We start from the raw sequence: 52,774 nt of genomic DNA on the forward strand, positions 1-52,774 counted from the left end.
GTCCTGCTACCGGGCAGGCGCTACTAAAAGCACAAGTAAATGATGAGATTTCGAATAGTTAACAGAACCTGGTTCTCGTGTATTATTTAATCCTAAATAAAACAACGGAGAACCTGCAATGGCACAACCTGCCGCGATTATTCGGATAAAGAACCTTCGTTTACGAACGTTTATTGGCATTAAGGACGAAGAGATTAACAACCGTCAGGATATTGTTATCAATGTGACGATCCACTACCCCGCCGATAAAGCGCGAACCAGTGAAGATATCAACGATGCGCTGAATTATCGCACCGTAACGAAAAACATTATTCAGCATGTAGAGAATAACCGTTTCTCTTTGCTGGAAAAATTAACTCAGGATGTGCTCGATATCGCACGTGAACATCACTGGGTGACGTATGCTGAAGTGGAGATCGATAAACTGCACGCGCTGCGCTACGCCGATTCGGTATCCATGACCTTACGCTGGCAGCGTTAACCGCCATATCGGGAGGCTGCATGAACATAGTGATCACTGGAGGAACGGGATTAATTGGTCGTCATTTAATCCCACGTTTGTTGGAACTGGGCCATCAGGTCACGGTTGTAACACGTAACCCGCAGAAAGCCAGCTCAGTTCTCGGCTCCCAGGTGACACTATGGCAAGAGCTTGCCGATCAAAGCAACCTCAACGGCGTTGATGCGGTGATCAATCTGGCCGGTGAACCAATAGCCGATAAACGCTGGACTCGCGAGCAAAAAGATCGCCTCTGCCAAAGCCGCTGGAATATAACGCAAAAACTGGTGGATTTGATTAACGCCAGCGACACGCCGCCGTCAGTGCTCATTTCCGGCTCGGCGGCGGGATATTATGGTGACTTAGGTGAAGTCGTGGTCACCGAAGAAGAACCGCCACATAACGAATTTACCCATAAACTCTGCGCCCGTTGGGAGGAAATTGCCTGTCGGGCGCAAAGCGACAAAACACGAGTGTGCCTGCTGCGTACCGGCGTAGTACTGGCTTCGGATGGCGGTATCCTCGGTAAAATGCTGCCTCCGTTTCGCCTTGGCCTGGGCGGTCCGATTGGCTCCGGTCGGCAGTATCTGGCCTGGATTCATATTGATGATATGGTCAACGGTATTCTCTGGCTGCTGGATAACGATCTGCGCGGGCCATTTAATATGGTCTCGCCATATCCGGTACACAATGAACAATTTGCCCATGCGCTTGGTCATGCGCTGCATCGCCCGGCGATTTTGCGCGTCCCTGCCACAGCTATTCGCTTGCTGATGGGGGAATCATCGGTTCTGGTCTTGGGCGGACAACGTGCGTTGCCAAAACGGCTGGAAGAAGCGGGTTTTGCGTTTCGCTGGTACGATTTAGAAGAGGCGCTGGCGGATGTCGTTCGCTGATGTGGTCTATTGCAAACATCCGCCAGTTAATTCCCGGTGTTACAGGATTAGTGGCTTTGCGCGATGAGATCGTCTGGCGAAAGTCGGGTCAGCGTCAGGATGACTTCGTGGTCAAATCCTTTTTCCAGCATCTCCTGAGCAATACGCAGAGCTTCTTCGTGTTTGCCCTGCATTGCACCTTCTTCACGTAATCTGTCAGCAATGGTCATCAGTTTCTCCTTTTCTTGTGGTGCACGTTCCGCTATCTCACCAATAAATGCTCGGAAACGCTGGGCATCCCCTGTTTGTAATACGTAATTAAACAGAGCTTTTAGCTGTCTGTCATTAGTGTTCCCTGTAACTAGCAGCGAAACAATTTGATCGACTAATCCCAACAGATCGCGCTGACGGATATGTTTCTGAATTAATTCCAACAACGCCATTTTGCGATGTTGCATAATCTCGTCATCCGGCACTACGGTAATATCCACCAGCGGAAAAGCCGATGAATAAATTTTGCGGGCTATAGCTGGCTCCGCAAATTCATCAAGCCAGCAGAGAGAATAAGGGTAAGGACTCCTGCAACCATGATAAAACAGCATCGGGATCACCAACGGAAGCTCTTTATAGCCCGCATCAAGATGGTTTTGCATTGCCGCGATGGAATAGCGCATCATGCGAAAAGCCATTAATTCTTCTGGCTTACTTTGGTGCTCTATCACTACATAAATATAGCCCGCGCCCTCCTGCGTTTTCACAGACCACAAGAGGTCGGAATAATATTGCCGCAGGTCTTCATCAATAAAACTGTTGGGTTCCAGTTTGAGCGTCGTTAAATCACACAGTTTGCGCAGCGGTGCGGGAAGATGAATATCAATAAAATCCCGCGCGGTGTCTGGATGGCGTAAAAAAGATTTAAATACCGCATCATGCGGCGTGGAAGTTGTCGATATTGTCATGGCGTTCCGTCACCCCTCAAATTTAAGATGACGTGACAATACCCATCCTTAATAGCTAATGCAGCAGGCAGTTTTTATCTTTGGACAGCGAATTCAGAAGTATTTTTAGCGGACTGCAACTTTTACATTTCAGCGGAAGCTGACTCGCAAATTCCCCCTGAAAATACTCCGGCAGCATTAGCCACCGGAGAGGTAATTATTTCAGCGAACCTTTAAGGAACTGTTGCAGACGCGGACTTTGCGGGTTGCCGAATAACTGTTCTGGCGCCCCCTCTTCTTCAATTTTCCCTTGATGAAGAAAAATTACATGCGTGGAGACGTGGCGGGCAAAGCCCATTTCGTGGGTCACTACAACCATCGTTTTTCCCTCTTCTGCGAGCTGCTGCATAATACGCAACACTTCGCCTACCAGTTCAGGATCGAGCGCCGAGGTAGGTTCATCAAACAGCAGAACCTCCGGTTCCATTGCCAGCGCCCTTGCGATGGAAACACGCTGTTGCTGACCGCCGGAAAGATGCACCGGGTATTTCCCCTGCGCACGTTCGTCTATGCCGACTTTCGCCAGATACTTCACCGCCCGCTCGCGTGCTTCGTGCTTACTCAGACCCAGCACCTGAATCGGCGCTTCCATGACGTTTTCCAGTACCGTCATGTGGCTCCAGAGATTGAAGTGCTGGAACACCATCGTCAGGCGTGTGCGCAGTAAGCGCAGCTGATTTTTATCGGCGACTTTGAGTTGGCCGTCTTTATCACGCACCAGATTGATGGTCTGGCCGTTAACCACGATCGATCCTTCGCTCGGTTTTTCGAGGAAGTTAATGCAACGCAGAAAGGTACTTTTCCCCGATCCCGACGATCCGATGATGCTTATCACATCTCCGGCGTTCGCTTGCAGAGAGACCCCTTTCAGCACTTCGTGTTCACCGTAGCGTTTGTGCAAATCGATAACGTTTAATTTATTCTCGGACATCGTATTCTCAGTGCGTTGAAGAAGGTTTCACATGCTGCAACCAGCGTTTTTCCGCTTTACGGAACAGGCTTATCAGGACATAAGAGATAATTAAATAGAGCACAGCGGCAATGCCGAAGGCGGTAAATGGTTGATACGTGGCGGCGTTGATATCGCGGGCAATTTTCAGCAGATCCGGCACTGTGGCGGTAAAAGCCAGCGCAGTAGAATGCAACATCAGGATCACTTCGTTGCTGTAGGCCGGTAACGCAATACGCAGCGCCGATGGCAAAATAATGCAGCGATACATTTTAAAGCTTGAGAAACCGTAGGCTCTGGCGGCTTCGATTTCCCCGTGCGGCACCGAACGGATCGCCCCGGCAAAAATCTCAGTGGTGTAAGCACAGGTGTTGAGCGTCAGCGCCAGCACGGTACAGTTCAGGCCACTGCGGAAAAAGGCATTAAGGAACTCGGTGCCCTTAACAATCTCCAGCGTGTACATGCCAGAATAGAACACCAGCAGCTGAACATACAGCGGCGTACCGCGAAAAATATACGTAAATAGCCAGATTGGAAACTGGATATATTTATTACTTGAGACGCGACCAATCGCCAGAAACAGCGCCAGAATTCCGCCTATCACTACCGACAAAATCAGCAGCCACAGGGTGATCGCCACGCCGGTAAAACGATAACCATCGGTCCACAGCAGTGGTTTCCAGTATTCATGTAAGATTTCGATCACAGGTCAGCCCTCTTCACACCCACGGAATAGCGGCGCTCAAGGAACAGCAGCACACCATTGGAAACGGTGGTGAAAACCAGATAAATCACGCCACAGACGATGGCGAAATAGAACGGTTCCCAGGTACTTTTTCCTGCCAACTGCGTGGCTTTGACCACATCTTCCAGGCCGAGTAACGAAACCAGGGCTGTAGATTTGAGGATTACCTGCCAGTTGTTGCCAATCCCCGGCAGGGCGTAACGCATCATCGCCGGAAACATGATCCGCCGAAACACTTGCCCACGAGTAAAACCGAACGCCGTTGCCGCCTCAATATGCCCTTTCGGCACTGCCATAAACGCGCCACGGAACGTTTCGGTAAAATAAGCACCGTAGATAAAACCGAGAGTGATAATGCCGGCGACCATCGGGTCGATATCAATCTGCCCGACGCCCATCGCCTCCGTCACCGTGTTTAGCGCAATCTGCAAACCATAGAAAATCAGCAGCATCAACACCAAGTCCGGCACGCCACGAATCAGCGTGGTGTATCCTTCGAAAATCAGCCCCGAAAGCCGATTTTGCGAGAGCTTACCGCCAGCGCCAATTAAACCGATGATTACAGCGAGCACTACAGAGCTGATAGCCAGCTCCAGCGTGACGAGCGCACCCTGTAAAATAACACCTGAAAACCCATACAACATGCAGCCTGTCCTGTCGTGTGTGGTGAATTACCGCCTCTTGTCTCCCTCCGGTTACCCGAAGGGAGCGGGCTTTCCTTCACCGATGGTGATTAACCACCATAAACATCAAAATCGAAGTACTTTTTCGCCAGTTTCTCGTAAGTACCGTCAGCGCGCATTTCGGCAAAGGCTTTGTTCAGTGCCTCGCGCAGTTCGTTATCTTCTTTACGCAGACCCATGCCGGTGCCTACGCCAAACAGTTTTTCATCTTTAACAGACGGGCCACCGAATTTGTAATCTTTACCGACGGGTTGTTTGAGGAAACCTTCGCTGGCAGCGACCTCATCCTGGAACGCGGCATCAATACGTCCGGCAGTCAGGTCAGAATAAATGTTGTCCTGCCCCTGATAAGAGACGATTTCAATGCCTTTGGGCGCCCAGTGTTCATTACCAAATGTCTCCTGGGTGGTGCCCTGCAATACGCCTACCCGCTTGCCTTTCAGCAACTCGACTGTCGGCTGAATGTCGGAATTTTTCGCCACCACCAGACGAGAATCGGCAGCGTACAGTTTGTCGGTGAAGGCAATTTCTTGCTGACGTTTTTCCGTAATGGAAAGCGATGACATGATAGCGTCAATCTTCTTCGCTTTTAAGGACGGGATTAACGCATCCAGCGGGTTTTCGACAAACGTACATTGCGTATTGATGCGCTTGCACAACTCCTTCGCCAGATCGATATCGAAGCCAACCAGTTCGCCTTGTGAATTTTTTGATTCAAATGGCGCATAGGTCGGGTCGGTACCGATGCGGATGTTTTGCGGAATCGCAGCAAATGCCGCAGTTGCGCTGGAGAAGGCCAGAACCAGAGAGAGCGATAGCACCAGTTTTTTCATAATGTCCTCAACTGACAGTCTTTTTATAGGGAATATTTACAGGTTTGTTACACTTATCGTGCCATAAAATTGACCATCAAGGCAAAATATCCCGCCCCGTTAGACGTATTATTTTTCATTAAAAATGCTTAAGTATGCATTTCAATGCACCACGATAGTGCAACAAACCTGGCGTGCACCATGATGATCATTCCATCAGGTACAGCTTCCCAGCGACGTATCAGTCACCGTAGACATTAAAGTCGAAATACTTTTTCGCCATCTTGTCGTAAGTGCCGTCCTGACGCAGTTCGCCAAGCGCCTTATCAAAAGCGGCTTTCAGTTCGGCATCATCTTTACGTAGCCCTACGCCTGTACCATCACCGAAGTATTTTTTGTCTTTCACTGATGAGCCAGCAAAGGCGAACTCTTTACCGGCAGGTTGCTTGAGGAATCCTTCGCTGGCCGCGACTTCATCCTGCAAAGCGGCATCCAGACGGCCTGCATCCAGATCGGAATAGACCAAATCCTGGTTAGCATAGGCCACCACATCGATGCCTTTACTACGCCAGTTATCATTGGCATACGCTTCCTGGGTAGAGCCTTGCAGCACGCCAACATGTTTACCTTTCAGTGAATCCAGCGTCGGCTGGATCGGCGAACCTTTGGCGGCAATCAAACGAGAATCTGCGGCGTACAACTTGTCAGAGAAGGCAATTTCCTGCTGACGTTTATCAGTAATGGAGAGCGACGAAATAATGGCGTCGATTTTTTTCGCTTTCAGTGAGGGGATCAGCGCATCAAAGTCACTGGCAACCCAGGTACATTTCACCTGCATCCGTTTGCACATCTCGTTACCAAGATCGATATCAAAGCCAACAAAGTCACCTTTGGCATCTTTCGATGAGAACGGTGCATAGGTGGTATCCGTTCCGATACGTACCGTCTCCGGTAGCGCCGCATAGCTGGAGGCCGCTGCGGAAATACCGACTAACAAAGACAGAGCGAGAATCGACTTCTTCATACATAACCCTCAAGTGAAATGGCTTTTTTATGTTGTGTATTGTGTTGTGTGTTTGCAGGCTCTTTCATGCAGGTCTTATGCCATCTTGACGGCAACATTAACATTCAACGTTAAATATGTTAATAAGACGTTGCATTATTGTCCTGAAGTTGAAGATAGCAGGTATGGCGGTTGAATCGCAGCGTTTCGATTGAATGGCAGGAACAAAATGTCGAGGATTTGATCGCGGTTGCAAAATTGCCCTGAAACAGGGCAACAGTGGAATTATGCGCCCTGCCAGCGGGCAAAGAGATCTTCAGGAAGGGTTATCGCAAACTGGTCAAGAACACGGTTAACCGTCTGATTTATCACATCATCAAGGGATTGCGGGCGATGATAAAATGCCGGAACGGGAGGCATAATCACCGCACCAATTTCTGCCGCCTGAGTCATTAAACGCAGGTGGCCTAAGTGCAACGGAGTTTCACGCACGCAGAGCACCAACGGACGACGCTCTTTCAGCACCACATCTGCCGCACGGGTCAGTAAGCCATCAGTATAGCTATGGACAATACCGGACAGTGTTTTGATTGAACAGGGTAAAATCACCATCCCCAGTGTCTGGAAAGAACCGGAAGAGATGCTGGCGGCAATATCGCGCGCATCGTGCGTGACATCGGCTAATGCCTGCACTTCGCGCAGGGAAAAATCCGTTTCGAGGGATAAGGTCTGGCGCGCTGCCTGGCTCATCACCAGATGCGTTTCGATATCTGTGACATCGCGCAGAACCTGTAATAAGCGCACGCCATAAATCGCGCCGCTGGCACCGCTGATGCCCACAATGAGTCGTTTCATAAAGAGTTGCCCTGTCAGACTTGCAGGCAGACTTTGCAGGATTTCGGCAGGAGTTGCAAGTCAGGGTGCCAGACCGGCACCCTGCGTGAAGGCATCATCCTTCGTTATGCATTTCGAGATTTTCCACTTCGTTCTGACGTTGCACTGCTTTGGCGTCGTCATTACGTAAAGTATCGAGGAAATCTAGATAGCCCTGATCAACATCTTTGGTGACGTAGACGCCGTTGAACACCGAGCATTCAAACTGCTGGATATCCGGGTTTTCAGCGCGAACGGCTTCGATCAGATCGTTCAGATCCTGGAAAATCAGACCGTCAGCACCGATGATCTGGCGAATTTCATCTACTTCACGACCGTGGGCGATAAGCTCCGTGGCGCTCGGCATATCAATACCGTAAACGTTCGGGAAGCGGATTTCCGGTGCCGCAGAAGCGAGGTACACTTTCTTCGCTCCGGCTTCACGCGCCATCTCGATAATTTGCTCAGAGGTGGTGCCACGGACGATAGAGTCATCGACCAGCAGGACGTTTTTATCGCGGAACTCGGCGCGGTTAGCGTTCAGTTTACGACGCACGGACTTACGACGCAGTTGCTGACCCGGCATGATAAAGGTGCGACCAACGTAACGATTTTTGACAAACCCCTGACGGTACGGTTTACCCAGAATACGGGCAATTTCCAGTGCAATATCGCAGGAAGTTTCCGGGATCGGAATAACCACGTCGATATCCAGATCTTCCCATTCACGGGCGATTTTTTCGCCAAGCTTTGTTCCCATATTGACGCGGGCGCTGTAAACGGAAATTTTGTCGATGAACGAGTCCGGGCGGGCAAAGTAAACATACTCAAACAGGCATGGATTGCTGACTGGATTATCGGCACACTGGCGGGTAAACAACTGACCATCTTCAGTGATGTAAATCGCTTCACCCGGTGCGACATCACGCAGGAACTCAAAGCCCAGGGTGTCGAGCGCAACGCTTTCAGAAGCGACCATATATTCTGTGCGATTCTCATCAATATCGCGTTTTCCTAACACCAGCGGACGAATGCCGTTAGGATCGCGGAAAGCAACCATACCGTGACCGATAATCATCGCCACACAGGCATACGCGCCACGGATCAGGCGGTTTGTGGCGGCAATGGCAGCAAAAATGTTGTCGGCTTCCAGCGGATAATGGCGAAAGTTGTCCAGTTCGCTGGCGAAGATATTGAGCAGAATTTCCGAGTCGGAAGTGGTGTTGATGTGGCGGCGTTTTTCTTCAAACAGCTTTTTACGCAACTCGTGAGCATTAGTCAGATTGCCATTATGGGCAAGCGTGATGCCATACGGGGAGTTAACGTAAAACGGCTGTGCTTCAGAGGCGCTGGAGCTGCCAGCCGTAGGGTAACGCACATGACCAATGCCCATATTGCCCTGTAAACGCTGCATATGGCGAGCTTCAAATACATCGCTCACCAGCCCGTTCGCTTTACGCAAACGGAAGCAGTTATTGGCATCAATGGTGATGATGCCGGCGGCATCCTGACCGCGATGCTGAAGCACCGTTAAGGCATCATAAATCGATTGGTTAACCGGCATAACACCGGCGATACCGACAATACCGCACATACGTCTTTTTCCTCGTTAAGCCACATCTCAGAGCACTTACGCTCTGGGCAAGAAACTTGACGAGCTTTGCAGATAATCAAAAAACCATCTGATGATAAAACTGAACTGTGGAATCAGCTGTGATTTGCTCCAGTCTTCGCTTTTCGACACTCCGGTAAAGGAGTCAAGAAAGAAAAGAATGGCAGCAACAATCAGCACACCACGCAACGCACCGAAACAGACGCCCAGCACCCGATCGGTGCCTGACAACCCTGTTTTCTCCACTAGCTGGCCTATCACGAAGTTCACGATAGCGCCAACGATAAGTGTGGCAATAAACAGTACCGCGATGGCAATCCCATTTCGAACCAGTTCGTCTTCAAAGCCCGTAAACCAGACTGACAGGTAAGTGTAGTAATGACTGGCGACAAAGAAAGCACAACCCCATGTCACCAGCGATAACGCTTCACGAACAAAGCCACGGATCAGGCTAACCAGAGAGGAAAAAGCAATCACCGAGATTATGGCGTAATCAATCCAGACCATATGTGTCCCACGATTTTACGCCCTGTCATCCTGTTCGGGGCGCATTCTAACAGAAAAAGAAAACGTTTGCGTAGGGATTTCCTTCCCGCGCATCAATAAAAATGGCGCTGAAAAAACATTCAACGCCATCGGTTTTTTTTGCCTTTGCGGCATCGGGCAATACATGTCGGATGCGGCGTGAACGCCTTATCCGACCTACGGTTCTACCCCTGCGTAGGCCTGATAAGACGCGCCAGCGTCGCATCAGGCAAAACCGTATTAATTCGGCGTATAGCCCATTACCACGCCGCTTAAGCCAGAAAGTTGCTTCAGCTCACCCAGCGAGCCTTTCAGCTTCTCTTTCGAGGCATCCGGCCCAACCAGAATACGGGTAATTTTACCCTGTACTGGCGTTGACGGCGACGTATAAACCCGGTATCCCGCACCGCGCAATTTACCAACAATCTCATTCACTTTGTCGGCATTTTTCAGCGCCCCCAGTTGCACAACATACGCTTTACCCGTCGGTGCAGCTTTTTCCTCCACGACCGGTTTCGGTTCTGGCTTCGGCGCAGGTGCTTCCACTTTCGGTTTAGGCGGTTCCACCGGTTTCGGCTTCGGCGGAGCGACCGGTGCAGGTTCCGGTTCAAACTCGGTATTATTGGCTGCAATGATTGCCGGATCGAGCGAAGGTGCCGCAGCATCGCCCGCACGCACCTCCTCTGCAGCCCCTTCCGGCGGCTGTGTCGGCAATGCCTGGGTAGCGGCTGGCATCATATCAGGCTCATCACGATCGCCCGCTTTAGGCACCAGCGGGATTGCCGCGAACTCATCCTGATAATGTTTTTTCTGCCCGTCCAGCAGCCCTGGCAGCACAATCACTCCCAGCGCCACCAGCACTATTGTGCCAACTAACCGATTCTGAAACTTACTCGCCACCGCTTCTCCTCGCGTCAATCACTTCCATGACATGTGCGACCGTGTGGAATGAACCACACACCAGCACGGTATCTTCCGGTTTAGCGTCTGCCATTGCGGCATCCCATGCCTGCGCAACGCTATCAAATGATTTGCCGTTACCCAAATGCTCAAGCAGTTGTTCTGCCGTGGCACCGCGCGGCCCTTCCAGTGGCGCACAATACCAGTCATCCACCACGCTTTTCAACCAGGCCAATGTACCAGCAATATCTTTATCATGTAGCATACCGATTACTGCCAGTACGCGCCCGTTTTTCGGTAACGCTTTCATACGCCCGGTAAGATATTCTGCCGCATGGGGATTATGGGCGACATCAAAAATGACGCGTGGCGACTCGCTCACAATCTGGAAACGTCCCGGCAAAATTGCGCTGGCAATGCCATCGCGAATTGCCTGTTCACTGACCTCCAGACCGCTGGCACGCAGCGCAGCCAGCGCCGTTGCGGCATTCGGTTGTGGGACAAGCGGTAACGGCAGGTTTTCCAGCGTACCGTTTGCGTCAGTAAACGACCAGCCATGGTCGCTGACGAAATAATTCCACTCTACGCCTCGACGTCGCAACAGTGCGCCCTTCTCATGCGCTACATCGGCGATGGTGTACGGCATTTCAGGTTCACCAACGATCGCCGGTCTTTCACTGCGGAAGATCCCCGCTTTCTCGCGACCAATGCTTTCGCGATCTGGCCCCAGCCAGTCGGTATGATCCAGCGCAATGCTGGTCACCACAGCCACATCAGCATCGACAATATTGGTGGCATCCAGACGCCCCCCCAGCCCCACTTCCAGAATTACCACATCAAGTTGCGCCTGTTTAAACAGCCACAGCGCCGACAACGTGCCGTATTCAAAATAGGTCAGGGAAATATCACCGCGTGCCGATTCAATCTCAGCAAAAGAGGCGGTGTGGGCCGATTCTGGTAGTTCCTGACCCTGTACACGAACGCGCTCGGTATAACGCACCAGATGCGGCGAACTGTAAACCCCCACTTTGTACCCTGCCGCCATGAGTATCGATTCCAGCGTGCGACAGGTTGTGCCTTTGCCATTCGTACCTGCAACGGTAAACACAAACGGTGCTGGTTTCAGAACGCCGAGACGCGCTGCCACCTGGCTTACGCGCTCAAGGCCGAGATCGATAGTCTTACTGTGCAGGTTTTCCAGATAAGAAAGCCACGAAGCCAAAGGCGACGCGGCTTGAGGTGTGCGTTTGATAATCATGGTATCCGCTGATTCATTACGGGGATAATAGCAAAAGGGCAGAGCCAGCGGCCCTGCCCTTATCAGTTATCAGGCCTCAGGTTCCTGATCCGGTGCTGGTGGCACCACTTCGCCTTCACGTGGCGCTTCAGGATTTGGCGCTGGCAGATTCATCAGCTTCGCCAGAATGCTCGCCAGTTTCAGGCGCATTTCCGGACGACGGACGATCATGTCGATCGCGCCTTTTTCGATCAGGAACTCACTGCGCTGGAATCCCGGCGGCAGTTTTTCGCGAACGGTCTGTTCAATCACACGCGGGCCGGCAAAGCCGATCAACGCTTTCGGTTCAGCAATATTGAGATCGCCAAGCATCGCGAAACTTGCAGAAACACCGCCCATGGTCGGATCGGTCAGCACGGAAATGTACGGCAGACCGCGCTCTTGCATTTTCGCCAGCGCCGCAGAGGTTTTGGCCATCTGCATCAGCGACATCAGCGCCTCTTGCATACGTGCGCCACCAGAGGCGGAAAAGCAGATCAGCGGGCAGTTGTCTTCCAGCGCCTGCTCAACGGCACGCACAAAACGAGCACCCACTACGGATCCCATTGAACCGCCCATAAAGGCAAATTCGAAGGCAGCAGCAACGACCGGCATTCCATACAGGGTGCCTTTCATTACGACCAGCGCGTCTTTTTCGCCGGTTTCTTTCTGTGCTGATGCCAGACGATCTTTATACTTTTTGGAGTCACGGAACTTCAGCACATCTTTCGGCTCAAGCTCGCTACCCAGCTCCACAAGGCTTCCTTCATCTAACAGGCTATGCAGGCGATTACGCGCCGTCATACGCATGTGATGGTCACACTTCGGACAGACCTCAAGATTACGTTCCAGCTCTGCACGGTATAAAACCTGACCGCAGCTATCACACTTAGTCCACACACCTTCAGGAATGCTTGCCTTGCGGGTGGGAGTAATGTTGCTTTTAATTCGTTCAATCCAGCTCATTAGGGACCTTTCTGTCTGAACCTGGTTCGATGCCAGTTTTATCTTTGGGGACGCATAATGCCATTTTTGCCCCCAACAGACCATCAATGTTGCACATTAAAACATAACAGCCCGAAACTTTGGATAAAAAAGTGGTCGAACCGCCGAGTTACTTTATTTTGCGGCGCGTGCCGCAGCGCGTTTGTGACGGATAATTTCGATGACGCCCGGCAATATGGAAACCACAATAATCCCGACGATCAGCAGCTTAAGGTTATCCTGAACCATTGGGATTGTACCGAAGAAATAGCCTGCGTAGGTAAAAAGCAGCACCCATAACAGCGCGCCGATCACATTGTAAGCGGCGAAATGACGGTACGACATGTGGCCCATCCCCGCAACGAACGGGGCGAACGTTCTGACGATTGGCACAAAACGGGCAAGAATAATGGTTTTGCCGCCGTGTTTCTCATAAAACTGATGCGTTTTGTCGAGATAGCTACGGCGGAAAATTTTCGAGTTCGGATTACTGAATAATTTCTCGCCGAACAATCGCCCGATGGTGTAGTTGACCGCATCACCAACAATCGCGGCAATTAACATCAGTACGACCATCATATGAACATTGAGATCGTTGGTTTCAAGCGAAGCCAGTGCCCCGGCAACAAACAGCAGCGAATCTCCCGGCAGAAACGGTGTCACCACCAGACCGGTTTCACAGAACAAAATCAAAAACAGGATGGCATAAACCCAGACGCCATACTCTGCGACCAGCTCCGCCAGATGCACATCAATGTGCAGGATAAAATCGATGAGGAAATAAATCAGGTCCATAATTGCCTATGCCTTTTGCTCTTACTCTTTCAGGCCGTAACTGCGCTGGCTACGGCCTGAAATGTTCAGAGCATTATTCTCGTTAGTCCGCCAGAAATAGCGGGCCCATTGGCGGCTTTGGAAGATCAAACCGGTCAGGGTAATCCACCGCAACCAGATATAGACCTTCCGCTTTCGCCGTTGCTGCCGCCAGCGTTCTGTCCTTTGCCGCCAACAGCTCTGCTATCCAGCTCTCTGGCTGGTTGTGGGCACCGACTTCCATCAGGCTGCCTACAATATTCCTCACCATATGGTGTACAAAGGCATTCGCTTTGATATCCACCACCACATAAGGACCGTGACGCGTGACGTTGATATGCATAACGTTGCGCCACGGCGTTCGGGACTGACATTGCACCGCGCGGAACGAGGTGAAATCATTCTCGCCCAGCAGGCATTGCGCAGCCCGATGCATCCGTTCGGCGTCCAGCGGTTCGTAAAAGTGGGTTACCCCTTTACTCAGCACTGCCGGGCGCAGGCGATGATTGTAGATGATGTAGCGATAACGGCGAGCCGTGGCGCTAAATCTGGCATGAAAATCATCGGGTACAGCTTTAACCCAACGCACGGCGATGTCACCAGGTAAATTCGCATTTACGCCCAACGTCCACGCAGCGTCTTTGCGCTGCGCGGTCGTTTCGAAATGCACAACCTGCCCGGTGCCGTGTACGCCTGCGTCGGTACGCCCGGCGCAGAAGACGGTGATCGGTTCGTTCGCCACCTGCGAGAGCGCCTTTTCCAGCTTCTCCTGCACGCTGCGAACTTCGTTCTGCCGTTGCCAGCCGTAATATCTGCTGCCGTCGTACTCAATGCCCAGCGCAATTTTATAAACTGGCGGTTGTTGCTGGTCGGACATTAGTACAGGTACTCCTGCACCAGTTTTTCAGCGATCTTCACTGCCATCAATGCGCCGCCAAAGCGAACGTTATCAGCCACCGACCAGAACTGAATTTGCTCCGGCATACCATAGTCATTACGCACGCAACCAACAGAAAGATGCGGCGACCCGGAAGCATCGCCCACCTGCGTTGGAAATTCATTCTCTTCAGAAAGCTCAATATCTTCGCTTTGAGCAAACGCATCACGCGCTTCTTCTGCCGCCAGCGGACGCAGTGCTTCAAAATTGACCATCTGGGCATGACCGTAAAATACCGGTGCCTGAACAACACTTGCCGAGATCATCAGTCCTTCGTCCTGCATGATTTTGCGCACTTCATCGACGATACGGCGTTCTTCGCGCACGCTACCTTCGCGATCCGGCAATAAGGGCAGCATGTTGAACGCCAGCTGACGCCCAAAGAAATCTTCTTCATCAATCGGAATACCGTTCAGCAGTTTCGCGCTCTGCCCCGCTAACGCATCGACCGCTTTTTTACCCTGGGCGGAGGCAGAAATCAGGCTGGTGACGCTGATACGAGACAAACCGCCTTGATCGATTAACGGTTTCAGTGCCGCCAGTAACTGGCTGGTCAGGCTGTCCGGTACGGCGATGACATTCCGGTTGCGGTAATCGGTCAGTACAAACGGGTTTACTTCCGGCACCACCAGCGGTACGTCGGGTTCGAGAGCAAACAATCCGCTGCTGTCGATCACCAGACAACCCGCGTTGGTCGCTTCTTCAACCCAGGCAGCGGTCGCTTCTTTGCCTGCGACAAAAAATGCCAGTTGCGCCTGCGTCCAGTCGAATTCAGCGGCATCCTGCACGGTGATTGTCTTACCACCAAAGCGCAGTTGTTCGCCTGCGCTTTCGTTACGTGCCAGTGCATAAATTTCCCCAACCGGGAACTGACGTTCAGCCAGCGTTTCAAGCAGGGCTTCGCCCACAGCGCCAGTTGCGCCCAGGACGGCAATGTTCCAGCCTTCAGACATGGTGGTTTACTCCAGAAATAGCAAAACTCCCTGCCGATATTACAGCAGAGAGCATGAAGAAGAGATTAACGTGCCGGATGATGAACGGCGTTAAAACCCAGTTTACACAGTAATGCCGCCGCGCTGGCGTCATCACAGATCACATACAGAGACGACCATTCACGGCGCTCAAGGTAGTTTTTGCGCAGTTTATCAAACTCACCCGGTATTCCGGCGACTTTACGCAGCGGTGCGTCATCGCGGCGCACATCATACACCAAATGCACCAGCCTTTTCAGCGTTGGCTGATCGAGCGAGCCATGCAGCGTAATGCGACCAAACTCTGGCGTTGGCAGCAATGTATCCAGCGCAACGTGTTGTTCATGACCAATAAACTTGCTATAGGCTTCAAACACTTGCGTAGTACCGCGCGCTTTTCCTTCCAGGGTATAACCGGCAATATGCGGCGTGCCGATATCCACTTTCTTCAACAGTTCCACGTTGAGTTCCGGTTCGCCTTCCCAGACATCCAGCACCACGCTTAATTTCTGACCTTCGTTCAGACAGGTCAGCAGGGCGGTATTATCGACGACTGCGCCACGGCAGGCGTTAATCAGGATCGCTCCAGGTTTAAGGCTACGGATCAGTTTTTCATCCGCCAGATGTAGCGTTTTGTACTGTCCGTCTTTGAAGAGTGGCGTATGGAAAGTCAGAACATCGGCGTGCTGAACCAGCTCATCAAGAGAACGGAAATCCCCCTCATCCCCACGATCGGCGCGTGGCGGATCGCAAAGCAAAGTTTTAATCCCCAACGCCTCCAGCCGCGCCTGTAATCGACGACCGACATTACCGACGCCCACGATCCCCACGGTACGGTCATGCAGTGAAAATCCATCGCGTTCGGCAAGCATCAGCAATGACGAGAAAACGTATTCCACTACCGCAATCGCATTACAGCCAGGTGCCGCAGAAAAACCAATCCCCACCTGCTTCAACCATGCCTCATCAACATGGTCTGTCCCTGCCGTGGCAGTGCCAACAAATTTTATCGGTTTCCCCGCCAGCAGCGACGCGTTCACTTTTGTGACTGAACGCACCATCAGCGCATCTGCATCATCCAGTTCAGCGACTGGAATTGGACGCCCCGGAACCGCTTTCACCTCACCCAGACGGCTAAATAATTCGCGGGCATAAGGCATATTTTCATCAACAAGGATTTTCACGTTTGTGCTACCTGTATGAGAACGAGAGTTAACCGGATAAGTGTGCCATAATCTCGCGGCCAGGCATACTTGCGATGATTTCAGGTATAAGGATACATAATGATACAACCTCTTTCAGGCCTTCCTCCTGCGCAACCACCAGGGCAGGGGGATAACCTGTCGTCTGGCGCAGGCAATCAACCTTTATCCAGCTTGCAACGTACCGCGTTGGAAAGTTTGATGACCAAAATAACTTCGCTGACGCAACAGCAGAGAGCGGAATTGTGGGCCAATATAAAGCACGACATCGGTCTGCCGGGTGATTCACCTTTGCTTTCACGCCACTTCCCGGCCGCAGAACAAAACCTTGCGCAACGTCTGCTATCTGCGCAAAAAAGTTATTCTGTCCGCCAACTTCTGGCTCAATTGGGGGAATATTTACGTCTGGGGAATAATCGTCAGGCCGTCACGGATTATATCCGGCATAATTTTGGCCAGACACCTCTGAATCAACTCTCACCGGAGCAATTAAAAACCGTCCTGACTCTGCTACAAGAAGGGAAGATGGTTATCCCACAGCCGCAACAGCGCCAGGCGACCGAGCGACCTTTATTACCAGCAGAGCACAATACGCTCAAGCAACTGGTCACAAAACTCGCGGCAGCCACGGGGGAACCCAGTAAACAGATCTGGCAATCGATGCTGGAACTTTCAGGGGTGAAAGATGGCGAGTTGATTCCGGCGAAACAGTTTAACCATCTCGTCACCTGGTTACAGGCGCGTCAGGCGTTAAGTCAGCAACACACACCGACGCTGGAGTCGCTCCAGATGGCGCTAAAACAGCCACTGGATGCCAGCGAGCTGACGGTATTATCGACCTATGTTGAGCAAAAGTATGGCCTTTCTACGCATTCAGCCCTGACTTCTGCACAGGCCGAGGATATCCTTAACCAGCTCTATCAGCGGCGGGTGAAAGGCATTGAACCGCGTAATATTCAACCGCTGTTCAATCCCTTTACCCCATTCATTGACACGATACAAAAAATGTCAATGCGCCCCAGCTTGTGGATATTATTCGTCGTCATCGTTGTGATGTTGGTTTGGCTGGTGAGTTAACACCGGCGAAACGACAGTATCGTCACGATAATCCCCAGCACCGCCGATATCGCCCCAGCAAGAAATACCGAAGAGTAGCCAAACGAGGTCGCCAGCACTCCCGCCAGCGGCCCGGAAACGCCGAGGGCGATATCCTGAAACGCGGCATAGCCGCCGAGCGCAGTACCGCGAACCTGGGAAGGAACACGTTTAACCACCTCCACGCCCAGCGCAGGGAAAATAAGCGAACATCCGGCTCCGGTTAACGCCGCGCCCGCTAATGCGACCCACGCGGCCGGCGCCTGCCAGAGCAACAACAAGCCTATCGTTTCCACCAGCAGAGAGACAATCGCCACTTTTACGCCGCCAAAACGATCTGGCATCCAGCCAAACATCACGCGCATAACGACAAAGGCGCCGCCAAAGGCTGTGAGCGTAAAGCCCGCCATCGCCCATCCTTTGCTGGCAAAGTAGAGCGAAACAAAAGTCCCGATAACCGCAAAGCCAACCCCCTGAAGCGCCAGACCTAGTCCTGGTTTCCAGATAAGCCCGATAACGCTCCACAGCGATGGGCGTTCTCCCGTCATTGCCGGTACTTTGCGTACTGTGCCATTGCAGACCCACGCCAGTAACGGCAATGCCATTGTAGTAAGCGCCAGTGCGGCAAAACCATAATGGCTATGAATCAGTAAGCCAAGCGGTGCACCGACTGCCAGTGCGCCGTAAATGGCCATTCCGTTCCAGGACATCACTTTACCGGAGTGTTTCGGTCCGACAATGCCTAATCCCCATGTCAAAGCCCCCGTCAGTAACTGACTTTCACCAAAACCAAGAATTAAACGCCCAACGACCAGCAGAGCAAATTTAATCGGTGCAGAGACGGGTAAAAGCGCCGCCAGCAGCAGCGCGCCGCCAGCCAGACCACAAGCTAACATCCCCTGAAGCGCCGAACGTTTTGCGCCATATTGATCGGCCAGCCGCCCGGCGTAGCCACGCGTCAGCACCGTAGCCAGAAACTGAATGCCGACGGCAATCCCGACCATGGTGTTGCCATAGCCCAGTTCATGATGAACAAACAGCGGGATAACCGGCAACGGTAACCCTACGGTCATGTAAGTTAGAAAAACCGCAAAGGCGATACGAAAGAGTGAAAAATTGGCAGAAGATCGTGTTTCTGTTTGGCTTACAGCAGTCATGCATTACTCCAGAATGCAGCGCAAGGCGAGGAATTTCCCCGTCTCATCTCTCTGGTTTCAGGGTTACGGTGCGTTGGCAGGATTTAACGCTTACGTCTTTTCAGAAGGGAATCGACAAAGCGGGAAGTTTGCCTGGAACAGGCGGCAATTGTCAATGATGTGAAAAAGGGAACCATCAGGCTCCCTTTTGCGTTAGTGTTGGATGCGACGCTGACGCGTTTTATCCGACCGACTCTATCTATTAATCTTTCAGCTTGCGCATTACCAGCGTGGCGTTGGTGCCGCCGAAGCCGAAGCTGTTAGACATAACGGTAGTCAGTTCGCGATCGGTTGTTTCGGTCACGATGTTCAGACCCGCCGCCTGTTCGTCCAGCTCTTCAATGTTGATGCTCGGGGCGATAAAGCCGTGTTCCAGCATCAGCAGAGAGTAGATAGCTTCCTGCACACCCGCCGCGCCCAGTGAGTGACCGGTCATTGCTTTGGTTGCAGAAATCGCCGGGCTCTTATCGCCGAACACTTCACGGATAGCCGCCAGCTCTTTCACGTCGCCAACCGGAGTTGAAGTACCGTGAGAGTTCAGGTAGTCGATTGGGGTATCAACGCCGTGCATCGCCATCTTCATGCAGCGAACCGCACCTTCACCAGACGGAGCAACCATATCTGCGCCATCAGACGTTGCGCCGTAGCCAACGATTTCAGCGTAGATGTGGGCGCCACGTGCCAGAGCGTGTTCCAGCTCTTCCACCACGACCATACCACCGCCGCCAGCGATAACGAAACCATCACGATGAGCGTCATAAGTACGGGAGGCTTTTTCCGGGGTGTCGTTGTATTTGGTAGACAGCGCGCCCATTGCATCGAATTCGCACGCCATTTCCCAGCACAGCTCTTCGCCGCCGCCAGCAAACACGATATCTTGTTTGCCCAGTTGGATCTGCTCGACTGCGTTACCGATACAGTGTGCGGAAGTCGCACACGCGGAGCTGATGGAATAGTTAACGCCATGAATTTTAAACGGCGTGGCGAGGCAGGCAGAAACGCCGGATGCCATCGCTTTGGTGACCACATACGGGCCAACCGCTTTCAGGCCGCGCGGGCCGCGCATTGCGTCAGCGCCGAATACCTGGAAACGCGGGGAACCGCCGCCGGAACCTGCAATCAGGCCAACGCGCGGGTTATTCTGGTAAGCTTCCGGAGAGAGGCCTGCATCTGCGATTGCCTGCTCCATAGAAAGGAATGCATAAATGGATGCGTCGCTCATAAAGCGCACAACTTTGCGGTCAATGAGGCCAGTGGTATCCAGTTTTACGTTGCCCCAGACGTGGCTACGCATGCCGGAATCCTTCAGCTCCTGAGAGAAAGTGATCCCTGAACGTCCTTCACGCAGAGATGCCAGGACTTCCTGCTGGTTATTACCGATGCTGGAAACAATGCCCAGGCCAGTAATCACTGCACGTTTCATTCAATACCTCTGTAAGTCGCACATAGAGTAAGTTTCGAATGCACAATAGCGTACACTTGTACGCCGAACAAGTCCGATCAGACAATTTATAGAGAAATTTGCGCAGCCTGACACACATCGCTAAGATCGAGCCACCGCCTGTAAGACGAGTAACTTACGTGAAACACTACGCAATACAACCTGCCAACCTCGAATTTAATGCTGAGGGTACACCTGTTTCCCGAGATTTTGACGATGTCTATTTTTCCAACGATAACGGACTGGAAGAGACGCGTTATGTCTTTCTGGGGGGTAACCAATTAGAGGCACGTTTTCCTGCTCATCCACATCCTTTGTTTGTGGTAGCCGAGAGCGGCTTCGGCACCGGATTAAACTTCCTGACGCTGTGGCTGGCATTTGATCAGTTTCGCCAGGCGCATCCGCAGGCACAATTGCAGCGATTGCATTTCATTAGTTTTGAGAAATTTCCCCTCACCCGTGCTGATTTAGCGTTAGCGCATCAACACTGGCCGGAACTGGCGCCGTGGGCGGAACAACTCCAGGCGCAGTGGCCTTTACCCTTACCCGGTTGCCATCGTTTATTGCTCGATGAAGGACGCGTAACGCTGGATTTATGGTTTGGCGACATTAACGAACTGACCAGCCAACTGGACGATTCGCTGAATCAAAAAGTGGATGCCTGGTTTCTGGACGGTTTTGCGCCCGCGAAGAACCCGGATATGTGGACGCAAAACCTGTTTAATGCCATGGCGCGTCTGGCGCGTCCTGGCGGCACGCTGGCGACCTTCACTTCTGCCGGATTTGTCCGTCGCGGTTTGCAGGAAGCCGGATTCACAATGCAAAAGCGTAAGGGCTTTGGGCGAAAACGGGAAATGCTTTGCGGCGTAATGGAACAGACATTACCACTCCCCTCCTCCACGCCGTGGTTTAACCGTACAGGCAGCAGCAAACGGGAAGCCGCAGTTATCGGCGGCGGTATCGCCAGCGCGTTATTGTCTCTGGCGCTGTTGCGTCGCGGCTGGCAGGTAACGCTTTATTGCGCGGATGATGCCCCTGCACTGGGTGCTTCCGGCAATCGCCAGGGGGCGCTGTATCCGTTATTAAGCAAACATGATGAGGCGCTGAACCGCTTTTTCTCTAATACGTTTACTTTTGCTCGTCGGCTTTACGATTTATTGCCCGTTAAATTTGATCATGACTGGTGCGGCGTCACGCAGTTAGGCTGGGATGAGAAAAGCCAGCATAAAATCGCGCAGATGCTGTCGATGGATTTACCCGCAGATCTGGCTGTTGCAGTCGGGGCGAATGAGGTTGAAGGCGTTACAGGTGTAGTAACAAATTGCGGCGGTATTACATATCCGCAAGGTGGCTGGTTGTGCCCGGCAGAACTGACCCGTAATGTGCTGGAACTGGCGCAACAGCAAGGTTTACAGATTCGTTATCAACACCAGTTACAGGACTTATCCCATAAGGATGACTGTTGGTTGCTGAATTTTGCAGGTGATAAGCAAGCGACGCATAGTGTGGTGGTACTGGCGAACGGGCATCAAATTAGCCGTTTCAGCCAAACATCGCCTCTGCCGGTGTATTCAGTTGCCGGTCAGGTTAGCCATATTCCGACAACACCGGAACTGGCGAAACTGAAGCAGGTGCTGTGTTATGACGGTTATCTCACGCCGCAAAATCCGGCAAATCAGCATCATTGTATCGGCGCCAGTTACCATCGCGGTAGTGAAGATACGACGTACAGTGAAGATGATCAGCAGCAGAATCGCCAGCGGTTGATTGATTGTTTCCCACAGGCGCAATGGGCGACAGAAGTCGATGTCAGTGAAAAAGAGGCTCGTTGCGGTGTGCGTTGTGCCACCCGCGATCATCTGCCAATGGTGGGCAATGTTCCCGATTATGACGCAACGCTCGCGGAATATGCCTCGCTGGCGGAACAGAAAGATGAGGCGGTAAGCGCGCCGGTTTATGACGATCTGTTTATGCTTGCAGCTTTGGGTTCGCGTGGTTTGTGTTCTGCCCCGCTGTGTGCCGAAATTCTGGCGGCGCAGATGAGCGACGAACCGATTCCGATGGATGCCAGTACGCTGGCGGCGTTAAATCCGAATCGGTTATGGGTACGGAAATTGTTGAAAGGTAAAATGGTGAAGGCCGGGTAATCAGTTTTGGCATTGTTTGTCGGATGCGGCGTGAACGCCTTATCCGACCTACGGTAACATGTAGGCCTGATAAGACGCGGCAAGCGTCGCATCAGGCATGGTGCTCCAGACGCCAACAACTTACTGCTGTGACGCCTGCTGAAACAGGTTTTCCCACATATCGGTAACCAGCGCCTGGTCACGCGGCGACAATTCACCGGCGCCAATGGCTTTTTCCAGACTCTGGCTAACGGTTGTATGCACCGCATGGGCGGAGTGGTCATCACCACTTTCCAGTTCTGCGATGGCTAACGTCAGGTGGCCACGCAAATATCCACTGGCAAACAACTCATCATCACTGGCATGGTCAACCATACCGTCGATTAATGCCAGAATGCGTGATTCAAACTCCGCGATCATCTTCTTTCCTCATTGTAAAACGTGGCGCTGGCTTCAGTTGAGCTCTTCCGGCCACGGGAACTGTTCCGCCGTAATTTCCGGCGTGTGATAATAATTTTGTAATGCGTTTATGAAGCGTGCCGGACGTTCGGGAATACCGTTTGCCAGATAATCCATCACCTGCGCATGTACGCGTCGCTGGAACACCACGCGATCCGGTTCGAAGTCGCCTTCCAGATTGTCGCAGCTAACATTAAACGGATATCCCGCCGCCACGCAGAACAACCAGTCCAGCGCCTGCGGCTTAACTTCAACATCTTCAAACTGGCTTTGCGTTTGGGCATCGCGTCCGTCCGGGCAATACCAGTAGCCGAAATCAACCAGTTCACGGCGCGCTTTCCCGGCAATACACCAGTGCGAAATCTCATGAATTGCGCTGGCATAAAAACCATGAGCAAAGACGATTCGGTTAAACGGTATTTCCGCATCAGCAGGAAGATAGATCGGTTCGTCGTCGCCTTTAATCAGACGGGTATTAAATTCATCAGCAAAGCAGCTATTAAAAATTTCAATCAACTGCTCATAGTGGTGTGTACTGTTCATTAGTTCATCCCCAACCAGTGGAGGATCTCCTGTCCGTGGCTATCATAAAGTAATTTGGCACTCATCACCGCCGATACAATAACGATCATCGGGCGGATCAGCTTTTGTCCTTTGCTCAACACCAGTCTTGAACCCATGCGCGCGCCGAGGAACTGCCCCACCAGCATCACGAATCCTGTCGCCCAAATCACTTTGCCACCGAGAATAAACAGCAGTAAACCGCCGATATTTGACGTTGCGTTGAGTAATTTGGCGTGAGCCGTGGCTTTGGCGAGGTTGAATCCGCACAGCGTAACGAAGGCCAGCGCGTAAAACGATCCGGCAGCCGGACCAAAGAATCCGTCATAAAAACCGACGCAGCCACCGGCAATTAACGCGAAGGGTAAACCGTACATCCGGCGCTGGCGATCTTCTTCACCCAGCTTTGGCATCAGCAAGAAATAGAGGCCGATACAAATTACCAGAATGGGCAAAATCTGCCGTAAGACATCAGCCTGAACGTATTGCACCAGCAGTGCGCCGCTCATTGAACCAACAAAGGTCATCGCGATATTGAGTTTTTGATCGCTTAAGCTAACCACTTTGCGGCGAATAAAGTAGATAGTGGCGGAAATAGAGCCGCCGCAGGCTTGCAGTTTATTGGTTGCCAGCGCGTTAGCGGGAGACATCCCCGCCGCCATTAACGCCGGAATGGTAAGTAACCCACCGCCACCGGCAATCGAGTCAATAAATCCCGCCAGCATGGCGACAAAAAAGAGAACGCCCAGCAATAGCGGGGAGACCATAAACAGGCTATTAAACGTTTCCATTAGATCACGTGCTCATCCAGTAGCGCCTGGCAGGAAGGCGGCAACGGAGGCGGTGTCTTCTTCTCAGGCTTGGTTGTTCCTGGTTTCGGTGGTTCAAACCAGCTTTGCAGTTCTGCCCCGCAGCCATCGCCCGGCGGCGGTAAAGGTTGATCTTCACACTCCAGACTATCGGCAGGACAACGTAATCGTACATGCATATGCGCACGATGCTGGAACCAGGGTCGCACTTTGCGCAACCAGTCGCGATCGGTGCCCGCATCAAGGCAAAGTTGTTGTTTAATCGCCGGATTAACAAAAATGCGGGTGACGTCTTTGTCCTGCGCAGCGAGTTTGATCAGGCTGAAAATTTCTGGTTTCCACAGCGTGGGGACAACGTGTTTACCGTCGCGGGAAACTAAGTCTAGTGCTTGCGGACGCAAGAGCTGCGCGGAAGTCCAGCGTGTTTTCGGCAGTTGCAAGAAGATATCAACATCCAGTCCGGTCTGGTGGCTGGCATGACCGCCGTTGAAACGCCCACCAGCGGGCATCCCCATATCGCCAATCAGCACCGTACCCATGCCCAGATTGTTCACCTGGCTACTCAGACGCTGAATAAACATCACCAGATCCGGGTGTCCGAAATAGCGACGCTGGTCGGTACGCATCACCTGATAATGTTCGGACTGTATCGGCAGCGTGTCAGCGCCGACGATACAGCCATTGGAAAAACTGCCTATCGATTGTGCGCTACCCGGCACAGGTTGGGTTATTTTTTGCCACGGCGTCGCTGCCAGGCTGGCGCTACTGGCAAGCAGAGCCAGCAGCGCAATCGCGGTTTTGTTCATGTTTTACCAGCGTGGAATATCAGTCTTCACATCGGCATTTTGCGCCCGTTGCCGTAACAGGTGATCCATCAAAACGATCGCCAGCATCGCTTCAGCGATCGGCACCGCGCGGATCCCGACACAAGGGTCGTGACGGCCTTTGGTGATCATCTCAACTTCTTCGCCAAAGCGGTTAATGGTGCGCCCCGGCACGGTAATGCTGGAGGTCGGTTTCAGCGCCATATGGGCAATGATTTGCTGCCCGCTGCTGATGCCACCAAGAATGCCGCCTGCGTGGTTGCTCTGAAAACCTTCTTTGGTGATTTCGTCGCGATTCTGGCTGCCGCGCAGCGCCACCACGTCAAAACCATCGCCAATTTCCACGCCTTTCACCGCGTTGATGCTCATCAGCGCGTGGGCGATGTCGGCATCCAGGCGATCAAATACCGGCTCGCCAAGCCCGGCGGGGACGCCACTGGCAACAACGGTGACTTTCGCACCGATGGAGTCGCCCTCTTTTTTCAGCGCACGCATCAGTTCATCTAAGGCTTCGATTTTGTCCGGATCCGGGCAGAAGAACGGATTTTGCTCAACCTGCGACCAGTCTTTGATTTCCAGTGGAATGTCACCCATCTGGGTCAGGCAGCCGCGAATTTCGATGCCAAATTTCTCAGCGAGATATTTTTTGGCAATCGCCCCTGCCGCAACGCGCATGGCGGTTTCGCGGGCAGACGAGCGTCCGCCGCCGCGATAATCGCGCAGGCCGTATTTTTGTTCGTAGGTGTAATCGGCATGGCCTGGGCGGAAAACGTCCTTAATCGCGCTGTAATCCTGAGAACGCTGATCGGTGTTTTCGATCAACAAGCCAATGCTGGTGCCGGTGGTGACGCCTTCAAAAACGCCGGAGAGAATTTTGACCTGATCCGGCTCGCGGCGCTGGGTGGTATAGCGCGATGTCCCTGGGCGACGACGGTCGAGATCGTGTTGCAGATCCGCTTCCGTGAGCGGGATGCCTGGCGGCACACCATCGACGATACAGCCGAGCGCCAGCCCGTGCGATTCGCCGAAGGTGGTTACGCGAAAGAGTTGTCCTATTGTGTTTCCAGCCATCACGGCTCCGTTATTGTTGTGTTTGCGTGTTTACTTAATCTTTATAAATTCCAAAATGTTCCCGCGCCGCAACAAGCTGCGCTTTGGTGAGCATAAACACACCGTCGCCGCCGTTATCAAACTCCAGCCAGGTGAACGGAACATCCGGATATTGTTCCATAAGATGTACCATGCTGTTGCCCACTTCACAAATCAGCACGCCATCATCAGCAAGGTAATCTGCCGCGTTACCGAGAATGCGGCGCGTCAGTTTCAGGCCGTCAGTGCCAGATGCCAGGCCCAGTTCCGGCTCGTGACGATATTCGTTTGGCAGGTCGGACATATCTTCCGCATCGACATACGGCGGGTTGGTGACGATCAGGTCATACTGCACTTTCGGCAAGTCACGGAACAGATCGGATCGAATCGGAATGACGTTATGGATCAAACCGTGTTCTTCGATGTTCTGTTCGGCAACCGCCAGCGCGTCGGGAGAGATATCCACCGCATCAACTTCCGCTTCCGGGAAGGCATAAGCGCAGGCAATGGCAATGCATCCGCTGCCAGTGCACATATCCAGAATATGCTGCGGTTGTTTGCTGATAAGCCCGGCAAATTTATTGTTGATCAGTTCACCAATCGGCGAACGAGGCACCAGTACGCGTTCATCGACGTAAAATTCGTGACCGCAGAACCAGGCTTTGTTGGTCAGATAGGCCACCGGAATACGTTCGTTGACGCGGCGGATCACGCGCTCAACAATACGATGTTTTTCGCTGGAGGTCAGGCGGGCGTTACGCATATCTTCCGGAATATCCAGCGGCAGATAGAGCGATGGCAATACCAGTTGCACTGCTTCGTCCCACGGGTTGTCTGTGCCGTGACCGTACCAGATATTTGCCGCGCTGAAGCGGCTAACCGACCAGCGCAACATGTCCTGAATGGTTTGCAGCTCATTTACTGCTTCATCGACGAAAATTTTATCCACGTATTCCTCCAGGGCATGGTCGCATTAATTTCGGCGGCTAGTTTGCCATGAAGATGACGATAAATCAGCATTCACGCGGCGATGACGCAGGAAAATTATGTTTTGACCGATCGATTGTGCTGCGAGTCGGGTAAACTGTAGGAAAATTAAAACAGAGATACATAAATGAAAAAGAAAACAACACTCAGCGAGGAGGATCAGGCACTGTTTCGCCAGTTGATGGCGGGTACTCGCAAAATTAAGCAGGACACGATTGTCCATCGTCCACAACGAAAGAAAGTCAGCGAAGTGCCGGTCAAGCGGTTGATTCAGGAGCAGGCTGATGCCAGCCATTATTTCTCCGATGAGTTTCAGCCGTTATTAAATACCGAAGGTCCGGTGAAATATGTTCGCCCGGATGTGAGTCATTTTGAGGCGAAGAAACTGCGCCGTGGCGATTATTCGCCGGAGCTGTTTTTGGATCTGCATGGTCTGACGCAGCTTCAGGCCAAACAAGAGTTAGGCGCGTTGATTGCCGCCTGCCGCCGTGAACATGTATTTTGCGCCTGTGTGATGCATGGTCACGGGAAGCATATTTTGAAGCAGCAAACGCCGCTGTGGCTGGCGCAACATCCGCATGTCATGGCGTTTCACCAGGCACCGAAAGAGTATGGTGGCGACGCGGCGTTGCTGGTGTTGATTGAAGTGGAAGAGTGGCTGCCGCCAGAATTGCCCTGAATGACAACAACCGGATATAGAATTTGCAGGTCGGATAAGATGCGTCAGCATCGCATCCGACAAGAAATGCCGGATGCGGCGTGAACGCCTTATCCAGCCTACGCACGACTGAATGACAACAACCGGATATGGAATTTGTAGGTCGGATAAGATGCGTCAGCATCGCATCCGACAAAAAGTGCCGGATGCGGCGTAAACGCCATATCCTGCCTGGGCGCTACAGCATATTCAATACGTACTGGAATCGGCAGGTGGAGTCTATGGGCTGCCTGCTACTGGTATCAACACGCACTAACATATCGTGCAGTTGTCGATCGGTAATAGGGTGCTGCGTTGGCGCCACAGTCACTTTAGCGTCATCACATCCTTCAGCAGTAAAGGTAATCAACTGATTTACAAAGCGACAATACGCGCCGCGTTCATCCATTTTACTGCCATCGCAGAGCTGACCATCTTTCATCAGGTAGGTCGATAAGTTTTGTTCAATCACTGACCCTGTTGATTTCAGATTCAAAACCTTACTGTGTTCAACACGGCTGTCACTCCAGGAGATATCATAATTTGTTAATGGCTCACCTGGGCAGGTTGTTGTATAGGTTGTAGGCCCCCTATAGTATTCCATCTTTGGTTGATAATTAATGATTACCTTTACAGTACTATTCGCCGTCATCCCCACCATCCACGGGCACGTCTCTGCCGAACCATTGACCTCAATCGTCAGTGATATTTTTAAGCATTCCCACCTGGCATCTGGGTCAATCTCTTTAACGCCCGGACAATAAGAATCTGCTACGACACCATCACCGCCTGGCATTACCGTTATTTTTGGTGCGGGAATGTTTCCTGGCCCTGTCCATGATTTATTCGGAATATCCCCCTCATAGACGCCCCATGACCGATCCTGATAATATTCCCCATGATAAACTCCTGTGGTGGTGAGTAAATCAAGGTAAAAACGAAGCGTTGCATTGGCACCAACCGTACCATAATAGATCGGCACATTATTATAGACTGCCCCCAGTTTCGCCTGGACTCCCTGGCTAAAACACAGCACCAGCATGGCGCATAAAAGTAATCGTATTTTTTTCATATTATATATACTCGAAGGTTGCCGTCAGGTTGGCAGTAAAATCACCGAGCGTGACATCGCGACCGCTTTTCGCCTGTAGCCAGGCCCTGAAATGAATATCATTACTGCCATCGCTGAGCGTAAATTTCGCCCCGGTCGGGTTGTTAATCGCCACCCGCACACCATCGGTCGTTTCCATCCCAATTCCGACGCCCTGAGCGGTTGAGGTGGTATCCAGCGCGAGGAAACCCGGCTGTTCGCTGTCTTCCGTACCGGTAAGGGTCACCTGCACCTGGTAACTCGCTGGCCCTTTACAATCTTTCAGCTTAAACACCACCGGAACGCGCGGGGATTCCCCGGCGACCATAAGATCCTGACGACTGATGGCAGGAAAATGCACTTCTGCCAGATTTCCGCCCTCAACCACCAGCGTGCAGGATCGGCTTAATAAATTGCCGTAAAAATGCAGGTTGTTGTCCACGGCCAGGGCACAAGTGCCACCGGTCAACAGCAGCCCCGCTAACAGCGCGTAGCTGAACGAATAAATGCGTCCTGTCTTCATTGATAATCCACCCGCAATGTTGCATAGGCCGAAAACGTGGTATCACTCAACACCGCACCGGCCGACTTCACTGGCACAGCCTCCAGCTTCGGCTTTTGCGTAAAATCGGTGGCGTTAATGGCAAGCGGCGTATTCAGCTTAAAACGCTGACCATCGTGCCGAAGCTCAATACCAAAACCGGGAACGTCTGTTTCGACAGCCGCGTCATTGTACGAGGTCTGCGTCCCCGTCCAGGTAAGTGTCATAATCCAGTCGGGATCGCGTACTGCGGAGTCACAGCTCAGGTCATAGTTCACTTCCCTGCGACCATAGTCCCCGTTGATGCTGTCGATGATGAGATCGCGGAATTCCACTTCAATGGTCTTTCCCCCGCTAATGGTACAGACTGGAGGTGACACCAGCGTACCGTGGAAGGTGATGTCTTCATTTGCTGCCAGGGCAACGCCGCTGCAGGCGCAGAGTAAAAGGAGCGAGAGTTTTTTCATTGGTAATCCACCACCATCGTCATACTGGCGTTAAATTCCGCTGGCGTAAGCTGCACTCCGCTCTGTTTTACCGGCACGGCTTTGAGATTGGGCAACTGGTTAACATTGAAATCAGACCAGTTACCTTCACCCACTTTAAACAGGGAATTATCGGCGCCGTTTTCAATGCGAATACCCAGGCCTGAAATTTGCGTCGCAATGACCGTTTCCCCGTTAATCACGGTGGTGGAGCCTTTAAGCTGCATCCGCAGATCATCAACACCTGATGCCTTGTTACCGCAGTTCAGGGTATAAAGCGCCCCCGTCGTACGGTAATTTGTGCCATTGATTTTGCTAATGTACACATTGCCAAATTCAACATTGCTCCCCTTCACGGAACAGGGCGGTGGCCCATCCACCAGAACGCGCAACGTTAATAACACCGGTTTACTTTCTCCCGCGACGGCCATGTTGCCCGTCAGCCAGCCGCTCAGGAGAAAAATGCCCGTTCCCACCAGAAACGTGTATTTCATAAGACTCTCCCGGCATCAGCCTTTGCGGCTCTGCTCTGCATCCACCTGGCAACTATTGCCGTTGCATTTAAAGATCAGCGAAAGTCGCGCGCCGTAGTCGTTGACGTAAGTCAGCACCGGCACACTGTCCATCTTCACATTCAGCGGTGCGGATGTTTTCGGCGGCATTACCAGCGGCGTAAATCCGGCTGCCGGATTACCATTTTTCTGGGTACTGGCGTTGCTGAGGATCACGTAATACGGCGTTGGGTTATTAACGGTGAAGGCCTGCCCATTGCGGGTTAAGGTCACCTTGTGCTGCCACGGATCTCTCATATTGATTTCTGCCAGCGCCTTCGGTCGCCAGAACAGTTTGATACGCGTTTGCAGCGCAATTTGCAGGGTGTTCGGTTTGTTCGATTTTGGCGGAATTTCACGCACATTAAAGTAGAACATGCTCTCACGATCGGCAGGTAACTTGCTGATATCCGGCATTCCCTGGACTTTTACCTGACCATTCATCATCGCATCAATGCGCTGTACCGGCGGCAGAACCGTCAATGGCGAGCTGATTTTGTTGCCCTTTTCGTCTTCTATCCAGCTTTGCGCCAGGTATGGCATCTTAGGATCGTTATTGCGCAACGTGACGCTGATGGATTTGTCACTTTCTTTGAAAATCAAGCGGGTGCGGTCGGGCGTTACCGATGCGTGGGTTGTAAAACTGGCGGCGGTCACCAGCAGCGCCAGCGCCGGGGCAACCATTTTTGCAGTATTAATCTGTGTATACATGGATCATTCCTTAATCACGTTATTGGTTAGCGGAGATAACGACTGGCGGTGTGCCAGGCGTGACCTGCTGCGTCTGTTCCTGAATCACCGGTTTGATTTCCAGCGGAGTGGCAGGCGCCACCGCGCCTTTTTGCTTACACGGCAGTAACAGGCCGTTGAACAGATCGGCAGGCAGCGGGTCTGGCAGGGAGATCTCACAGTGGGACGCTCCATTCCATGAGACACTCATACGTTCGCCAGCTTTTACCCCGGCCAGATAGACGTTGCCGTCATCGTCAACCAGACCGACCTGCTGGTCGTGTTCGTTTTTCACTTCTGCACCAAATGGCGGATAACTACCATCACTCATGCGCAGGACAGCCATCGCCTTTTGCCCACTGATGACCGCAAATTTACGGTAGCCAATGGCTCCTTCGGTGAGCGTCGCCTGAACCACTGACTGCGTGGCTTCGGCGTTCTCTGGCAGTTTAGTCAGGTCAATCGTGGCCTGGTTACGGTAGTAGTTATTGACGTCCGCAACGACAGCTTTACCGAACATGTTGGTGTACACCGCTGAACCGTTACCTTCGACCGGTACGTCAGCCACGCCGTCAGCGTCGATAAGCAGGCGCGTACCGCCCATGTTTTGAGTACGATGCAACGCGCCACCGTGCGCCGTTAACGTGGCTCCGCCTTGCAGCGACAAGCCGGCAGAAGTGTATTGCCCTTCATGGTAGTTAGCACTCAGATCCACGTGTGCCATTGAACCGTCATGGCTGTAATAGCCATCCACGCTGGAGTGATTTTCACTGCTGCCAACGTTTATCTGATAGTGGCTGGCGTCATCGATACGGTTGAAGTATCCCACCTGACTGCTGTCTGAACCGCTACCGTAGTTGCCGTTGTAACTCACGGTGCTGTTATCCCCCCACGGCATACTTAAGGAGATATAGACGCCTTTATCGGCGCTGTTGTCATACTCGTAGCGATAACCTGTCAGGGAGATACTCATGTTACGAATGCCGCCCATGTTGAAATAATGGGAGAGCATGACGTTGTAGTTGGTCTGCTCCTCGCGATCCCAGTAGGTATGGCGCGTATAGTTCAGATAAACAGAAACGCCGGCATCCCTGAAGTTCTGGTTATAGGTGGCGGTGTACATCTCTTTATCATTGCCGGCGCGGACCATTTCGCTGTCATTCGCGTCCAGATACTCGCTCATGGTCATATAGTTTTCTTCAGAGAAGCGGTATCCCGCGAAGGTGACGCGGCTGTTTAGATCATCAAAGTCTTTGGAGTAACTAACGCGGAAAGAGTTACCGTCGAGTGTGCCCTTGCCGTAAGCGGTTGAATCGTCAAGCCGGGTATGTGAATGGGTAATATCAAACGCCATCGCGCCGAAAATGGAGAGATCGCGCCCGATGCCAAGCGCAGCAGACTGGTAGTTTTCATCGCCCAGCGCCCCGCCGTAGAGCGACCAGCCGTTGGCTATCCCCCAGGACGCTTCACCACCGGAGAAGAATCCGCCCTGTACATGGTGCCCCCACTCCTGCGGGCGCCCCATCATCACTTTGTATCGCACCTGGCCCGGACGCGTCAGGAACGGCATGGAAGCGGTGCTGATGTCATACTCTTGCACCTGGCCGTTCAACTCTTCAATGCGCACATGCAGCGTACCAGAGTTAAATTCACCGAGATCCTGAATACGGAATGGCCCGGCAGGCACCTGGGTTTCATAAATTATGCGCCCGGCCTGGCTGACGGTGACTTTCGCCGCTGTATGAGCTACGCCGGAAATATCCGGAGCATAGCCGCGCAGGTTCGGCGGCAACATTTGATCGTCGGTGCTGATGCTACCGCCGATGTAGTTAAAACCGTCAAAAATATCGGAGTCGAGGTAGTCTTCGCCAAGTGCCAGTTTGGCTTTCAGACTCGGTAACGCACGCCAGGCGTAGTAACGGCTCCAGTCCCAGTTTTTCTCGGTGCTGTTATCCGTCTCTTCATCGTTGCTGCGGGTATGCTGATAATCACTCTGCCAGTCGGCGCGCAGGCGCCACGCCCCGAGGTTAACGCCAACCGTACCATTACCGCTGATGTCGTTGCTGTCATCGCCGCCATTTTCTTCGTGTCGGGTTTGGGCATTGATGCTGTAATCGGCAATGAAACCGGGGATACCATCATCCCAGCGCGAAGGCGGATCCCAGTCTACATCGCTGTATTCAAGATAAGCCTGCGGTAAGGTGATGAGCAGTGCGGACTGGCTTAAATCAGCATGTATTTCCAGACCGTCAAGTTGACCTGGTTTTAGGCATTTACCGTCGTGATCCCATTGCAATTTTTGTGCAATATCTTCTTTAAAACCAAGCTGTGCCACCAGCTCTGGCGACAGGCAGGCGTAAGTTTTATTTTTATCATTTTCTGACGCATACCAGTAAATATCATATTCATCGGGTAACGGCTGTTTATTTACCTGAACCTGTAAATTATATTTACCCGGTTCAACATACCCCTGGCTGGAAAAACGCTTCAGATCAATTTTCGTGTCGCCTTTTAATTCCAGAAAACGGGAATCAAACTGAATATCTTCGTCGGCCCAGGCATTGATATGGCATCCAGATATTGCCATGGCAACGCACCAGGGAAGCGCCCGTAAGCGGAAAAGAGAATGGTCAGGCATACACGTATCCATCCGTGGTTATTTAAAGACTATCGAAACGCTAAAAAACCCTCATAGCATTGCGGCTATGAGGGGGAATACCTTAGAGATAGGTAATCTGGAAGGTGGTATTCGCTTCAAAACCGCCCAGGTCCGGTGCGTCAGTCGCACCTACCAGCCAGGCTTTAAAGTTTAAAGTTTGTTTCGGTTTGCCTTTGGAGGTTGCAGTATCTTTTACGATCTGCTGATTAATGCCAGCGCCACTTTTGTAAGAGGTTCCTTGTTGATCACCAATCGCCAGGCTCACGTTGTTAAACGCCGCACCGGTATCGGTATTAAAAATGGTGTAGTAGTTGCCGCTATTCGCCGTAGACACAGTACCGGTGAAGGTAGTGGTCATGGTAGTTTGGGTATCAAACACGCAATCCTGTAAACGAATCTGGAAATCTTTCGGCGTGGTAGTGCCGTTGTTTTTCAGTTTTTCCGCACCGATATTACCCATATCCACTTCCAGTTTGTGATCGTCTGGTACGATAGAGCAAACGGAATCTTCAATGGTGCCGTAAAAACGGGCAGTACCGTTGTTACCTTCTGCGAAAGAAGATGTTGAAGTGAACGCACCCATTACCATTGCTGCTGCAATAGCTGTTTTTACAAACTTACTCATTATTTGTCCTTAAACCATAAATAATTAGAATATAAGCCAACTGAAATATTGATGATAAAATCCCTCAATCTTTCTTCAGCAGCTTTTAACCAACCATTGAATAGGATTTCTGATCCATAAAATACGGGTTGCACGAGATGATATTCTTTGGCGTGGCGGCAATGTTGATATTTTAATGAGAGTGGTTCAATTTAAATTTACTAACAACACTGTGTAGAAATTTTTAAATAATCAATAGTGCAAATAATATCTTGAGGGTTATCTCAAAAAACAGCAGAACATTTCATCAAAACGGCACAAACACTTTACCCCATGAATGATTCTGGATCATAAAACAACTAAAAATAAATATGGCAATTGTGATTATATCTTCCCGAAGATATAATCTTAATTCTTCTGAATTAATATTATATCAAGACCCTAAAATACCTGCTCAATAATCTCTCTCTTTATTTTTTAACACATCTTTTCGAAAAATAATAACCCATGCAAAAAAGCAACAATTACTTCCATATGTAACTTTGTGAAAATAAATAACTGCCCTTGCTATAAATGGAAACATTTATTTTTTCATAACCGGAGGATTAAACGCATTTAAATAGCAATAATTTCAATACAGTAAGCAAAACTAAGGCCCGAAAGCTTACGCCAGCGGGCCTTACACGTTCATATCAAATTGCTTTTGCCATCTTCAGATTACACGGGCTCATCTGCCAGTTGAATTGACCTTTTCCGCTTTCATCAAGCGTTACGCTGGCAATGGCCGAGGTGGTAAACATAGGCGGCGTTTCGCCCGGACATAACTCAGCGACCAGATATCCGACTAAGGGTAGGTGGGAGATCACCAGTACCGAAGCAACACCTTCATTGGTCAACGCCTGCAGATAGGCACTGACCAGGCCAACATCGCCGCAGGGCGTTAACTCCGGCAGAACTTCTGCACTGGAAGGCAGGTTCAGACAATCCCCTACTTCGTCCAGTGTTTGCTCGGCTCGCAGGAACGGGCTCACCAGAACGCGTTCGATTTCCACTTTTTGACCTTTCAGCCAGTTCGCCATCAGGCGAGATTCGTCACAACCGTTAGTGGTCAGAGGACGAACCGAATCACTGGCGGCATCGAGGGCTGCGTCGCCGTGACGCATGATAAAAACTTGCATATTGCACCGCTTTTGTTAACCAGATTCGCCCGTCTTCTTTCATCTGAAATCAGATAAAGAGGACGGTGGCCGGCATTGTGCCTTATCCATTCACCGAATGAAACGCTGTTTTTTACCTCAATGGCGTAAGTATAGTCAATGTGCGTTTACATTTTGACCAACACTCCGCCATTCAGCGCGGATTCATATAGCTTTGACCTTCTTATTGCAGGTCAGTTGCAGTTGTTTTCCAAAAACTTTCCCCTCGCTCGCTCATCTCTACTAAACGCTCGCAAGGGGTAAAACGAGAACCATACTGCGTGGCCAGTCGCTGCATTATTGCAACCACTTCGCCCGCGCCGAGAGAATCGATATAGCGGAACGGTCCACCGAGAAATGGCGGAAAACCAATGCCAAATACCGCGCCAATATCTCCGTCACGCACGCTACGGATAACCTGCTCGTCCAGACAACGTACTGCTTCATTCAGCATCAACATCACGCACCGTTCAGCAACCTGCGGTGCGGAGAGCCGCCCCTGCCCTTGCGCGCCAATCAGCGGGTAAATGGCGGGATCGACCTGTTTTTTGCTTTTACGCCCTTTCTGACCGTAAAGATAGAATCCCCGACCATTTTTTCTACCTTTGCGATCGTCGTTCAAAATTGAAGAAACAACATTTGCAGGCGCGCTAAAACGTTCTCCATAAGCGGCTTCCAGTACAGGAATAATTTTAGTCCCGGTATCGATTCCTACCTCATCCAAAAGTTGGATTGGCCCTACCGGAAAACCAAATTTCACCAGCGCAGCATCAATGTGCTCTACCCGTTCACCTTCGGTCAACATGCGGATAGCTTCATTAATGTAAGGCGCTAAGATGCGATTGACGTAAAACCCGGCTTTGTCACGCACGACAATGGGCGTTTTGCCCTGTTTTTTCGCCAGTTTTACCGTGGTGGCGATGGTTTGCGCCGATGTACTCGCATGAGGAATGATCTCTACCAGCGGCATTTTTTCCACCGGACTGAAGAAATGCAGGCCGATAACTTGCTCTGGTCGCGTGGCGTGAGCGGCAATATCGCCAATCGGTAAAGATGAGGTATTCGAAGCAAAGATGGTATGAGCGGCGCAATTCTGCTCAACTTCTGCCACCATTTGTTGTTTTAATTCGAGATTTTCAAACACTGCTTCAATAATCAGATCGCGATGGGCAAAGCCGCGATAATCCGTCGTTCCCGAAATTAATGCCAGTTGATTGTCGCGTTCACTGGCTTTGAGATGCCGACGGCGCACTTTGCCCTCAAGCTGATCCCAACTGTATTTCAGCGCATGATTAATCCCCTGGACGTTGATATCTTTAATTCGTACCGGCAGACCCGCTTTACAGGCAGTGACGTAAGCAATACCGCCGCCCATCAAGCCACCACCTAAAATTCCCACACTATTTAAAGGAGCGGGGGCAACATTGCTGCCAGGGTCTTTCTTCACGTCGGTACTGGCAAAAAAGATATTGCGCAATGCCTTTGATTGCGACGTCATCGCCAGTTCACCAAAGGCCCGAGCTTCAGCGTCATAGCCGCTACTGGTGCCCTGCGCTAACCCGGTCTCGATAACCTCAAGAATACGTTTTGTCGCCGGGTAGTTGCCCTGGGTTTTCTGTTCTGTTTTTTTGCTTACCATTTTGAATAACAGCGCACGACCTAATGGCCCCGCCATCACACGTTTGCGAATCGGAAGTGTCCGCGAAACCGGACGATCCTGCTTCGCCAGCTCTACAGCGGCTTCCAGTAAAATGGAGTGCGGAACGACGTCATCCACCAGCCCCAGCTTTAACGCCTGTTTTGCCCTGAGTTGTTTTCCAGTGAGGATCATCTCTAATGCTGTGCTGACGCCGATCAGGCGCGGTAAACGCTGGGTTCCACCTGAACCGGGTAATAACCCTAGCTGAACTTCAGGCAAACCGAGCACCGTTTTAGGATCGTCAGTACAAACACGACCGTGGCACGCCAGCGCCAACTCCAGTCCACCGCCCAGGCAAGCGCCGTGAATGGCGGCAATAACCGGAACTGGCAAGGCATGAATTTCCGCCATCAGCTGTTGCCCCTGCCGCGCCAGTGCTTCCGCTTCTTGCGCCGTTTTGCAGTTGCCGATCATGTTGATATCCGCTCCGGCAATAAAGTTGTCCGGTTTCGCGGAGATAAACACCACGCCGCGCAGATCTTTATTTTCGCGGAGTTGTTTAATAATGGTGCGTACCTGTGAGGCAAACTCCGCCTTCAGGGTGTTCATTTTCTCGCCAGGAACATCAATGGTGATGACGGCAATATTGTCCAGACGCATATTGAGGGTAAATGCTGATGCCATTTCCATTATTCCGCCTCCAGAACCATTGCTGCACCAAGCCCACCTGCGGCACAGGCGGTCACTAAACCAAATCCACCGCCGCGACGGCGAAGTTCATGCAATGTCTGGGTTATCATCCGCGCACCAGTAGCCGCGAAGGGATGCCCGTAAGCAATCGAACCGCCAAGCACGTTAAATTTGCTGTCGTCCACTTCACCAGTGGCATGTGCACGCCCCAGCACATCGCGGGCAAAACGTTCACTACCCAGCAACTGAATATTCGCCAGCGTCTGGGCAGCAAATGCTTCATGCATATCAATCAATGTCAGATCGCTCATCGTTAAACCGGCACGTTCCAGCGCCAGCGGCGTTGACCAGGCTGGACCGAGCAACATGTCCTGCCAGACATCAATCGCGGTAAATGCATAACTGCGCAGATACCCCAGCGGCACCAGCCCTAATTCTTTCGCCCGCGATTCGGTCATCAGGATCACCGCCGCAGCGCCATCGGTCAGCGGCGTACTGTTCGCTGCCGTTACCGTTCCGTGTTTACGATCAAACGCCGGACGCAGCTTTGCGTAATCGGCAAGCGTGGAATTACCGCGAATATTATTATCTTCCGCGAACGGTTGTTTATAAGGGGGGATAAAGGCGGTCATCACTTCTTCTTTGAGTTTACCTTCCGACCACGCCTGAGCGGCTCGCTGATGCGAACGGTGCGCTAATGCATCTTGCTGTTCGCGGGTGATGCCGTAGGTTTTCGCCATTTGTTCAGCGGTGTCACCCATCCGCAAGCCGGTGGAATATTCCGCTACCGCAGGCGGCACGGGCATTAAGTCGCGCAAACGCAGGCGAGAGAAGAGTTTCAGACGCTGGCTCATTGTGCGGGCTTTGTTGACATCCACCAGCACGCGCGCCAGTTTTTTGCTAACGCCAATCGGCAATACCGACGAGGAATCTGCCCCACCGGCAATCCCCGCACGAATGGTTCCCGCCATCAGGCTTTCGGCGACGTTTGCAACAGCCTGGAAACTGGTGGCACAGGCACGACTGACGCTGTAAGCATCGGTATGGACGTTCATTCCGGTGCCAAGAACAATTTCACGCGCAATGTTGGGGGCTTCCGGCATTTGTACGACCTGACCAAAGACCAGTTGTTCAATCACTTCGGCGGGGATCTCGCTACGAGCAAGCAGTTCTCCGACGACCATCTTCCCCAAATCAACAGCGGGAATACCATGAAAAGCCGTCGCCTGGCGAGCAAAAGGCGTGCGTAATCCGCTAACAATGGCGATACGATCGCCCTGGCGGGTAACCAGCGGTAAAACCTGACCCATAACACTCCCCTGTAAAAAAATAGATAAAGTGGTCTGACCTGATCATAGTCTTAACTATTTTTTTACATTTAGCCAAGTGGAGAAAAGGGAAAGTGGGAGCTATGACACAGAGAGAAAAGAAGAAGAGAAAACAAAACGCCCCTGCCAGCAACTGGCAAGGGCGTGCGTACCTGAGAGGAATTAACGCAGACCCAGCTGGAAGATCAGCATTTCAGCTTCGCAGGCAAAAGTGAAATCGATATCCAGGCGAACACCATCAGACTCTTCAGTGAAAGTCGGGGTGATTTTGCACGGTTCGGATTCCACGCTACGGGCTTTTTCAGTCAGCGCCGCCAGCGTTTGTTCTGCTTCTGCGCGGTTTGCAAACACGCGGCTGTAAGACGCGGTGCAATCGGAGTTGTCCATAATGGTGCCAACATCCATACAGCAGCAAACCGGGGTTTCATCAGCACTACATTTACTCATCGTTGATTTCCTCTGTATGTGCACCCAAGGTGCCAGATAAACGTTGCGGATATTTTACGCTTCCGGAAAGTGCTGCTCCAGTTGTTAATTCTGCAAAATCGGATAAGTGACCGAAATCACACTTAAAAATGATCTAAAACAAAATTCACCCGGATGGATGAGTGCGCCACCTCTAAATTTTGCCAGCTGGATCGCGTTTCTTAGATCATATTTGAAAAAAGATAGAAACATACTTGCAACATCCTATCTGGTCAGACCTATACTCTCGCCACTGGTCTGATTTCTAAGATGTACATCAGCCCCTACACTTCGCGCTCCTGTTACAGCACGTAACATAGTTTGTATAAAAATAAATTATTGAGGTTATGGTCATGAGCCAGAAAACCCTGTTTACAAAGTCTGCTCTCGCAGTCGCAGTGGCACTTATCTCCACCCAGGCCTGGTCGGCAGGCTTTCAGTTAAACGAATTTTCTTCCTCTGGCCTGGGTCGGGCTTATTCAGGGGAAGGCGCAATTGCCGATGATGCCGGTAACGTCAGCCGTAACCCCGCGTTGATTACCATGTTTGACCGCCCGACTTTTTCTGCGGGTGCGGTTTATATTGATCCGGATGTGAATATCAGCGGAACTTCTCCGTCTGGTCGTAGCCTCGACGCAGATAACATCGCACCTACGGCATGGGTTCCGAACGCACACTTTGTTGCGCCAATTAATGACCAATTTGGTTGGGGGGCTTCCATTACCTCTAACTATGGTCTGGCAACAGAATTTAACGACACTTATGCAGGCGGTTCTGTCGGCGGTACAACTGACCTTGAAACCGTGAACATGAACTTAAGCGGTGCCTACCGCTTGAACAACGCCTGGAGTTTCGGTCTTGGTCTGAACGCCGTCTATGCTCGTGCGAAAATCGAACGTTTCGCGGGCGATCTGGGGCAACTGGTTGCTGGTCAGATTATGCAATCTCCAGCCGGACGGACACCACAGGGACAAGCACTGGCGGCAACCGCTAATGGTATTGAAAGCAATACCAAAATCGCTCACCTGAACGGTAACCAATGGGGCTTCGGTTGGAATGCCGGTATCCTGTATGAAGTGAATAAAAATAACCGCTACGCGTTGACCTACCGTTCTGAAGTAAAAATTGATTTCAAAGGTAACTACAGTAGCGATCTGCCAATTGGTTTGAATAACTATAACTTTGGTTTGCCAGGTGCCACAGGTGGTGCAACACAGTCAGGATATCTGACGCTGAATCTACCTGAAATGTGGGAAGTATCTGGTTATAACCGTGTAGCGCCGCAGTGGGCGATTCACTATAGTCTGGCTTACACTAGCTGGAGTCAGTTCCAACAACTGAAAGCAACGTCAACCAGTGGTGATACGCTGTTCCAGAAGCATGAAGGCTTTAAAGATGCTTACCGCATCGCGTTGGGTACAACTTATTACTACGATGATAACTGGACCTTCCGTACCGGTATTGCCTTCGATGACAGCCCAGTTCCTGCACAGAACCGTTCTATCTCCATTCCGGATCAGGATCGTTTCTGGCTAAGCGCAGGTACTACTTATGCATTTAATAAAGATGCTTCTGTAGATGTTGGTGTCTCTTATATGCACGGTCAGAGCGTGAAGATCAACGAAGGGCCATATCAGTTCGAGTCTGAAGGTAAAGCCTGGCTGTTCGGGACTAACTTTAACTACGCGTTCTAATAACACGTTCGTTTAATAAGAAAAAAGGTGAGTTTTACGACTCACCTTTTTTATTTGCGTCTTATTCAGAATCGATATCTTTTAAATCATCCTGAATCGCTTGCGCGTTCGGGTTTTCTTGCGGTTTGAGCTCACCGCCATTGGCGATGAAATCATGACGCTGGAAGTAAGCCTCGCGCACCATAATGTAAGGATCGGAGGACTGACGAAGCAAGCCGTCAGAATCCAGCAACTGCGCACGAGTTTCGATCCCTTCAAGCGTCCATTTACCCACCGACATCGGCCAGGTCAGCCAGGAAAGTACCGGGTAAAGGCTGTCTGCCATATCACCGCCGTCATCACGCAGCGTAAAGCTACCGTAGAACGGTAACTGAACGTACGGCCCATAACCCACGCCATAGTGACCGAGCGTACTGCCAAAACGGTGAGGTTCGGTGCGTTGCAGTTTCGGGTTCGCCATCCCAGCAACATCAATAAAACCGCCCATTCCCAAAATGGTGTTTAGGAAAAAGCGGGTAAAGTGGACCATCCCCTGATAAGGGTCACCCTGCAAGAAGTAGTTAACCATCACCGCAGGTTCTTCCAGGTTGCCGGTGAAGTTGCTCAAACCGTTACGCGCCGGTTGCGGAACATAATCACGCCAGGCGACCGCTACCGGTCGAACCACATACGGGTCTAACACATTGAAGTTAAAATTGTACATAGTGCGGTTGAACCCTTCTAACGGGTCAGAACGCCCTTGCTGATCTGTACCGGAACTCGCACACCCCACCAGAAGCGTAGTTCCCAGAGCAAGCGCCGACAGGCGAAGCTTCATAAATGTCTCCCTGTTTTTTATGGCTTTTTTATGGCTTATGCAGTTTGCCATCCATGACGGAACGATACCGTATCCGCCTGTTTAGGTGTGGGCGATTGTAACAGCACGTCAACTGATGTCCAGGCGCCCTGGTTTGCTGACTTGATCATAGCCTGGTAATCGCCGCCCTGTAGGCTACTTGATTCTGTAGAAACAGAAAAAGGCAAACGCAGCCTTTTATACATTTTCAGAGTAACTCCCGCCAGTTGCGAGCAAAAAAGCCGCTACGCTTTAGCTATACGTGCTAATTCAAGAGACGACATCATGGACAATGACAAAATAGATAAACACAGCGACGAACTTGAAGTAGAGAGCGAAGAAAAAGAGCGTGGAAAAAAAATAGAAATAGATGAAGACCGCCTCCCCTCCAGAGCGATGGCTATTCACGAACATATCCGTCAGGACGGCGAAAAAGAGCTGGAGCGCGACGCGATGGCGCTACTGTGGTCAGCCATTGCGGCGGGTCTGTCGATGGGCGCTTCGTTACTGGCAAAAGGGATATTTCATGTCGAACTGGAAGGCGTACCGGGGAGTTTTTTGCTGGAGAATCTGGGTTATACCTTTGGTTTTATTATCGTCATTATGGCACGCCAGCAATTATTTACTGAGAATACCGTAACGGCGGTACTGCCGGTGATGCAAAAACCGACCATGGGCAACATCGGCTTACTGATGCGGTTATGGGGCGTCGTGCTGCTGGGTAATATTCTCGGAACAGGTATTGCGGCGTGGGCGTTTGAGTATATGCCTATCTTTAATGAAGAAACCCGCGATGCGTTTGTCAAAATCGGCATGGATGTGATGAAGAACACCCCCAGCGAGATGTTTGCCAACGCGATCATCTCCGGCTGGCTTATAGCCACAATGGTATGGATGTTCCCTGCGGCGGGAGCGGCAAAGATTATAGTAATTATATTGATGACGTGGCTTATCGCGCTGGGCGACACTACCCACATCGTCGTCGGTTCAGTAGAGATCCTCTATCTGGTCTTTAACGGCACGCTGCACTGGAGCGATTTCATCTGGCCATTCGCGCTACCTACTCTGGCGGGAAACATCTGCGGCGGCACCTTCATCTTCGCATTAATGAGCCATGCGCAAATCCGTAACGATATGAGTAACAAGCGTAAAGAAGAGGCACGCCAGAAAGCAGAACATGCGGAAATCATTAAGAAAAATGATAAAAATCCGCTATAAGTGGCGAGGATTTAAGCAATCGAGCGGCAGTGTACTTACTCCGCTGTTTAATAGCGGTTATACTCATGCCGCATTGTCCTCTTAGTTAAATGGATATAACGAGCCCCTCCTAAGGGCTAATTGCAGGTTCGATTCCTGCAGGGGACACCATTTATCAGTTCGCTCCCATCATCTGTACCAGTCCGCAAAATCCCCTTGAATATCAAGCTTCCCGCGCATCCACAGTTCGTCATGGTTCGCGTCAGAACGTTAACAGCCGCACTCCATGACGGGTAAAAGTGGATAAAATAATTTTACCCACCGGATTTTTACCCATGCTCACCGTTAAGCAGATTGAAGCAGCAAAGCCGAAAGAAAAACCATACCGCCTTCTCGATGGTAATGATCTGTACATTTATGGTCTCTATGGAACATCACCCCGGCTGGTTTACCGCAAGTTTCCCACGCCATTTCCAGTGCTTTGATGGTCAGTCTGCTGTCCGGTGAGAAAGATATCGCCCATCCCACCGCTTACCTTGCGAACAGGTCGAGAACAACAGCAAGGTAAGCCCAACTCTTTCCTGCCCAGATATACGTCACGTCGCCGCACCACACCTGATTAGGCTCTGTCACTGCAAACTGTCGCTCAAGGTGATTCGGGATAGTTATGTGTTCATGAGCACTACGTCTATACCGGTGGGTGGGGTGCTGCCGGCAAGCCAGCGCCCCATTCTGAAGCCTCTCTGGGTTGCCATAGTCGCGATACTTCTTGCTCCGGCAGAGCCATGGCTGATGTTATGCAGCTCCATAACCTGACTGCGTCATACAGCCCGTCTGGCTTTTCAGGGGGGTTTTTCCAGTATTTGTAACTGCTGCGATGAACCCCGAACACGTGGCAGAGTGCGACCACAGGATAATGCGCTCTGAGTTTCCCGATTGACGAGAACTGTTTAGGAAGTCTGGCATCAAGAGCGCGGTAGCCCTTTTTAATAGTTCGTTTTCCATTTCAATGTGTTGTATCTTTTTCCTGAGCTCACGTATTTCGAGCTGCTCCGGAGTTATGGGGGAGGCTTTTGGCGTTTTGCCCTGTCGTTCATCACGAAGCTGTTTTACCCATCGCGTCATGGTAGAAAGACCCACATTCATAGCACTGGCCGCATCTGCAACGGTGTAGGTCTGGTCAAGAACCAGTTGAGCGGATTCACGTTTAAACTCTGCGCTGAAATTTCTTCTTTTCATTGTGACACCGGTGTTGTTCTGAGGTGTGCATATCACCTCTGTTCAGGTGGCCAAATTCAGTAAACCACTTCACTCCCGGATTGATGTAGTCAGTAAAAGTATGGCACTGACTACTTTAGGAAGGGCGTCCATCACATCACTACAATTTTTATGAACAATTTTTGTTGTGAATATTACTCTTGCAATATGATGTTGTTCTATCCAGATACAAGATCTTATCTGCAATGCGTAATGCCTCACCCTTATGGCTTATAATGATTTTTGTACAGGGAATAGTGGAAATATAATCAATAACTTGTGTCTCAGATTCATGGTCAAGATTACTCGTTGCTTCATCAAGGATAAGCAAAGCTGGTTTTCTGTATATAGCTCTGGCAAGTAAAATACGCTGAATCTGACCAACAGATAAAAAAGCATTAATATCTGTCACCTGGGAGTAATATCCCATAGGCAGGCTATTGATTACGTCATGTATTCCCAGCCCTTTTGTAATATGAATAACATCCTCAAGAGAAACTGTATTATCAAAGGAAATATTATAAAGCAGCGAGCCACTAAGAAGCGCATCTCCCTGTAAAACAGTACCAGTAATTTTTCTGAAGGATTGAATATTATGCTCCAAAATATTCACATCATTACATATAATATGCCCTCCAGTAGGCGGTAATAAGCCAAGAATTATTTTCACCAGCGTACTTTTACCGCGACCTGATTTACCAGAGATGAGTAATGCTTCACCTGGTTCAAGTTTAAATGAGAGGCTGGATAATGTTACAGATGTTGCAGAATAGGAAAAAGAGATGTTATTTAACTCCAGCGAAACTCCATTTATATATTTTGATGGAAACAATTGTGCAGGGGATTCAGTTTCTGGGTTGGCTGTTATAACTTCGTTGATACGGTCAATATGTACTCCAGACATATAGCCTTGCATCATAAAATCAATTATTTTCATCGAGCGACGGCAAAATTGTTCAGAGTATGAAATAAAAGCAATCAACATGCCAATGCTAAAATTTCCTGACATGACCTGAACGCCTCCGAAATACAAAATAAAAACATTTTTCAAAGATGACAAAAATAAATTTGCTCCGGTAAAAATGATCTGAATATAACCCACTTTCGCCTGATTATTTACAACATCGACAAGACTCTGAGAATAATTTCCACTAACCCCTCGACATTCAGAATATAACTTTAAAAGTTGATGATTTTTAACACTCTCTATAACAGCGCCATTCTGCCTCGCTTTTGATTTAAGCGTGCTCACATTACAATACTTATAAATTTTATACGAAAAAAGTTTAGTAAGTGCATATAGAAATAGCATAAGCATCACTATTAATGCTAAAGATTTATCATAAATCATCAGCATAATGAATGATGCTGACATCATGATAGAGTCCAGTACTGTAGTCAGCAACTGCGTTGTTGTAGTATTTTTTATAATATCAACCGAGTCAAATCTTGATATAAGGTCCCCAAGCGTTCTTGAGTTAAAAAAAGAAACAGGTAACGCCATTAATTTATTGTAAAAGCTAAGAGGAAGTTGATATCCGAGATGGGCGCTTATCCATATAAAGATAACATCTTTGGCAGAAGTGACGGCTATTTGTATTAAACTTAGAAAAAAATACCCCAATGTCGCAACAATCAGAAGATGCATATCACTATTCACAATAACATCATCTATGATTAGTTGTGTCACCTGCGGCAAACAAATGTTAATAAACTCGATAATAAATAATAGTATCAATATAAAGAAAACTGGTGACTGGCACTGTCTCAGCAATGAAATGAAAAATTTCAAATTGTTAGAGACAGAATATTTTTTCTCCTTGCCAGAAAGCAAATTTGTTGATGTCAGATCTGAAATGACAAGTCTGGGAATGGCTTCAACAATAATACCAGAAAAATGTTCGAAAAATTTTACATAACCAAGTGTAAGCATACCTCGTTCTGGATCATGAACAATAAATTTATCCCTTTTTATTTTTTTTAAAACAACAAAGTGATCACAATCCCAATGAAGTATACATGGCAACTTCACTTTCCCTAGCTCATCATTATCAACAGACAACACTCTAACATTCAATCCTGTAGAAGAAAGAATGTCATAGACATCATTCAGATTCATTCCCCCTTTATATTGAGGATAATTACTCTTCAGTTGAGACAAACTTAATGAAATACCATGAAAATTAGCAATCATAGCGATACACGAAAGAGCACAATCTGTTCTTTCCGTCTGAAATATAAGTGGAAGATGTTTTTTTCTCAAAAAAACATTTTGATTCAGTATATTATGCATCTATATCTTTATCTCTAAAGAAAGGAAATATCCATTTAATGATGGATGTTTTTCTTGTCGGTATATCAACCTTAAGACTCATACCTGGGATAATATTAATTCGTTTCTTTTTCTCAGTAATTTCAATCACAATCCTGTAACAAGCATTTTCAAATTTAAGACCAAAGTTTGTATAGATATCTTCAGGTTGAAGTGGAACTCTGGATATATCAATGATAATACCATGTTCAAACCCAAATCGTTGATAGGGATAAGAATCATATTTCAACGCAACTCTCGTACTTTTTTTTATTTCACCAATGAACTCTGGTGATATAAAGGCTACAATCTGGTTTACACTTCCTTGCGGAATTACTGTAAGTATGGTATCCCCAGCGTTAACAAAATTACCTGTTTTTTCAACAACTTCTGCAATTTTACCTGCAGAAGGCGCACGAAGAATAGACTCTGAATCAGAAGCAACACCATACATTTTCATTAGCGAATCGATACTCTCTTTTTTATTTTCATTCTGAGTATTTTTTATTCTGTCTATGGTATCCTCTAATTCCTTTTTGAGACTTATAATTTGTCCCTCTTTGGAGGAAATGTCATTGTTAAGTGATTGTAATTGCATTTTCTTATCAATTAACTGCATCTCAGCATTGTTTTTCTCAACATCTGAAACATACCGCTTTTTATAGGCATCCTGTATTTTACTAAATGATACTTCCTGAGAATGTATCGCTGCATTAAGCAATCTGATTTGACGCTCCATAATCGCAATGCTGTTTTTGGTTTGAATAATCTGCTCCTCTGTTAATTTCTTTTTTGCTTCCAGGGTGCTTATATTATCCTGTGTTTCCCTGCTACTAATCGATCTTAATTTTGAAAACATCTCCCGATAACTTTCCTCATTGTTTTTGAAGTAATGGGTTGATGATGATGCGTCGATTGCGAGCAAATTTTCTCCTGAACTAATGTAATCTCCACTTTTTATATAAAGTGCTGACAAAGTACCTGATTGTTTGCTTTTAATACTGATAATCCCTTTGTCTGGGTAAACAATCCCATTGACATTTCTTTTTTGTGTGTATTCTGCGAAAGACATAAACAGAATAAGACAAATAAAAATGATAACAGAGCATACAATAATAGCACGCTGAGAAAATGTGGTGGCTATAATCACATCGCCAAAATTAGAGCGATGATTTTTTTCAATAAAATCTTGCATGAATTTTAAGAGGGGGTATCCCCCCTCTCTCTATCATATTACCCGACAACAAATTTATTTTGTTCAACAGAAAAATGATATGCCCCTTCTCTTGTGCTGTTTTTTATAGACTCAAGGGCATTGTGTGCTACTGATGCATCAGAAGAATGCACATCCTGAACATCTTTATTCATTCCCTGCTCAATAAAATTTTTTACATCAGGATCTTTAATTTCATCTGCAGAAAATGCCCCTTCACCTGGCGTACCGCCCAGAGACTCAAAATGATTTGATATAGGATTAAAATAAACCCGCCCATCATTTTGTAAATTATGAATAGCATCTTCACGCATAGTATCTGTAATTTGATCACTGCCGGTATGCGTCTGTATCTCGTGCATATAGGTATTCGCAATATTGACATCCATATTCAATAATTGCGGATCCGATGTGTATTTTGGTGTGGATTTTTCTGGAGGTTCAAACAATCCAAGAGCATCGGCCAACTGAATCCCCCCTTCTGCTCCATGGGCAAAATCTTCACCGAATTCTCCCAGTCCACGTAATGCTGGAGCAATATTTATACCACAGCCATATATTCTTTCACAATCTTCTCTGTTTAACTCTTTCATTTAGTCACCACTTACTTAATTTATATCACATCGATTATGAAATTACGCATCCTGAACAATTATTCAAGGGGGATTTTCTTTCTGATTATAAATATGGGTTTCTTATTGTAAAAACATAAGAAAAAGATAAATTAATAATAGCAAGGCAACATTTATGAGAATCCTTCTCTTTACCTTATAGAGTATAAATAATGCTTTAAAAAAGTATAACTCCATATAAATATAACTATAATCTGATAATAAAGTTTAAGTTTAATGATAAACTCCGATATGAGGTAGCGTAAGTATCCCGCATAATCGTGCTATTCTCATTTAGAGCTCCTCCGGCATAATCAATCTGCCAATGAAGGTGATCGCTATGCGTAAAACCCGTTTTCCTGAGCATCAGATCATCGCCGTGATTAAGTCGGTTGAAGCTGGACAAACAGTTAGAGATGTCTGCCGGGAGGCTGGTGTCTCTGAAGCCACCTACTACATCTATGGACTACTGGGTCGCATGTCAGCGATGAGACATTCTTTGATGCTCACTCTGTCGTTTTTGAAGATACAAATTTTCCTACTATTGCTGTTATCTCTATGGATGAAGAATACGCTGGCGATATATTATTGGGAGTTTTCCATTACTGGATGACGTGAAAGTTGCGAGCCTCTATCTACCCACATTTATTGCCACCTTACACTTATGTCGAAATTTTGTACTCAAGAGGATAATCTCATTCGATATTTGTGATATGTCAGCGAACCGTGCGAAGGCACTCAACGTATTAAACAAACCTCGATATATATAGCCTTTCCTATAACATTAATAAGGATAACACGATTTGTTTATTGCCGTAACTTTATTGATGTGCATGTTGAATGTTTTTATTTAGTAAAAATACAATTAAAGAATACTTAAATAGCGTTTTTGCAACCCTGTATAAAAATTCATGCGCTTATGATATAAAACTAATAACAATTATGCGGAGGAGGGGGATCGCTGAATTTATTTTAAAACACTTTTCACTTATCTCTTTTAGATTTATTTTACTTGTATTACGTGCTGGTAGTTGTTAACTCGGTTGTATATGTGCTGGTTGGACTATTAATGTTATCCGTGAAATCTATGGAGGGCTTATTGTGAACAAAATATACTCACTTAAATATTGTCATGTCACCCAAGGACTTATTGCAGTATCAGAATTGGCTAGTAAGGCAACTAAAAAAGTAAGTCGGAAATTAAATAAAATAATACTTACTACTGTTTCAGTGACTTGCTTATCTTATCCTGTAATATCTCAGGCGGGTATTGTACTTGCTGATATCTCTTATCAGTTGTTTCGCGATTTTGCTGAAAACAAAGGCCTTTTTACTCCCGGAGCCACAGATATTCCTGTATATGACAAAGACGGAAAACTTGTCGGCCGTCTGGATAAGGCCCCTATGGCAGATTTTAGTAGTGTAAGCACCAGCGGAGTGGCTACACTGGTTTCATCACAGTATCTGGTCAGTGTAAAACATAATGGTGGCTATCAAAGTGTCAGTTTTGGCGATGGGAAAAATACCTATACAATAGTCAATCGTAATGATCACCCTTCTACTGATTTTCATGCCCCTCGCCTGAATAAGCTGGTCACTGAAATAACACCTGCCACTGTCACTGCTGAAGGTACTAAACGCAATGCCTATAAAAATACTGATCGTTATACTGAGTTCTATCGTGTAGGGAGTGGTACACAAATTACAAAAGACAAAAGACAAAAGACAAAAGAAAAAAGACAAAGATGGGAATTTGATAAATATCGCTGGCGGATATGCTTTTAAAACAGGGGGCACAATAGGAACCCCTCTTATTTCCGATGCGACCATCGTCACTAATCCAGGACAAACGTTCAATCCGGTTAATGGGATTATACCTAGCTATGGCGTACCTGGCGATAGCGGTTCACCGCTTTTTGCTTATGACTCATTGCAGAAAAAATGGGTTATTGTAGGCGTTTTAAGATCATATGCCGGTCCCAAGGGAGCAACAAGTTGGTGGAATGTTATTCCGACCGATTATCTGAATAAAGTGATGCAAGAGGATTTTGACGCCCCTGTTACAGCAATATCTGGTCAGGGTCCCCTTAACTGGCGTTTTGACAAGGATACCGGTTCAGGCACATTGACTCAGGGAACTAAAACCTGGGACATGCACGGTCAGAAAGGAAAGGATCTCAACGCAGGAAAAAACCTGGTGTTCAGAGGACAGAACGGCGCGATTATCCTGAAAGACAGCGTGATTCAGGGCGCCGGCTATCTGGAATTTAAAGACAGTTACACAGTATCAGCTGACTCCGGAAAAACATGGACAGGTGGCGGTATTATTACAGACAAGGGAACCAATGTTACCTGGAAGGTCAACGGCGTTGCCGGTGACAACCTTCATAAACTTGGCGAAGGGACGCTGACAGTAAGCGGTACTGGGGTAAATCCCGGCGGGCTTAAAACGGGGGACGGGACCGTCGTTCTGGCTCAAAAGCCTGATGCCGCAGGTAATGTTCAGGCTTTCAGCTCAGTCAATCTTGCCAGCGGACGTCCGACCGTTGTGCTCACGGATTCAAAGCAAGTTAATCCAGATAATATCTCCTGGGGTTATCGCGGAGGGATACTTGATCTTAACGGCAACGATATCACTTTCACCCGCCTGCGGGTGTCTGATTATGGTGCGGTCATTGCAAACAAAGCCGCAAATAAATCCCACCTTACGCTGAATTTGTCTACGGCAAATAATGAAGAAGTCAGCGTCCCGATTGGTACTGTTAGTCCGTTTGGCGGAAAGGGTACACCCGGAAGTTTATATAGCCGTAATCTGAATGGACAGACGTCCTACTATATTCTTAAATCAGCGAGTTATGGCAACACCCTGTGGGGAAACAGCCTGAACAACCCTGCTGAATGGGAATACGTCGGCCATGATAAAAACAAGGCTGTTCAGTTAGTAAAAGACAGAGTACTGGCGGAACGTGCAAAACAACCGGTCATTTATCACGGTCAGCTTAATGGCAATATGGATGTGACTATCCCGCAATTACCGGGAGAACGTAAGGTGGTGATGGATGGTTCCGTAAATCTGCCTGGCGGAAACCTGAGTAAAGAGGGAGGGAGTCTGATTTTCCAGGGGCATCCCGTGATTCATGCATCCGTCAACGGCAGCACCCCAGTATCCCTGACCCAGAAAGACTGGGAAAACCGCGAGTTCACACTGAAAACGCTGTCGCTGAAAAATGCTGACTTCCATCTTTCACGTAATGCTACCCTGAATGGTGACATTCAGTCGGACAACAGCCATATAGCACTGGGCAGTAATAAGGTCATTATTGATAAAAATGACAGTACCGGTAATTACATCATTCCGGAGGAAGGTACATCTTCTCCAGTAGACAGCCAGTATCAGGGCAATATTACACTGCAAAAAGGCTCCACGCTGGACATCAACAACCGGTTCACTGGCGGGATTGAAGCCCATGACAGTAAGGTAAATGTCACCTCACCGGATGCCATGCTGCAGAACAGTGGTGTTTTCGTGAACTCCACCCTCTCTGTTCGGGACGGCGGTCATCTGACGGCGCAAAAAGGGCTCTACAGTGATGGTCGGGTTCAGATTGGGAAGAACGGTACGCTTTCCCTGAGCGGCACGCCGGAGAATGGCGCTGATAATACCTGGATGCCCGTACTGACATACATGACAGAAGGCTATGATTTAACCGGTGATAACGCCACGCTGGACATCAGCCA

Annotated in this window: 49 protein-coding genes, 1 tRNA gene and 3 pseudogenes (1 of these 53 running past the window's edge); 13 read left to right on the forward strand and 40 right to left on the reverse strand. The window is 49.6% G+C overall.

Annotated features, from left to right (window positions below; all coding sequences use genetic code 11):
• The 3 genes in view from yfcG to A7Z29_RS17655 are tightly spaced (at most 56 nt apart) and all read left to right on the forward strand, a layout consistent with a single transcriptional unit that may run on beyond the window.
• On the forward strand, positions 1–62 hold the final stretch of the coding sequence (yfcG, locus tag A7Z29_RS17645) for a GSH-dependent disulfide bond oxidoreductase (protein ID WP_085460972.1). The gene continues 586 nt to the left of window position 1, outside the view; the window shows 62 of its 648 coding nt (coding positions 587–648); the start codon falls outside the window, past its left edge; its stop codon occupies positions 60–62.
• 56 nt (positions 63–118) lie between these two features.
• Positions 119–481: a dihydroneopterin triphosphate 2'-epimerase gene (folX, locus tag A7Z29_RS17650; protein ID WP_000068453.1), complete on the forward strand. Its 363-nt coding sequence runs from the start codon at positions 119–121 to the stop codon at positions 479–481.
• A gap of 20 nt (positions 482–501) precedes the next feature.
• Entirely contained in the window at positions 502–1,395 is an 894-nt protein-coding gene (locus tag A7Z29_RS17655) for a TIGR01777 family oxidoreductase (protein WP_001028348.1), read from the forward strand.
• Positions 1,396–1,442: 47 nt separating this feature from the next.
• Here the strand turns inward: A7Z29_RS17655 and rpnB are convergent, their stop codons facing one another.
• From rpnB to pdxB, 16 genes are all read right to left on the reverse strand, one after another.
• The gene (gene rpnB, locus A7Z29_RS17660) at positions 1,443–2,333 is read right to left on the reverse strand and encodes a recombination-promoting nuclease RpnB (protein WP_000156119.1); all 891 of its coding nucleotides are present in this window, start codon (positions 2,331–2,333) and stop codon (positions 1,443–1,445) included.
• A 196-nt stretch (positions 2,334–2,529) separates the two neighbouring features.
• A complete protein-coding gene (hisP, locus tag A7Z29_RS17665; protein WP_001293604.1) occupies positions 2,530–3,303 on the reverse strand; it encodes a histidine ABC transporter ATP-binding protein HisP in 774 nt (257 codons plus the stop codon).
• 7 nt (positions 3,304–3,310) lie between these two features.
• Positions 3,311–4,027 (reverse strand): ABC transporter permease, encoded by a 717-nt coding sequence (locus tag A7Z29_RS17670; RefSeq protein WP_000569947.1) that lies wholly within the window; start codon positions 4,025–4,027, stop codon positions 3,311–3,313.
• Positions 4,024–4,710, reverse strand: coding sequence for a histidine ABC transporter permease HisQ (gene hisQ, locus A7Z29_RS17675; protein WP_000965518.1), 687 nt, complete (start codon positions 4,708–4,710; stop codon positions 4,024–4,026). The genes A7Z29_RS17670 and hisQ overlap by 4 nt, the downstream gene beginning before the upstream one ends.
• Positions 4,711–4,799: 89 nt before the next feature.
• Positions 4,800–5,582 carry a histidine ABC transporter substrate-binding protein HisJ gene (hisJ, locus tag A7Z29_RS17680; RefSeq protein ID WP_000737617.1) on the reverse strand — a complete coding sequence of 261 codons (783 nt, stop codon included), beginning with the start codon at positions 5,580–5,582 and terminating at the stop codon, positions 4,800–4,802.
• A 220-nt stretch (positions 5,583–5,802) separates the two neighbouring features.
• Positions 5,803–6,585 carry a lysine/arginine/ornithine ABC transporter substrate-binding protein ArgT gene (gene argT / locus A7Z29_RS17685; RefSeq protein ID WP_105290557.1) on the reverse strand — a complete coding sequence of 261 codons (783 nt, stop codon included), beginning with the start codon at positions 6,583–6,585 and terminating at the stop codon, positions 5,803–5,805.
• Positions 6,586–6,849: 264 nt separating this feature from the next.
• Positions 6,850–7,419, reverse strand: a complete 570-nt coding sequence (gene ubiX, locus A7Z29_RS17690; RefSeq protein ID WP_000825700.1) for a flavin prenyltransferase UbiX — start codon at positions 7,417–7,419, stop codon at positions 6,850–6,852.
• A gap of 94 nt (positions 7,420–7,513) precedes the next feature.
• Positions 7,514–9,031, reverse strand: a complete 1,518-nt coding sequence (gene purF, locus A7Z29_RS17695) for an amidophosphoribosyltransferase (RefSeq protein WP_000334227.1) — start codon at positions 9,029–9,031, stop codon at positions 7,514–7,516.
• Between the two features lie 36 nt (positions 9,032–9,067).
• Positions 9,068–9,556, reverse strand: coding sequence for a colicin V production protein (cvpA, locus tag A7Z29_RS17700; protein WP_105290558.1), 489 nt, complete (start codon positions 9,554–9,556; stop codon positions 9,068–9,070).
• Between the two features lie 258 nt (positions 9,557–9,814).
• The gene (dedD, locus tag A7Z29_RS17705; protein WP_000146983.1) at positions 9,815–10,474 is read right to left on the reverse strand and encodes a cell division protein DedD; all 660 of its coding nucleotides are present in this window, start codon (positions 10,472–10,474) and stop codon (positions 9,815–9,817) included.
• On the reverse strand, positions 10,464–11,732 hold the full coding sequence (gene folC / locus A7Z29_RS17710; protein ID WP_105290559.1) for a bifunctional tetrahydrofolate synthase/dihydrofolate synthase: 1,269 nt from the start codon (positions 11,730–11,732) through the stop codon (positions 10,464–10,466). Before folC ends, dedD begins: the two co-directional genes overlap by 11 nt.
• Before the next feature lie 69 nt (positions 11,733–11,801).
• Complete coding sequence (gene accD, locus A7Z29_RS17715; protein WP_000118402.1) at positions 11,802–12,716, reverse strand: acetyl-CoA carboxylase, carboxyltransferase subunit beta; 915 nt, start codon at positions 12,714–12,716, stop codon at positions 11,802–11,804.
• Between the two features lie 153 nt (positions 12,717–12,869).
• Positions 12,870–13,529 carry a DedA family protein gene (locus tag A7Z29_RS17720; RefSeq protein WP_000364335.1) on the reverse strand — a complete coding sequence of 220 codons (660 nt, stop codon included), beginning with the start codon at positions 13,527–13,529 and terminating at the stop codon, positions 12,870–12,872.
• An 82-nt stretch (positions 13,530–13,611) separates the two neighbouring features.
• On the reverse strand, positions 13,612–14,424 hold the full coding sequence (gene truA / locus A7Z29_RS17725; RefSeq protein ID WP_001283597.1) for a tRNA pseudouridine(38-40) synthase TruA: 813 nt from the start codon (positions 14,422–14,424) through the stop codon (positions 13,612–13,614).
• Positions 14,424–15,437 carry an aspartate-semialdehyde dehydrogenase gene (locus A7Z29_RS17730; RefSeq protein ID WP_001289156.1) on the reverse strand — a complete coding sequence of 338 codons (1,014 nt, stop codon included), beginning with the start codon at positions 15,435–15,437 and terminating at the stop codon, positions 14,424–14,426. The genes truA and A7Z29_RS17730 overlap by 1 nt, the downstream gene beginning before the upstream one ends.
• A gap of 65 nt (positions 15,438–15,502) precedes the next feature.
• On the reverse strand, positions 15,503–16,639 hold the full coding sequence (gene pdxB / locus A7Z29_RS17735) for a 4-phosphoerythronate dehydrogenase PdxB (RefSeq protein WP_105290560.1): 1,137 nt from the start codon (positions 16,637–16,639) through the stop codon (positions 15,503–15,505).
• Between the two features lie 99 nt (positions 16,640–16,738).
• Here pdxB and flk point away from each other — a divergent pair, with 99 nt between their 5' ends.
• Complete coding sequence (gene flk / locus A7Z29_RS17740; protein ID WP_000615849.1) at positions 16,739–17,734, forward strand: flagella biosynthesis regulator Flk; 996 nt, start codon at positions 16,739–16,741, stop codon at positions 17,732–17,734.
• On the opposite strand, the gene A7Z29_RS17745 is transcribed toward flk, so the two are convergent.
• Together A7Z29_RS17745 and fabB are read right to left on the reverse strand one after the other, a co-directional pair.
• Positions 17,731–18,909: an MFS transporter gene (locus A7Z29_RS17745; RefSeq protein WP_000127793.1), complete on the reverse strand. Its 1,179-nt coding sequence runs from the start codon at positions 18,907–18,909 to the stop codon at positions 17,731–17,733. The two genes, flk and A7Z29_RS17745, sit on opposite strands and share 4 nt — an antisense overlap.
• A 241-nt stretch (positions 18,910–19,150) precedes the next feature.
• On the reverse strand, positions 19,151–20,371 hold the full coding sequence (gene fabB / locus A7Z29_RS17755; protein WP_000817178.1) for a beta-ketoacyl-ACP synthase I: 1,221 nt from the start codon (positions 20,369–20,371) through the stop codon (positions 19,151–19,153).
• Between the two features lie 158 nt (positions 20,372–20,529).
• Between fabB and mnmC the strand changes: the two genes are divergently transcribed.
• Positions 20,530–22,536, forward strand: coding sequence for a bifunctional tRNA (5-methylaminomethyl-2-thiouridine)(34)-methyltransferase MnmD/FAD-dependent 5-carboxymethylaminomethyl-2-thiouridine(34) oxidoreductase MnmC (gene mnmC, locus A7Z29_RS17760; RefSeq protein ID WP_105290561.1), 2,007 nt, complete (start codon positions 20,530–20,532; stop codon positions 22,534–22,536).
• A gap of 120 nt (positions 22,537–22,656) precedes the next feature.
• Here the strand turns inward: mnmC and A7Z29_RS17765 are convergent, their stop codons facing one another.
• From A7Z29_RS17765 to prmB, 6 genes are read right to left on the reverse strand one after another with little or no spacing between them, the layout of a single operon-like run.
• Positions 22,657–22,935, reverse strand: a complete 279-nt coding sequence (locus A7Z29_RS17765) for a YfcL family protein (RefSeq protein WP_000559755.1) — start codon at positions 22,933–22,935, stop codon at positions 22,657–22,659.
• Between the two features lie 33 nt (positions 22,936–22,968).
• Positions 22,969–23,517, reverse strand: coding sequence for an elongation factor P hydroxylase (gene epmC, locus A7Z29_RS17770; protein ID WP_001089228.1), 549 nt, complete (start codon positions 23,515–23,517; stop codon positions 22,969–22,971).
• Positions 23,517–24,326 carry a sulfite exporter TauE/SafE family protein gene (locus A7Z29_RS17775; RefSeq protein WP_000447361.1) on the reverse strand — a complete coding sequence of 270 codons (810 nt, stop codon included), beginning with the start codon at positions 24,324–24,326 and terminating at the stop codon, positions 23,517–23,519. Before A7Z29_RS17775 ends, epmC begins: the two co-directional genes overlap by 1 nt.
• Positions 24,326–25,150: a penicillin-insensitive murein endopeptidase gene (gene mepA / locus A7Z29_RS17780; RefSeq protein ID WP_085460980.1), complete on the reverse strand. Its 825-nt coding sequence runs from the start codon at positions 25,148–25,150 to the stop codon at positions 24,326–24,328. The genes A7Z29_RS17775 and mepA overlap by 1 nt, the downstream gene beginning before the upstream one ends.
• Positions 25,151–25,153: 3 nt before the next feature.
• A complete protein-coding gene (aroC, locus tag A7Z29_RS17785) occupies positions 25,154–26,239 on the reverse strand; it encodes a chorismate synthase (RefSeq protein WP_032225813.1) in 1,086 nt (361 codons plus the stop codon).
• A 34-nt stretch (positions 26,240–26,273) separates the two neighbouring features.
• Positions 26,274–27,206: a 50S ribosomal protein L3 N(5)-glutamine methyltransferase gene (gene prmB, locus A7Z29_RS17790; protein WP_010346713.1), complete on the reverse strand. Its 933-nt coding sequence runs from the start codon at positions 27,204–27,206 to the stop codon at positions 26,274–26,276.
• A 165-nt stretch (positions 27,207–27,371) separates the two neighbouring features.
• On the opposite strand from prmB, the gene smrB reads away from it, so the two are divergent.
• A complete protein-coding gene (gene smrB / locus A7Z29_RS17795) occupies positions 27,372–27,923 on the forward strand; it encodes an endonuclease SmrB (RefSeq protein WP_000730816.1) in 552 nt (183 codons plus the stop codon).
• Positions 27,924–28,140: 217 nt separating this feature from the next.
• Here smrB and A7Z29_RS17800 read toward each other — a convergent pair whose 3' ends face one another.
• From A7Z29_RS17800 to A7Z29_RS17850, 11 genes are all read right to left on the reverse strand, one after another.
• Positions 28,141–29,013, reverse strand: coding sequence for a StfH/YfcO family fimbrial adhesin (locus A7Z29_RS17800; protein WP_105290562.1), 873 nt, complete (start codon positions 29,011–29,013; stop codon positions 28,141–28,143).
• A 1-nt stretch (position 29,014) separates the two neighbouring features.
• Positions 29,015–29,554, reverse strand: a complete 540-nt coding sequence (locus tag A7Z29_RS17805) for a fimbrial protein (RefSeq protein WP_000847940.1) — start codon at positions 29,552–29,554, stop codon at positions 29,015–29,017.
• On the reverse strand, positions 29,551–30,039 hold the full coding sequence (locus A7Z29_RS17810; protein WP_105290563.1) for a fimbrial protein: 489 nt from the start codon (positions 30,037–30,039) through the stop codon (positions 29,551–29,553). The genes A7Z29_RS17805 and A7Z29_RS17810 overlap by 4 nt, the downstream gene beginning before the upstream one ends.
• A complete protein-coding gene (locus A7Z29_RS17815; protein ID WP_105290564.1) occupies positions 30,036–30,551 on the reverse strand; it encodes a fimbrial protein in 516 nt (171 codons plus the stop codon). The genes A7Z29_RS17810 and A7Z29_RS17815 overlap by 4 nt, the downstream gene beginning before the upstream one ends.
• A gap of 15 nt (positions 30,552–30,566) precedes the next feature.
• On the reverse strand, positions 30,567–31,319 hold the full coding sequence (locus A7Z29_RS17820; protein ID WP_105290565.1) for a fimbria/pilus periplasmic chaperone: 753 nt from the start codon (positions 31,317–31,319) through the stop codon (positions 30,567–30,569).
• A 19-nt stretch (positions 31,320–31,338) separates the two neighbouring features.
• Positions 31,339–33,975 (reverse strand): fimbrial biogenesis outer membrane usher protein, encoded by a 2,637-nt coding sequence (locus A7Z29_RS17825; protein ID WP_105290566.1) that lies wholly within the window; start codon positions 33,973–33,975, stop codon positions 31,339–31,341.
• 82 nt (positions 33,976–34,057) lie between these two features.
• Positions 34,058–34,621 carry a fimbrial protein gene (locus tag A7Z29_RS17830; protein WP_000033322.1) on the reverse strand — a complete coding sequence of 188 codons (564 nt, stop codon included), beginning with the start codon at positions 34,619–34,621 and terminating at the stop codon, positions 34,058–34,060.
• A gap of 671 nt (positions 34,622–35,292) precedes the next feature.
• Positions 35,293–35,778, reverse strand: coding sequence for a phosphohistidine phosphatase SixA (gene sixA / locus A7Z29_RS17835; RefSeq protein ID WP_001195811.1), 486 nt, complete (start codon positions 35,776–35,778; stop codon positions 35,293–35,295).
• Positions 35,779–35,980: 202 nt separating this feature from the next.
• The gene (fadJ, locus tag A7Z29_RS17840; RefSeq protein WP_105290567.1) at positions 35,981–38,125 is read right to left on the reverse strand and encodes a fatty acid oxidation complex subunit alpha FadJ; all 2,145 of its coding nucleotides are present in this window, start codon (positions 38,123–38,125) and stop codon (positions 35,981–35,983) included.
• A complete protein-coding gene (gene fadI, locus A7Z29_RS17845; RefSeq protein WP_016231839.1) occupies positions 38,125–39,435 on the reverse strand; it encodes an acetyl-CoA C-acyltransferase FadI in 1,311 nt (436 codons plus the stop codon). Before fadI ends, fadJ begins: the two co-directional genes overlap by 1 nt.
• A gap of 180 nt (positions 39,436–39,615) precedes the next feature.
• Positions 39,616–39,900 carry a YfcZ/YiiS family protein gene (locus A7Z29_RS17850; protein WP_001296261.1) on the reverse strand — a complete coding sequence of 95 codons (285 nt, stop codon included), beginning with the start codon at positions 39,898–39,900 and terminating at the stop codon, positions 39,616–39,618.
• A 371-nt stretch (positions 39,901–40,271) separates the two neighbouring features.
• On the opposite strand from A7Z29_RS17850, the gene fadL reads away from it, so the two are divergent.
• On the forward strand, positions 40,272–41,612 hold the full coding sequence (gene fadL / locus A7Z29_RS17860; protein ID WP_105290568.1) for a long-chain fatty acid transporter FadL: 1,341 nt from the start codon (positions 40,272–40,274) through the stop codon (positions 41,610–41,612).
• A 61-nt stretch (positions 41,613–41,673) separates the two neighbouring features.
• Here fadL and mlaA read toward each other — a convergent pair whose 3' ends face one another.
• On the reverse strand, positions 41,674–42,429 hold the full coding sequence (mlaA, locus tag A7Z29_RS17865) for a phospholipid-binding lipoprotein MlaA (protein WP_000776780.1): 756 nt from the start codon (positions 42,427–42,429) through the stop codon (positions 41,674–41,676).
• A gap of 303 nt (positions 42,430–42,732) precedes the next feature.
• Between mlaA and A7Z29_RS17875 the strand changes: the two genes are divergently transcribed.
• The 3 genes and pseudogenes from A7Z29_RS17875 to A7Z29_RS23815 form a co-directional block, all read left to right on the forward strand.
• Positions 42,733–43,665 carry a formate/nitrite transporter family protein gene (locus tag A7Z29_RS17875; protein ID WP_105290569.1) on the forward strand — a complete coding sequence of 311 codons (933 nt, stop codon included), beginning with the start codon at positions 42,733–42,735 and terminating at the stop codon, positions 43,663–43,665.
• A gap of 75 nt (positions 43,666–43,740) precedes the next feature.
• Positions 43,741–43,815 (forward strand) — tRNA-Arg (locus A7Z29_RS17880).
• A gap of 164 nt (positions 43,816–43,979) precedes the next feature.
• A pseudogene (locus A7Z29_RS23815) lies at positions 43,980–44,063 on the forward strand (DUF4102 domain-containing protein); the annotation flags it as partial.
• 1 nt (position 44,064) lies between these two features.
• Here the strand turns inward: A7Z29_RS23815 and A7Z29_RS17885 are convergent.
• From A7Z29_RS17885 to A7Z29_RS17900, 4 genes and pseudogenes are all read right to left on the reverse strand, one after another.
• A pseudogene (locus tag A7Z29_RS17885) lies at positions 44,065–44,883 on the reverse strand (IS3 family transposase); the annotation flags it as partial.
• Between the two features lie 148 nt (positions 44,884–45,031).
• Positions 45,032–47,194, reverse strand: coding sequence for a peptidase domain-containing ABC transporter (locus A7Z29_RS17890; protein WP_105290570.1), 2,163 nt, complete (start codon positions 47,192–47,194; stop codon positions 45,032–45,034).
• Positions 47,187–48,407, reverse strand: coding sequence for an HlyD family secretion protein (locus A7Z29_RS17895; RefSeq protein ID WP_105290571.1), 1,221 nt, complete (start codon positions 48,405–48,407; stop codon positions 47,187–47,189). The genes A7Z29_RS17890 and A7Z29_RS17895 overlap by 8 nt, the downstream gene beginning before the upstream one ends.
• A 38-nt stretch (positions 48,408–48,445) precedes the next feature.
• Positions 48,446–49,018, reverse strand: coding sequence for a hypothetical protein (locus tag A7Z29_RS17900; RefSeq protein ID WP_105290572.1), 573 nt, complete (start codon positions 49,016–49,018; stop codon positions 48,446–48,448).
• A 358-nt stretch (positions 49,019–49,376) separates the two neighbouring features.
• On the opposite strand from A7Z29_RS17900, the pseudogene A7Z29_RS17905 reads away from it, so the two are divergent.
• The 3 genes and pseudogenes from A7Z29_RS17905 to A7Z29_RS17910 form a co-directional block, all read left to right on the forward strand.
• Positions 49,377–49,493 (forward strand): annotated as a pseudogene (locus A7Z29_RS17905) (transposase); the annotation flags it as partial.
• A 644-nt stretch (positions 49,494–50,137) separates the two neighbouring features.
• Complete coding sequence (locus A7Z29_RS24095) at positions 50,138–50,821, forward strand: ESPR domain-containing protein (protein ID WP_459251564.1); 684 nt, start codon at positions 50,138–50,140, stop codon at positions 50,819–50,821.
• A partial coding sequence (locus A7Z29_RS17910; protein WP_459251565.1) for a S6 family peptidase occupies positions 50,727–52,774 on the forward strand: 2,048 nt, incomplete at its 3' end. The genes A7Z29_RS24095 and A7Z29_RS17910, both read left to right, overlap by 95 nt.

The organism is Escherichia sp. MOD1-EC6842 (assembly GCF_002965705.1).
GTDB classification, from domain to species: Bacteria; Pseudomonadota; Gammaproteobacteria; order Enterobacterales; family Enterobacteriaceae; genus Escherichia; species Escherichia ruysiae.

Coding starts and splice junctions, on each gene's coding strand:
- epmC (WP_001089228.1), bottom strand. CDS start 23,517: ATGAACAGTACACACCACTATGAGCAGTTGATTGAAATTTTTAATAGC.
- A7Z29_RS17655 (WP_001028348.1), top strand. CDS start 502: ATGAACATAGTGATCACTGGAGGAACGGGATTAATTGGTCGTCATTTA.
- A7Z29_RS17895 (WP_105290571.1), bottom strand. CDS start 48,407: ATGCAAGATTTTATTGAAAAAAATCATCGCTCTAATTTTGGCGATGTG.
- fabB (WP_000817178.1), bottom strand. CDS start 20,371: ATGAAACGTGCAGTGATTACTGGCCTGGGCATTGTTTCCAGCATCGGT.
- A7Z29_RS17815 (WP_105290564.1), bottom strand. CDS start 30,551: ATGAAATACACGTTTCTGGTGGGAACGGGCATTTTTCTCCTGAGCGGC.
- fadI (WP_016231839.1), bottom strand. CDS start 39,435: ATGGGTCAGGTTTTACCGCTGGTTACCCGCCAGGGCGATCGTATCGCC.
- hisJ (WP_000737617.1), bottom strand. CDS start 5,582: ATGAAAAAACTGGTGCTATCGCTCTCTCTGGTTCTGGCCTTCTCCAGC.
- ubiX (WP_000825700.1), bottom strand. CDS start 7,419: ATGAAACGACTCATTGTGGGCATCAGCGGTGCCAGCGGCGCGATTTAT.
- A7Z29_RS17765 (WP_000559755.1), bottom strand. CDS start 22,935: ATGATCGCGGAGTTTGAATCACGCATTCTGGCATTAATCGACGGTATG.
- fadL (WP_105290568.1), top strand. CDS start 40,272: ATGAGCCAGAAAACCCTGTTTACAAAGTCTGCTCTCGCAGTCGCAGTG.
- flk (WP_000615849.1), top strand. CDS start 16,739: ATGATACAACCTCTTTCAGGCCTTCCTCCTGCGCAACCACCAGGGCAG.
- A7Z29_RS17810 (WP_105290563.1), bottom strand. CDS start 30,039: ATGAAAAAACTCTCGCTCCTTTTACTCTGCGCCTGCAGCGGCGTTGCC.
- purF (WP_000334227.1), bottom strand. CDS start 9,031: ATGTGCGGTATTGTCGGTATCGCCGGTGTTATGCCGGTTAACCAATCG.
- truA (WP_001283597.1), bottom strand. CDS start 14,424: ATGTCCGACCAGCAACAACCGCCAGTTTATAAAATTGCGCTGGGCATT.
- smrB (WP_000730816.1), top strand. CDS start 27,372: ATGAAAAAGAAAACAACACTCAGCGAGGAGGATCAGGCACTGTTTCGC.
- folC (WP_105290559.1), bottom strand. CDS start 11,732: ATGATTATCAAACGCACACCTCAAGCCGCGTCGCCTTTGGCTTCGTGG.
- hisQ (WP_000965518.1), bottom strand. CDS start 4,710: ATGTTGTATGGGTTTTCAGGTGTTATTTTACAGGGTGCGCTCGTCACG.
- A7Z29_RS17820 (WP_105290565.1), bottom strand. CDS start 31,319: ATGTATACACAGATTAATACTGCAAAAATGGTTGCCCCGGCGCTGGCG.
- mlaA (WP_000776780.1), bottom strand. CDS start 42,429: ATGAAGCTTCGCCTGTCGGCGCTTGCTCTGGGAACTACGCTTCTGGTG.
- A7Z29_RS17890 (WP_105290570.1), bottom strand. CDS start 47,194: ATGCATAATATACTGAATCAAAATGTTTTTTTGAGAAAAAAACATCTT.
- mepA (WP_085460980.1), bottom strand. CDS start 25,150: ATGAACAAAACCGCGATTGCGCTGCTGGCTCTGCTTGCCAGTAGCGCC.
- A7Z29_RS17720 (WP_000364335.1), bottom strand. CDS start 13,529: ATGGACCTGATTTATTTCCTCATCGATTTTATCCTGCACATTGATGTG.
- A7Z29_RS17850 (WP_001296261.1), bottom strand. CDS start 39,900: ATGAGTAAATGTAGTGCTGATGAAACCCCGGTTTGCTGCTGTATGGAT.
- cvpA (WP_105290558.1), bottom strand. CDS start 9,556: ATGGTCTGGATTGATTACGCCATAATCTCGGTGATTGCTTTTTCCTCT.
- sixA (WP_001195811.1), bottom strand. CDS start 35,778: ATGCAAGTTTTTATCATGCGTCACGGCGACGCAGCCCTCGATGCCGCC.
- fadJ (WP_105290567.1), bottom strand. CDS start 38,125: ATGGAAATGGCATCAGCATTTACCCTCAATATGCGTCTGGACAATATT.
- A7Z29_RS17800 (WP_105290562.1), bottom strand. CDS start 29,013: ATGAAAAAAATACGATTACTTTTATGCGCCATGCTGGTGCTGTGTTTT.
- A7Z29_RS17805 (WP_000847940.1), bottom strand. CDS start 29,554: ATGAAGACAGGACGCATTTATTCGTTCAGCTACGCGCTGTTAGCGGGG.
- folX (WP_000068453.1), top strand. CDS start 119: ATGGCACAACCTGCCGCGATTATTCGGATAAAGAACCTTCGTTTACGA.
- rpnB (WP_000156119.1), bottom strand. CDS start 2,333: ATGACAATATCGACAACTTCCACGCCGCATGATGCGGTATTTAAATCT.
- A7Z29_RS17830 (WP_000033322.1), bottom strand. CDS start 34,621: ATGAGTAAGTTTGTAAAAACAGCTATTGCAGCAGCAATGGTAATGGGT.
- A7Z29_RS17745 (WP_000127793.1), bottom strand. CDS start 18,909: ATGACTGCTGTAAGCCAAACAGAAACACGATCTTCTGCCAATTTTTCA.
- accD (WP_000118402.1), bottom strand. CDS start 12,716: ATGAGCTGGATTGAACGAATTAAAAGCAACATTACTCCCACCCGCAAG.
- A7Z29_RS17730 (WP_001289156.1), bottom strand. CDS start 15,437: ATGTCTGAAGGCTGGAACATTGCCGTCCTGGGCGCAACTGGCGCTGTG.
- hisP (WP_001293604.1), bottom strand. CDS start 3,303: ATGTCCGAGAATAAATTAAACGTTATCGATTTGCACAAACGCTACGGT.
- argT (WP_105290557.1), bottom strand. CDS start 6,585: ATGAAGAAGTCGATTCTCGCTCTGTCTTTGTTAGTCGGTATTTCCGCA.
- A7Z29_RS17875 (WP_105290569.1), top strand. CDS start 42,733: ATGGACAATGACAAAATAGATAAACACAGCGACGAACTTGAAGTAGAG.
- A7Z29_RS17825 (WP_105290566.1), bottom strand. CDS start 33,975: ATGCCTGACCATTCTCTTTTCCGCTTACGGGCGCTTCCCTGGTGCGTT.
- A7Z29_RS17900 (WP_105290572.1), bottom strand. CDS start 49,018: ATGAAAGAGTTAAACAGAGAAGATTGTGAAAGAATATATGGCTGTGGT.
- A7Z29_RS17775 (WP_000447361.1), bottom strand. CDS start 24,326: ATGGAAACGTTTAATAGCCTGTTTATGGTCTCCCCGCTATTGCTGGGC.
- aroC (WP_032225813.1), bottom strand. CDS start 26,239: ATGGCTGGAAACACAATAGGACAACTCTTTCGCGTAACCACCTTCGGC.